Origin of the sequence: Streptomyces humidus (assembly GCF_014649655.1) — a bacterium.
Taxonomy (GTDB): Bacteria; Actinomycetota; Actinomycetes; order Streptomycetales; family Streptomycetaceae; genus Streptomyces; species Streptomyces humidus.
On record NZ_BMTL01000007.1, the window covers coordinates 57,517 to 112,639 of the forward strand.

Sequence of the window (55,123 nt, forward strand, 5' to 3'; positions counted from 1 at the left end):
GGGGATGCGGCCGGAGCAGCTCATCGCCCGCATCAACCAGCGGCGGGCCCGCCGCGGCTGTTCCCCTCTCAGCCCGAAGGCGGCCTACCCCTGGCTGCGCGAGATCCCCTCTCTCCCGCAGCCCGATAACCAGGCGGACGCCCTGGCCGTCCTCACCGCCAGGGCTGGACGGTGCATCACCGCGGCCGACGTCGGATGGGACCTGCCTCGTCCCAGGACCCGTCACCGTCACCTCGACGCGCCCGGCGACGCCCCCCTGGAGGCCCTGCTCCAGGAGATCAGCCAAGGAGACCTGATGGACCGCCGCAACCTGCTCATGCTCACCGGAGCCGCAGCCACCGCCCCCGCCCTCGCGCTGCTGCTCGGCCCGATAGCGGAGGCTGCCGCCGCGCCGTCCGCCACGCGCCTGAGCGAGAAGCTCGTCGGCTCGATCGAGAGCGCGGTCCGGGACCTCCGGGAGATGGACGACTCCACCGGGAGTGCCAGCGGCGACCTCACCTGGGGCCTCGGCATCTGGCAGAGCACTTCCCGGGTCGTCGCACAGGCCCGGGGCCACGGGCCACTCGTCGACCGGCTCCAGACCGCTTACATCGAGCTGAGCGAGCAGGTCGGCTGGATGCTCTTCGACGCCCGCCAACAACCCCAGGCCCAGCGTGTCTACCACACGGGGATGCGGCTGGCGCGCGAGGCCGGAACGTCGTTGACTGCCCGTCACTCGACGGCCAATCTTGTTTCCTCCGCCGCGTACCAGGCCGCATGGCTGGGCCACCACAACGACGCCGCCGCGCTCCTCGACATCGCCGCACGGACGCCAGAGCTTCCGTCCGCAGTGGCGGCGGTGATCGCCGACCGGCGTGTCTACGCCGCAGGACGGCGGCACGACCCTGACGCGGTCCTCCGATTCCGCGACGAAGCGCTGCTCCACCTCAGCTCTCCAGACGAGCGCACACCGTGGTGGGCGACTTGGCTCACGAAGGACTCCGTGGACGCCGCCACCGGCCGGGCCTGGCTCGCCTGCGACCAGCCGTCACGGGCCGTCCCCTTCCTGCGCAGCCGCGTCGAGGCGAGTGCACCCGACTACCCGCGCGACCACCTCTACGCAGTGCTCGACCTGGCCGACACTGTTCACCAGTGCGGCGACGACGACCAGGCACGGGAACTCCTCGATCAGGCCGAAGGGCTCATCGGCACCGTCAGCTCCCAGCGCATGGTCCATCGGTTCGAAGCCCTGTCGTCGGCCGTCGCCGGCGTGTGAAAAGGGGCCAAGGGATGCTCTTGAAGCGTTGAGGTTCTGCTGAGCCATGGAACATGACTGAAGGGAACGGCCCGTGACGATCGCCCCCGAAGCTCCGACGACAACTCCCCATATCCCCGGCTTCCTTGAGCTGGAGATCACCCGCCGCTGCCAGCTCACGTGCCCGACGCTCTGCTTCGTAAAAGCGGGCCCGACCCAGGGGCACGGCACCATGACCGGCGAGGACTGGAAGCGGGTCATCAGCGAGGCCGCCGCCCTCGGCGTCAAGAAGATCCAGCTGATCGGCGGCGAACCCACGCTCCACCCCGACTTCGCCGCGCTCGTGGAACACGCCCTCGCCCGGGGACTCGAGGTTCGCGTCTACACCAACCTCTACCGCGTCCGCCGTGAGCACTGGACGCTTTTCAGCCGTCCCGGCGTCACCCTGGCGACGTCGTACTACGCCGACACTGACGAGGGACACGACGAGGTGACGGGGCGCACCGGCTCCCACGCCGCGACCCGCGCGAACATCATCGAGGCGCACCGCCGCGGCATCCGTGTCCGGGTCGGCATCGTCGACGTGCGGGACGGACAGCGCGTCGAGCAGGCCCGCGCGGAACTGGAAGTGCTCGGCATCACGGACGTGCACATCGACCGAGTCCGCGCCGTCGGCAACGCGGCCAAGGACACCGGTCTGCCGTCCACGTCCGAGCTGTGCGGCCGGTGCGCCAGGGGCACCGCCGCGATCCTGTCGGACGGCACCGTGACTCCCTGCGTGATCGGCCGCTTCCTCCCGGCCGGGCAGATCAGGAACGCCCCGCTGGCCGGGGTGTTCGCCTCGCCGCAGTGGCAGCAGGTCGCCGCGAGTATCCCGGCCGGCCGCCTCGACCCGTGCGGCCCGGACTGCGGCCCCAACGACGACAGCCAGGGCGGAGGCGGAACCTGCGGCCCCGCCGACGACAGCGCCATCCCGAACTCTGCGGGCTGAAAGGCAAGGACCCCCTTGAAGGACTGGGAAGCAGCAGCACAGCGGCTGGCCGCCGGCACCGTGATCCGGCCCGAGTCACGCTGGTATCAGCCGGTGGCCACCACCCCACGGCACCTCTTCGTGCCGCGGTGGTGGACCAGGGCCACGAACGGCGACGGCGAGGAGGTGTGGCAGCTGCGCGACGGCGCGAGCGACACCGAGGCGTGGATGCGAGACACCTACGCCGACACCACGCTCGTCACCCGCGTCGGGACCCTCCACGCCGACCACGCCGAGGCGGGCCAGACACCTGCCCGGGGGCGGACGGGCCGCTCCACCTCGTCCTCCACGCTGCCCGCGCTGATCCTGACGATGTACCGAGCCGCATGGATCACGGACACCTCCAGGCTGCTGCTGACCTGCGGCAGCGGCTACGGCACCGCCCTGGCCTGCGCCCGCCTCGACGAGAAGCAGGTCACGAGCGTGGACGTTGATCCGTATCTGGTGCACGCGGCACGGAAGCGGCTGGCCGAGGCCGGCCACCATCCGCGCCTCGAAGTCTGCGATCTGACCGGTGACCTGCCCGAGGGCACCTACGACCGGATCATCTCCACCGTCGCCGTGCCCGCCGTACCCGCCTCGTGGCTCAAGGCGCTCGCCCCCGGCGGACGGCTGGTGACCACCATCGCCGACACCGGGCTGGTCATCGTCGCGGACAAGACCTCAGACGGTGGCGCCCTCGGGCACGTCGCGCCGGAAGCGGCGGGATTCATGGCCGCGCGGCACGGCGACGACTACGACGACACCTTCCCGGAGAACCCGCCGCTGTGGCAGACCGCTCAGCACGCCGAGGGCGAGAGCATCACCACCAGCCGCTACCCGCTGATGTACGTGCCGGACACCTGGGACGTGCGCTCCACCCTCGAACTCATCGTGCCTGGCATCGACCACCGCCAGCACACGGCGGACGACGGCACCCGCACCGTCTACATGCTTCGCGCGGACGGCTCGTGGGCACGCGCCACGGCCGCCGGGCGCAGGGACTCCCCGACCGTGCACCAGGGCGGGCCCCGGCGGCTGTGGGACGAACTGGACCGCATCCGCACCTGGCTCGTGGTGGACGGCGACCTTCCCATCCGCGGGGCCAAGGTGACCATCGCCCCCGACGGAACGGCCACGTTCTCCCGAAAGGGCTGGTCGTCCACCCTCACCTGAGCATTCAGCGCAAGGTCATGTCATCGTGTGCGGCGAGTCCTGACGATCATGGAAGCGATGGCACACTGATCTGCCCAACTTGCCCATCACACCTGGGAGATCACCTGATGAACGCCGCCCAAACCGCCGGCGCCCAGCGAACCGAACCAGCTGAGGATCGCACCGGCGGCTGCCTCTGCGGTCGCATCCGCTTCACCGCCCAGGGCCCCGCAGTCTTCCCCCACACCTGTGAATGTGGACATTGCCAAAAACTCGGCGGCACCCCCGTGATGTGGTGGGTGGGCTTCAAGACGGTCACCTGGATCGGCGAGGGTGGCGAGCCGACCTGGTACGAGACCTTCCCAGGTGAGGCGAAGCGCGGCTTCTGCCCGACCTGCGGCAGCCGCGTCGCGGCGATCGACAGCGACATCCCGGAGATCGGCATTAACGTCACCGCCCTCGACGACACCAGCGGCGAAGACCTCGTGCCGATCCACGCCTCCTTCCACGACAACGCTGTGCGCTGGCTGCCCTCGGTAGCGAAGACAGAGCCCACCACGGCCAGCTGACCGAGAGCCGACGGAAGTCCAAAGCAGTCCAGGGACGCTCAGGGCACTTCAGAAATGCGCGGAGCTACTTCCTGGATGAATTCGGGCTGCCGCCCCACCGAGACGAAATCGGAAGCGAGAGCCAGAACTTTGGGTTTTCGGGCGGTGTCGGTTTCGACGAGTCTGGGTGCGCGGAGCATCGGGACATCGGCGATGAATTGTGAGCCGCCCGCGAACGGGTCCGTCGAATTCATCGAAGAGACCACAACGCGCCTGTAAACACGGCAGAGTTGGTCTTACAGGAACTACTCAACCCGTTCGTTGGATGGCCGTCCCGCACCTTCGACGGCCGCCACCGCGCGCCGCCACCTAGAGGAGGCACAAGACGTGAACACAAGGACTTGACAGGGAAACATGCAGTTGTCCGCACTGCCAGAAGCTCGGCGGCGGCCCGATGATGTGGTGGGCCGGCTTCGCCCCCGAGGACGTCAGCTGGACCAACGGGATCGAGCCGACCTGGTTCGAGACGTTCGAGGGCGAGGCCCAGCGCGGCTTCTGCCCCAACTGCGGAAGCCGTCTCGCGGCGATCGACAGCGACATCCCGGAGATTGGCATCGTCGTTCCGGCCCTGGACGACACCACCGGTGACGATCTCGTCCCCGTCAACCAGTCCTTCCGCGACAGCTCCGTGCGCTGGCTGCCCCAGGTGCCGGACATCCAGAGCAGCTCCGTCAGCTGAAGCGCAGGAGATCCTGGGGCGCGGGGAAGCGGGCAGTTCTTTGCCCTGACTCGCAGAGCCGGAGCGGAACAAGCCGCATCGGCTAGTGGCCGCCGATAGACTCACAGTGACCCTTGCCGCTATGTGACGGCGGCCAGCTACTTCAACCGGGGCGCCTTCGGCGGCCCTTAGATTGAGGCGTTCATGCAGGACGACCGACCCGTGGTCGGCGTGATCGACTACCGCACCGGAAACAGCCAGAGCGTGGTCCACGCGCTGAACTTCCTCGGTGTGCCGAACCGTCTGCTCACCTCGCCCACGCAACTCGACGGCATCGACCGGATCATCCTTCCTGGCGTCGGATCAGCCGGGACCACGATGACCTACCTGTCCGAAGCCGGATGGCCCGAGGCGCTTCACGCCCGGGTTATCGAAGGCCGCACCCCGTTCCTGGGCATCTGCGTGGGCCTGCAGGTCCTCTTCGAGACAAGCGAGGAACAGGACGCGACATGCCTGGGCTGGCTGCCCGGGACCGTACGGGCCTTCAACGGCGCCGACGTGCGGGTGCCGCAGATGGGCTGGAACCAGGTACACCGCACCTCGACCCATCCCTTCCTGGCCGGCCTGCCGGAAGCGGGTCACTTCTACTTCGTGAACAGCTACTACGCCGACCCCTCAGACACAGGGGACATCGCGGCCACTACGGAGTACGGCCTGCCGTTCACCTCTGCCGTCGCACGCGGCAACATCATGGCCACGCAGTTCCACACCGAGAAGTCCGGCCCGCTGGGGCTGGACCTCCTCGAGCGGTTCGCCAAGACCCCGCAGGAGGAGCTGTGCCCGGCCTGAACGTCGCGACCGGGCTGACCACCCGGCTCATCGCCTGCTTCGACATCATCGACGGCCGGGTCACCAAGGCCCGCCGCTTCGAGGACAACATCGACGTCGGCGACGCCGCCGAGGTCGCCGCGTCGGTGTACGCGGACGGCATCGACGAGATCATCTTCTACGACATCCTCGCCAGCGCGCAGCGCCGCCAGGCGGACCTGGCCACGATCCGCAAGGTCGCCGAGACGGTGTTCGTGCCGCTGACGGTGGGCGGCGGGATCCGGTCGCTGGAGGACATGCACGCGGTGCTGGCCGCCGGCGCGGAGAAGATCAGCCTGGACTCGATGGCGGTGCGCAATCCCACGATCATCACCGAGGGGTCGGCCGAGTTCGGCCGCCAGTGCATCGTGCAGTCCATGCAGGTCAAGCGCGTCCCGGTCACGGCCGAGATCCCCAGCGGGTACGAGGTGTTCATCGACGGGGCCCGGCAGGCCACCGGCATGGACGCCATCGTGTGGGCGCGCCGTGGCGAGGAGCTGGGGGCCGGGGAGATCTGCGTCAACTCCATCGACCAGGACGGCACACACGAGGGCTACGACCTGGAGATCACCCGCCAGATCGCCGAGGCGGTCAACCTGCCGGTGATCGCCTCCGGCGGCGCCGGTTCAGCCGAGCACGCGGCGGCGGCGTTCACCGAAGCGGGCGCGTCAGCGGCGATCGTCAGCTCGCTGCTGTACTCGCCGCGCATGGAGCGCACCGTCCCGGTCGCGGAGATCAAGGCCGAGCTCGCCAAGCGGTACGGGCTCCCGGTCCGCCTGGACTGAGCACGCTCCCTCCCGGAAACGACGCCGGGCCCGGCCGCTGAACGCGGTCGGGCCCGGCTTTGTTTTCCGGCGCCGCACGGCCGACCCGGGCGTACGGCGGGTCAGGGCCGGTGCGCGGTCACCAGGTGGCGGCTGCTGTCGGCGGTGAGGGGGCGGGCGTCGTAGCCGCCGAACTGCTCGTCGACGACAAAGCCGGCCGCGTGCAGCAGCTCGGTCAGCTCCGCAGGGGTGTAGAGGCGGACCGAGCTGTGGCTGGTGTCCGTGGTGCCGTCGTCGTAGGCGGTGGTGGTGTGCCGATTGAGTCTGCGCGTGGCGGGGTCCCAGGTGACCTGCTGGGTGGTTTCGGCGTGATCGCCGCGGACGGTGCGGGTTCCCATGCCGGTGGTGTCGGGGTGCGGGGTGAAGTGGTCCATGGCCATGCGGCCGCCGGGGCGCAGGACACGGAAGGCTTCGCGCAGGACCCCGAGGTCCTCGTCGGTGGTGTCGAGGAAGCCAAAGGAGTTGAACAGGAGCAGGACGGCGTCGGCGCAGCCGTCGTCCAGGGGAAGGCCGCGGACGTCCGCGTGCAACAGGTTGATCCGCTCGCCGTCCGCCGCGGCGGTGGCGGCGGCGTGGTCGAGGAGGTCCTGGGACAGGTCGACGCCGGTGGTGTGGGTGTAGCCGCGGCGGGTCAGCTCGGCCGTGTGCCGGGCGAAAGCGCAGCACAGGTCGAGGATCGTGTGATCGGTCTGCAGGGCGAGGCGGGCGGCGAGGAAGGCGACGTCACGTCGGGTGGTGGCGCCGTCGTGGCTGCCGTAGCGCTCCAGGTAGCCGGTGCCGCGGTAGTTGCTGATCCACCACGGATCACCGTCGGGCGTCGGGGCGGGCGCGGGGGCGGGCTGGGTCATGTCCGTTTCTCCGTAGGCGGGGTGCGGTGAAGGCGGCCTTCGGCGTCGGGCAGACCGCGGGGAGCGGTGAGGTAGGCGCGGCCGACGACGGCGCCCCAGCCGGCATGCCACAGGCGCGTCAGGTCGGCCCACCCGGACAGGCCGCCGGCGTACCAGAGGAAGGCATGCGGGTGGCGGCCCGCGAGGCGGTCGAGAACCTGCCAGGGGGGCGGGGTGCGGTGGGTTGCCGCGCGGGCGTCGGTGATCAGGACGGGCTGGGTGCCGCCGGTGGCGTCGAGGAGGGCGTCCAGGGCGTCGGTGAGCGCCACGTTGGTGGTGCGGGTGAAGCCGTCGGTGACGATCCGCCCGTCCACGGCGTCGAGGGACAGCATCAGTTGTCCGGCGTCCGCGAGGGTGGTGAAGTCCGGCCAGGCGTGCGGGTCGAGGCGTCCGTCGGGGAGCAGGCCGGTGGAGCCGAGCAGGACACCGGCGGCGCCCGCGTCCAGGAGGCGGCGGACGGCCGGGTCGCGCGGGGCCAGTCGGCCGCCGGCCCACAGCCGGCCGGGGTGGTGGCGCACGGCCGTCTCCAGCAGCGCGGTGCTGGTGCTGGTGCCGGTGGAGCGGTCGAGGTCGATGACGGCGGTGGGCACGTCGTCGTCGAGGAGGTCGGCGAGCAGCCGTCCCGGCGGCAGGCCGGGGAGGGAGGTGACCGTGCCGTGGCGGACGTCGACGTTCACCCGCCACGGGCCGGGCGGCCCGGCGTGAAGGGCAGTGGGCAGGGTGGCCGCAGCGGTCCCCGGGGTGGGGGTGGTGGGCATGTGGGCGCCTCCGGGTTCAGGCGGCGGCGAGCGCGGCCGGGCGGGGGGCGGGCGGTTCGTTCCAGGAGGCCGCGTGGGCGAGTTCGGCCCGCATGGCGGCCAGTTGGGCGGTGGTCCAGGTGCCGGTGCTCACCGCGAGGTCGAAGCTGGCGGCCATCTGCCGGTGCAGCGTGCCCGCCGTACGGTGGGCTCCGTCGCTCAGGTAGGCGCCGGTGTCGCCGCGCAGCAGGTGTCCGGTCAGGCGGGTCTGGATGCTGTGGTGCAGGTTGGGGCGCAGGCTCGGCAGGTCGGCGGCGTCGGCGATGTCGTGCCGGCCGGAGCGGTGGTAGAGGGTCCACGCGGATTCGACGCTGCGGGTGACGGCCCGACCGCCGAGCTGCTCGACCAGCTGGCGGCTGGCGCGCAGCGTGTCGCCGTAGCCCACGTTGTCGTCGATGACCAGCAGGGTCGTGTCGCGGGCCGCGGCGGTCAGGCGGTCGCGGTAGGCGCGGGGGGCTGTGGCGCGGTGGCGGACGGTGCCGCTGGCGCCGAGGTATGCGACGTTGCCCTGGTCGTGGAACCCAAGGCGGACCAGGTGCACGTCGACCGGCCGGCCGAGCAGAGCGGGAAGGACGGTCCGGGCGGCCAGCGCGAGGGACAGCGACCCGTACAGCGGGGCGAGGACAGCGGTGATGTCGGGCCGGGGTGCCAGTACGTGCTCGGCGAGGAAGCGCAGCTCGTTGCCGATCTTGACCGGGTTGTCGAGCTCCCGGAAGGCCCGCCAGCCCGCCTCGTGGGCCTGCAGCAGTGCGAGGTCGCCGGGGTGCGGGGCGAACGGGCCGGCGGCGCGGTGGCCGTGAAGCGCGGCAGCGGTGGAGGTGGCGGTCTCCAGCAGGCGTTCCAGCGCGGCCGGGCGCGGATCGTCGGTGAGGCTGGGGCGGTCGGTGAGGCCGTGCCACAGGGTGTAGGCGCCGGCGGCGGCGAGGTTGTGGAGGTTGTCGAGCAGCGCGTGCCGCAGTGCCGGGGCCTGCCCCGGCGCCCGGTGGTCCAGGCGGCCGAGGGCTTCGCCCAGCGCCGCCCAGGACGGCAGCGCCGTACGGGGCTGGTAGTAGGCCGGGCCCCGGCTGAGCCGGATGTTGCGGGCGCCCGCCGCGGGCCGGGGGCCGCCGGCGGCCGGGAGGAAGGTGTCCAGCAGGGCGGGGTCCAGGCCGGCGTTGGCCGCGAGGTGCAGCTCGGCGGCGGGAATGCGGACCAGGCCCAGCAGGTCGCAGGCGACGGCGCTCCCGGAGACGGGCGGGGCGGGGTAGGCAGGGTGGGCCGTGTTCGCCCGGGGCGGGGGCGGGAGGGTGGTAGTCGTGGTGGTCACGTGGGCTCCGTTTCGCGGATGGGCCGGCGCGCGGCGTGGTCGCACAGCGCGGCCAGGCAGGAGGCGAGGCTGGTGAAGCGGGTGGTCGGTGCCGATCCGGGCGGGGGTTGCCCGGTGGGGGTGATCCAGACCGGGTGCAGTCCGGCGGCGCGGGCGCCGACGATGTCGGCGGTCCACTCGTCGCCGACGTATAGGCACTCCTCGGGCCGGACGGCCAGGTCCTCGCAGGCCCGGTGGAACGGTGCGGGATGCGGCTTGCGGTGGCCGTTGCCCAGCGCGCACACCACGGTCTCGAAGTACCGCTCTAGGCCGGCCTGTTCGAGCTTGGCGTGCTGCTGGTCGGCGTCGCCGTTGGTGACGACGCCGAGCTGGTAGACCGCCGCGAGACGCCGGAAGGCGTCGACGATGGCGGGAACGGTGCGGATCGCGCGCATCTGCCGGTGGGCGAAGTCGTCGACGTGGGCGGCCAGTTGCCGCTCGTCCAGTACGATCCCCGCTTCGCGCAGGGCGGATTCCCAGACGTGGCGGCGGGCGGCGGTGTGCGAGCCGAGCGGGGCCAGGGCGCGGTCGTAGTCGCCCCACAGCCGGTCGGAGGTGCTCACGTAGGTGGAGGCGATGACGGCCGCGCTCACGCCGGGGTGGGCGCCGGCGAGTCGGGTGGCGACGGCGTCCAGGGCGTGCTGCCAGATCGCGCGGGTGGGGATCAGGGTGTTGTCGATGTCGAACAGGACGGTGGTGACCGCGGGCATCGGCGGCACGAGCGGCTGGTGGGGGGTGGGGGTCACTGGGCTGCTCCGTGGCCGGTCATCCGAGCGGCCAGCGCGAGGGCAGCCAGGCCCTCGGCGGCGGCGGGGGCGTTCTCGTCGCGGGTGAGGCGGAAGTACAAGTCCGGCATGAGCAGGCCGAGGATCCGGGCCCGGTCCAGGGGCAGGCCGTCGAACCGGTCCAGCAGCCAGGTCGTTTCGAGGAGCTGTCCCCCCAACGGTTCGGCCAGTGGGCAGGTGACCTGAAGGACGCCGCGGTGTTCGCGGACCGCGGCGTCGGCGAGCAGGCCGGTGTGCTTCAGGCAGGAGCCGGCCAGCTTGGCCAGTGTCTGGTCGAGGTCGTGCATGCCGGCGAACTCAGCGTCGATCACCCACCAGCGCCGCTCGGTCGGGTGGACGAGGACGTTGCCCAGGTGGAGGTCGCCGGTGGCGTGGACGAGCCAGCCGCCCGGGGCGGCCGGGGTGAGGGAGCGGCGCGCGAGGTGGATGAGGGAGCGGCAACTGAGGTGGGTCGGTGCGCCGTTGAGGTGAAGGGTGTGGTCGGCCCAGGGCCGCAGCCGGTGGGCGAGGTCCTCCACCCAGCCGGACAGCACCGCGGGGGTCTGGAGCGAGTGGTCGACGTCGTCCTCCCGGCGGGGGGTCAGCGTCGCGGTGGCGCCGTGGACCAGCCGGGCGGCCACCTCGCCCAGGACCGTCAGGAATCGCCCCGGGTCGGTGGCGGCCAGGTCCCGCAAGGGGACGCCGTCCACGGCCTGGGAGACCAGCGTCGCGTCCTCGCCGCGGTAGTGCAGCGCGGTGACAGGCACGGGCAGATGCCGGGCGAGGGCCTGCAGACCGGTGTGCTCCCGTTCGGCGAAGGCACGTCCGCGACCGGGCTTGACCACGACCGTGCCCGCGGTCGTGCGGGCGGCGAACACCGGCGTGCTGCTCGGCCGCAGCTGGGCCAGCGCGCCGTCGGGGGAGGCGTAGGCGGGCGCGGGGGCGTGGCAGTCCTCCGGGATCTCCCAGTACGGGGCGGGGACCTCGTCGCGGACGCGGTCGACGGCGGCTGCGATCTCGTCGGTCAGCGGCAGTGGAGCGGGGCGCTCGGCCAGCAGCTTGTCGTCCAGCAGCCCGGCGTCCAGCACCGTCCAGCGGGCCTGGTCGTCCTCGCCCGCGTACAGCAGCCGGATCCGGCCGCCTCCCTCGGGCAGCAGCGCGGGGTAGAAGGCGTAGCGGGAGTCCGGGCTGCCGGGGCCGCCGCGGTGCAGGACGGCGCCCAGCGGCCGCCAGGTCAGGCCGTCGCGGGAGTGCGCGGCCGCCAACGAGCGGGAGGTGCCGGCGCCGTAGACCATCAGCAGGCCGCCGTCGGAACTCGCGGCGACGGCGGGGCAGTCGGCGGCGTACGCGTCCGGGGCGCCGGCCGGGCCGGTGGTGACGACGACGCCGTTGCGCTGCCAGACGATGCCGTCGGTGGAGGTGGCCAGGTGGATGCGCCGGTGGTGGCCGTCGCGTCCGGCGTACCACATCCACCAGGCGCCGCCGCGGTGTAGCACGGCCGGCAGCAGCACGTGCTCGCCGTCGCTCGCCCCTTCCTCGGCGGCGGGGGCGAGGGCGAGGTGGGGGGCGGCCCAGGTGGTTCCGCCGTCGCGGCTGACGGTGCGGTAGATCGACCAGGCCCCGCCGTCGGGCCGGGCGCTGAAGTAGGCGTGCAGCGCCTCCTGGTGGACGACCAGGCTCACGCCGGTGACGTCGTCGCAGCCGTCCGGGACCGGCAGCGGCCGAGCACCGTCCAGGGACACCGGCCCGCCGGGCTCGGGCAGGGCAGTGAGGACGATGCGGTTGCGGCCGCCGGTGTACCACGGCTCGGGGGCGCGGCCGGGCAACTGCCGAGGGATGTAGGTACGGGCGTCGGCCGGGCCGGTGGTCACGGCCAGCAGGCGGCGGCCGCCGTGGCGGATGAGGGCCGGGGCGAAGGTGATCCGGCCGTCGGCGCCGGCCAGCACGCCGCGGTGGCGCCCGACGAGGTCCGCCCGTCCCGCCCCGGTGCGGGTCCGGGGGCGCGGGCGCGGCAGTCCGGCCGGTGCGGCGGACAGCAGGAAGTGATCACCCGCCTCGAGGAGTTCGCCCGCCTGGGTGGTCTCCCGCACCGCGCGGCTCAGCGCGGTGAACGCCTCCTGGTCGGCGGCCGCCTGGTCGACGTACGGGCGCATCCACGCCGCGACGCCCTCCAGCGAGTACCGGTCGGTGACCTCCAGTCCGGCCGCGGCCAGCAGGTCCTCGGCCTCGGTGAGGCGGTGGGTGCGGGTGGGCGGCATGTAGTCGTCGGCCGACACCGCAGGCAGCGGCTCGTAGCGGCCGTGGTCGAGATATCCGCCGCCGGTCAGGGCGGTCATCTCCGTGAACCGGCCGCGCTTGAGCAGGTCCCGCAGGACCGAGGTGCGGGTCAGGAAGATCGCGTGGAACCGGCCGCCCGGCGCCAGCGCGGTCGCGGCCCGGCGCACCGCCTCGACGGCGTCCGCGTCGTCGAGCAGGTGGTAGAGCGGGCCGAACATCAGCACCGCGTCGAACTGGCCCGACGGCGGAACCAGGTGCTGCGCCGGGCCGTGCTGCGTGCCCAGCAGGTGCCCTTCCAGACCGGCCTGGCGGAAGCGGGCGCGGGCGCTGTCCAGGCTGTTCGCGGACAGGTCGGACAGGGCGACCATGTGCCCGCGGCGGGCCAGTTCCAGGGCGTGGACGCCGGGGCCCGAGCCGATGTCGAGGATGCGGCTTCCCGGGCGCAGCCCGGCCAGGACCTGCTGGTGGATGACCTCCGTCTCCAGCCGGTGGTAGGGGCCGGAGCGGGTGCGCTGCCACTCCCGCTCGGGGTCCGCGTCGTAGAACGCGGCCACCCGCTCGATGCCGCTGACGGTCGCGGGATCAGGGAGCGTCCGGCCCGCCGGCAAGGCGCCAGAGGGTCCCGTCGCGGTGGAGCCGGTCACGAGCGGCGAGATGGTCGAGGTGGGACTCAAGGAGGTCGGGGTCGATGTCATGGCCGAGGTCACGCAGCCTCTCGTCGAGCTGGGCGGTGGTCAGGGGGCCGGCGGCCAGCAGGCACCCTGCGGTCTGGTCGGCGTCGCGCAGGACCCGCCAGGGCAGGACCAGCGAGGGCAGGTCGGACATGGACCAGGCAGTGAAGTGCGGCGCTGGGTCCGCGGTGTCCGAGGCCGCCAGGCACGCCAACTGCGGTTCGTACGGGGCGAGGTGGTCGAGGAAGAATCGGGCGGTTCGGCCGGAGTCGACGACCTCGTCCACCACGATCAGCGGCTGCCCCGGCGGGGGAGTACCGGGGGCAAGGAGCCCGTCGGCCGCGGCGAGCAGCTCCAGGCCGTCGGTGCGCTCGCTGCGGCGGCGGGCGGCGGCGGCCAGCACCGTCGAGGCGGGCAGGAGGTCGGCCAGGGACTGGGCGGTGATCCACCCGCCCTGCAAGATGCCCACCAGCGTCACCGCACCGGGGTGGGCGCGGCGGATCTGCCCGGCCACGTCGGCGGCCATCTGCTGGTAGGCCAGCCAGGACACCATGCGGGCCCGGCGGCCGGCCCCGGCGGTGAACACCAGGTCCTCTATCGGCACTTCGGCCGAGGTGCGCGGGTTCGGGCGGTCAGGCATTGCGGACCTCCGGGGCGTAGCGGTCCCACAGCAGTGCCATCAGCCGGTCCGAGCCGCCCGCCACCCGCTCGAACGCCTCCTCCCACGAGCCTTCCTCCGGACCGTCGTCGGCGCCGAGGGGCGGCCCCGGCGCCTTGCGGCGCGCCCACAGGCTTGGCGCGGGCGGCAGCGCCCCGCCCACGGCGCGCACGGCGGTCTCGAGGTCGGCCAGGTGCTCGCCGACCCCGCGGCCGAGCGCGGTGATCTCCTCGGGGTGGTTGAAGGGCGTGCCGACGTCCAGCGTCAGCGGTACCAGGTACACCGCGGCGGGGACGCCGGTCAGGGCCCGACGCAGTCCGGCGTGGGTGCGGCCGGTGAACACGCTGTCGTCCAGGTGCACCACCACCTGCCCGTCCGCCTCCAGGCGCCCGGTGCGCCACGCGGTGCCCGAGACCCGGGCCATCTCCTCCTCGTGGACCGAACCCCGGGTGAGCGCGAGGCGGACCCGGTCGCGCTGACCGGCCGGCAGCATCCCGGCGAGCACCGGGCCCGCGGCCATCGCGCCGAAGGCCTCGCTGACCAGCAGCACCGGCGCGCCCGGATGTGCTGCGGCCAGCGCCGGCCAGCGGGTCTGGGCGACTGCGGCGATCTGCCACAGCACGTCGCCCTCGCGCACGGCGCGCACCGCGTCCGCCGCGACCTGGGGCCCCTGAAGTGCCCGCGCCAGCTCGCGCAGGATCTCCGGGATCCGGGCATCGGAGGTCAGGGCGGTCGCCCGCTCCGCCCAGGTGGCCCGATCGCACGGACCGGCCGGGCAACCCTGCGGCTGCCACCGGTTCCAGGCAGCCTCGGCCAGCAGCACGCCGAGCCCCTGAAGGACCTCGTCCAGCACCCCGGCCGCCCTGTCGTCGGCGAGGACTGCGGCGCTCCACCGCGCGGTGCACACGTCCTGCACCGCCGATTCCAGGAACGCCAGCCACGCCAACCACGCGTACCACCCGGCCGGTTCCCGCGCCGCGGTCTCCGCCAGCGGGCGGGCGAACTCCGCGTACCGGGGCCACCGCTGCTGGACGGTGGCGAACCTCCGGCCCGGCGCCGGAGCGCGGCCGGGCAGGTACATCTGCGCGTCGGCCGTGTAGTAGCCGAAGCCCCGCAGATACACCCAACCCCCGCGCACCACCCGGTCGTCGAAGAACGCCCTCGCCGCTGCCGGAAGTTGGTTCTCCAGTGCGGCCGGAAGGCGGAACCCGCCGCCGTCCGCCAGATGCTGCGCCGCCGCGACACCCGGCGGCGGGCTGATTGCGCCGCCGGCCTGGAGCGCCGCCGTCCAGCCGCGCTCCAGCTCTCCGCGCTGCGCGGCCATCTCCCTCGACCAGCCGAACAGCCGCCGTCGCGCCGGCAGTAAGAGGCCCGCCCGGCCGGGCTCGGCGGGGACGGTGGGGACGGCTGCCCGGGCGGTCATGTCGCCACCGGCCGGGCCAGGGCCTGCGACGCCTCGGCGAAGGCGGCGGCGTAGGTGCCGATCGTCTCCTCGGTGTCCTGGTCGGTGACGCTCACGCTGATCCGGCCCGCGTTGTAGGCGCTCTCGCCGTGGAAGGGACCGCACCGCCGCGGCCGCCAGGTGCCGGATGCCGCGTGCAGCGGGACCGGATGCGTGAACAGCGGCATGCCGGCCAGCGAGCCGACCGAGGGGTAGTGCGCCGGAACCCCGGCGTCCTGCAGCCGCCGCAGGTAGGCGTTGACGTCCACCCCCGGCTTCAGCTCGCCGGGCTGGATCTGCGGCCGGTAGGAGAACCAGCCCCCCATACCGGCGCCGGGCCGCACCACAGGCGGCCGCACCCCCGACAGGCCCTGAAGGCCCCGGGTCAGCCGCTCCAGCAGCGCGCGGCGGGCCGCCAGACGTTCCACCAGGTCCTCGGCGTTGGCCAGGCCCACCACCGCGGCCAGCGGGTGCATCCGCATCTTCAGCCCGAGCCCGGTCTCCCCGAACGCCGCCAGCTCCGGGTCCTTCAGCAGCAGGGCGCGGCCGCGGTAGTGGCCGGCCAGCAGCGCCCGCTCGCGCCACTGCGGGCGCGCGGCGCTGAACAGGCCGCCCTCACCGGCGGGCCAGGACTTCCTGTCCTGCATGCTGCCGACGCAGATGTCGCCGAACGTCCCCACCCGCTGCCCGTGCAGCATCGAAAGGTAGGCGTGGCTGATGTCCTCGATCAGGTGCAGATCCCGTTCGCGGCAGATCCGGGTGATCTCCTCCATCGCGGCGGGATGCCCCAGGTAGTGCGTCACCGTCACGCACCGGGTCAGCGGGGTGATCGCCGCCTCCAGCGCCGCCGGGCACAGGTTCCCGGTGTCCGGCTCCACGTCGACGAGCACCGCGTTGAGCCCGGCGTGCAGCGCAGGACTCAACGAGGCGTGGAACGTGGTGACCGGCCCGATCACCTCCGAGCCGGGCGGCATGTCCAGCGCGAGGTAGGCCGCGTGCAGCCCGGCGGTGCCCGAGGAGAACGACAGCGGATCCGGCAGGCCCAGGACCTTCTCGATCTGCTGCTCCAGTTCCCCGATCACGCCGGAGCCGTCCGCCACCGACAGCGCCCCTCCCGCGCGAACGTAGTCCGCGAGCGCCACCGCGATTCGCTCGCGCTGCGGAGCCGGCTCGAAACGGTGCGGCATGGCGTCCTCCAACTCCCGCGCACCGGCCGTCGGTAGGCGGCCGTACGCGTCGTGACAGGTGGCGGCAACGGCCCAGATGTTGGCCGGCCAAGCCGTCGGCGCGGTCGGCCGGCGGCGGGCTCACCAGCACACAGCGCCCGAAGAGGCTGCGGCAGAGGGGACCGGAGAGAACGTTGAGAATTTCGCGGCGAGAGCGAGAAAAGCCGAGAATTCGCGCCCCACACAGGAGATCTGACGTAGCGTCCGGGCGTGATGACCCTCCGCGACGCGACGTCGGCGGACGCCGGGTCGGCGTCCGCGCCCCCCTCGAACCAGGCCCTGGCCGCCGCCCTCCGGGCAGCCCGGTGGACACCCCGTGATCTCGTCCGGGCCCTCAACCCCCGCTTGGAAGCCGCCGGCCAGCCCACCTTGCACCTGACTGCCGGCCGGGCCTGGCTCAACGGCACCAGGCCCCGCTCCGCGACCGTGCGCCGGCTCGCGGCCACCGTCCTCACCGAGGCCACCGGCGAACCTTTCAACGCCGCGGACCTCTGGGGAGAGCCCGCTGCGGGCGGCGCGACGGCCGAGAAGACCGCCACCGACGACCTCGTCGGCCGCCGCTCGGTCGCCGACGTCCTGGCCACCGCCACCGCATGGACCGCTACCGACCCGCAAGAGCAGGCCATCCTCCACCCGGCAGGCGACAGCCAGCTCCTGAGCGCCGTCTGGGACGCTACCCGACAGAGCCCGCTGCGCACCGCTGCACCGGGCACCCAGGAGCAGGTCCTGCCCGCGTTCGTCGACGTCCTCGAAGGCCACCTCGGCCGCCTGCGGCGCCTGGACGACACCGCCGGAGGCGGAGCCTTGTCCCAGCGGTACGTGCGCATCGAACTCGCCGGCGTCCTCGACCTGGTCCGCAGCAGCAGCTACACCACCGACGTCGGCACCCGCCTCCTCGCCACCGCCAGCGGCATGGCCCAGCTCAGCGGGTGGATGGCCTTCGACGCCGACCTCAACGCGGCCGCTCAGCGCTACCAGCTCCTCGCGATCCGCCTCGCCAGAGCCGCCGGCGACACCACCACGGTCGCCAACGTCTTAGGCATGCTGGCCTACCAGCACGCCGCGACCGGCAAGCCCGCCGCTGCCCTGCGCTACGCCGAAGCCGCCGTCGACCACACCGCCCGCAGCAGCCCCGTCGTCCGCGCCCGCGCCTGGGGCCGCATGGCCACCGCCCACGCCGCGGCCGGCGACATCAGCGCCTTCCGGGACGCCACGGACCGCTGCCGAACCCTCCTGGAACACCGCCGCGACGACGACCCGCCCTCCTTGTACTACTTCACCCCCGAACAGGTCTCCGCCGAGGCCGGCCACGCCCTCGTCGAACTCGCCGCCACCAACCCCGCCCACACCAGGCGCCTGCTCGCCGAGGCGACCACGCTCCTGTCCCCCCTCACCGACCACGGCCCCACCAGCGGATTCCCCCGCTCCGCCCTCCTGCACGGCATCCACCTCGCGCACGCCCACCTCCTCGCCCGCGACCCCGGCGCCACCGCAGCCACCCTCCTGCAACTCGCCGACCGGGTACCCGACGTGCAGTCCATCCGCTGCCGCAACCTCCTGCGCCGGATCCGCCGTTCAGCAGGCGCCCGCATGCGCGCACCGGACGGCGCCCGTGCGCTCACCGCCGTCGACAGGGCACTATCGGCTTCATGACCTTCGTGCCCACCGCCTCCGACGCCCCGGCCGCGATACGCCTGACGCCCTCCGTGACCGCCGCGCACTACGACCACCCGGACGCCCGGCGCCTGACCCAGGCCCTCCGCGCCGAACAGCACACGTTGTACGGCTTCGCCGACGACCCGGACGCCACCCCCGAGGCGGACTTCGACCCGCCCGCCGGCCTGTTCCTCATCGCCCACGTCGGCGACGAGGCGGTCGGGTGCGGAGGCGTACGCCTCCTCGATGAGCACACTGCAGAGATCAAACGCATGTACGTCTCCGGTGAAGCTCGCGGCCACGGAATCGGCCGGTACCTCCTCCAACGTCTCGAAGGGCATGCTTCCAGCCGCGGCGCGACGCGGATCATGCTGGAGACCGGACGGCGCAACACCGCCGCCCTCGCTCTCTACCATCGGGCCGGTTACCTGCCCTGCCCCTCCTACGTCGCCGGACGCGACGCCCGAGTCAACCGGGCCATGACCAAGCTCCTCGGCAGCAGCTCACGGTGACTGCTGGAGGACCGCCCCGCCCGGCGCCGGCTTCCTGCCGAGGAGGGTGAAGTACTCCGTCGCGATGATCGACTCCCGCTCCGCTGCGGGAAGCCGGGAGAGGATTCCGGGAAGGGGCCGCTCCCGCGCGGCTTCGCTGCGGTGTGCCAAGATCGCGGCCAGTTTCCGGTCCGTGCAGTCGCTCACGTCGACCGTCTCGGTGACGTGTCCGTCCGGCACGCTGAGCACCTTCTTGCCAACCCGCGTCAACAGCGCACCCAGTTCGCCCACCCCCGAATGTGGATGCGTCGCGGCGTACAGCGAGTCGGGCTGCCACGGAGCCCCGGCCTGCGGGTAGAGGTGTTCCAGGCCCGCGGCGTGGAACGCCAGCAGCGCCGCCTGGTGGGTGCGGAGGTGGTCCGGGTGGCCGGTCAGCTGGCCGTAGGCGTCGTGGGTGACGACGACCTGTGGCCGTACGGCGCGGATGTGTTCGACGATCAGCCCCGCTACCTCCTCCAGCGGGGCGTCGCAGAGCCGGGGCCGGCCGGGCGCGGAGTCGGGGATGCGAGCGTCGGCGAATCCCAGCATGCGCGGCCTGCCCGCCCCCAGGATGTCCAGGGCTTCTGCGAGTTCGCCGGCCCGGTGGCTGTCGGGCGCCCAGGTGGCGGTGACCACGGCGGTCGTGGCGCCCGCGGCGGCGTGCTGCGCGAAGACGCCGCCGGCCAGGAGGGACTCGTCGTCCGGATGGCCGAAGATGCCCAGCAGGGACGGCATGGACGCAGAAGAGGACGGAGGCACGGTAAGACCTTTTCTGTCGAACGTGGTCGCGGGAGGTGGTCGGTGCCGGGCTAGCGGCCTGGGGAGGCGTACGGCTGGAAGTGGGCGGCCGGGTGGTCGAGCGGGAGGGCGGGGTTCCAGGCGGTCAGGCACTGGGCGCTGGGCACGAACAACGGCTGGGGCAGCGCGGTCAGAGGCCAGAACCGCCAGGAGCCGATGGTCTCTTCGCGTTGACGGGGGGTGCCGGAGCAGCGGGTGATCAGGACGGGCACCGTCAGCCGTACGACGTCGCCCACCCGGTCCAGGAGCGTGCCCAGCACCTGTACGTCGTCGGGCTCGGCTACGAGGCCGGCTTCCTCGTGGAGCTCGCGGACGGCTGCCTCGGCGAACGTCTCGCCCGGTTCGACGGTCCCGCCGGCGAGCTCCCAGGTACGGCGCCGGTGTCGGCCGAGCAGGATGCCGTCCGGGCCGTGCACGATCACACCGACGCCGAGCGCGGTGTTCGGCGGGGGAGGTGCGTTGGTGCGGGGACGGCTCGGCACGCGTTCCGGACGGCGGGCCGTGTACAGCCGGTAGGAGACCGCGTTGTCCGTCGTCGGAGAGTCGATCGCTGTGACCGAGTCCAGGGTGAGGCCGTGCTGGACCAGGAGGTCTTCCCAGAGCTGCACGCTGAGGACCCACATGTTCACGGGGTGGTCCTGGGTCGTGCCGGGCAGCCGCAGGATCTCGGGGCGCGGGGTCACCTCGTTCGAGGGCCCGGCGCCGTCCGAGTTGGTGTGCAGCGCGGAGAAGACCAGGCGTCCGCCCGGTTTGAGGCCGTTGGCCAGGGCGGGCAGCAGCCGGTTGGGGTCCAGATACGGCAGGGAGCCGACGGAGTAGATCAGGTCGTACGGGTCGGCAGCGCGCAGGTGGTCCACTGCGTCGGCGCACACCAGGTGCAGACCGGGGTGGTCCGGGTAGCGGGTGAGGGCGCGCTGGTGCTGGGCGGGTGAGGCGTCGACGGCGGTGACCTTGGCGCCCAGGGCGGCCAGGTTCGCGGCGTGCCGGCCGAGGCCGCTGCCGAGGTCGAGGACGCGTAGTCCCGCCACCTCACCGAGGGCGTTGATGCCGGGGCCGGTCTCCGGGATTCCCCAGTCCCACCGGTCCAGTTCGGGCAGCTGAAGTCCTCTGGTGATCTGGTGGGTGCCGTAGGTGTTCCAGATTTCGAGGGTGTCCTTCTCGGTGGTCACCGAGTCCTCCATCGGCAAGGGGTGAGTGGGGGTCAGGGGTGCAGGGCGTAGCAGCGGAGCACGTCAAGGTCGGCGGCCTGGACGGCGGACCAGCCGGAGGTGAGGGTTTCGACCTCGGCCGGTCTGATCCCGAGACCTCGGAGAGGGTCGGTGTCCTCGCGGCGTCCGGCGATCTCGGTGACCACCCAGAACGTCCCGCCGGGGACAAGGAGATGGCGGACGCGGTTGAGGAAGGCTGTCTTGTCCTCCATCCACCGGTAGACGAGGCGGCAGGTGATGACCGCGTATGCGGGCTCCGGCAGGTCCGTGAGGTCGCTGGTGGTGATGTCGACGCACCGCCACGCCGGACCGGGGGTGGGACCTTCGTCGTGGGCGGCGGCGAGTGCGACGGCGCTGGGGGAGATGTCGATGCCAGTGGTGCGGTATCCGAGCTCGTGGTGAAGGTGGCGGGCCAGGGCGCCGTCGCCGCAGCCGATGTCGAGGGCCGGCCGTCCGCGGCCGGGGCCGAGGTGTTCATCCATCAGCCGGTTCTCGGGGCGGTCGAGTTGCCGGTAGCGACGACCGCCTGCCCAGAGCGGTTCCCAGTAGGCGGCGGTCGCGGTCGTCGTCATGAGGCTCCTTCACGGGCGGGCGGCACGGCGGTACGCCCGGGCGGGACGGGCATGTCCCGCAGGGCGCGGACAGGGGAGACGAGCAGGAGGATCACGGGGACGATCTCGAGGACCGCCCCGACGGTGAGGGTTCCCCGGACGCCGAGGAAGAGGACCAGGGCGCCGGCGGCCGCGGAGGCCAGGGGCCGGGCTCCCGCGGTCACCGTGGTGCTCGCGGCCTGCATGCGGCCCTGGAAGCGGGGCTCGCACAGGATCTGCCTCAGGGACCTCTGGCTCGTCCCGGAGGCTGTGGCCCAGAACAGCTGAACGGCCAGCGTCCCGGCGAGCGCGATCTGCCAACGGAGTCCTGGTCCGGCGAGCAGGAGGGGGATCTGGGCCAGCGGGCTGACCGCGAACCCGATGATGATCGTCGGTCCGATGCCGAAGCGGGACGCGATGCGCGGGGCGAGGAGCGCCCCGGCCAGGCTGCCCGCCCCGCCGACGCCCATGATCACGCCGAACTCCGTCGGGGATACATGCAGGTCGACGAGTAGGTAGTACGCCCAGTACGTGTTCATGACCGCCAGGCCGAAGCTGAGCGTGGACAGGGCCGCGATCACTGTGCGGATCGTGGGCTGCCCAGCCACGTAGCGCAGGCCCTCACCGATGTCCCGCGAGAGGGTCCGGCGGCCTTCGGGCGGAGCGGCGACCAGCTCGGGGGTGCGGATGCGCCACACGAGAAGGGCGGAGACGAGGTAGGAGAGGACGTCGGCGAGGACGGAGCGGGCGGCGCCGATGGCGCCGACCAGCGCGGCGCCCGCGTTGCTGCCCGCGCTGTCGGCCACCGACGAGGCCGCGCCGAGCCGGGAGTTCGCGCGCTGCAGCAGGTGAGGTTCGACGAGGACGGGCAGGTAGCTGATGGCGGCCGCGTCGTGCACGATCTTGGTGATGCCCAGGATGACGGCGACCGCGTACAGCTGGCCGATGCCGAGCACTCCGGCGAAGGCGGCGGCCGGGATGGTCGCGAGGCCCGCGGCGGCGGTGAGGTCCGCGGCGATCATCTGGGGGCGCTTGGCGTAGCGGTCCGAGAGCGCGCCGGCCGGGAGCGCCACGACGGCATTCGGGAGTTGGCCGAGGAAGGCGAGCGCGGCGATCTGGGTGGTGGAGGCGTGGAGTTCCAGCACGGCCAGGGTGGGGAGGGCGACGGTGCTAACCGCGGATCCGGAGAGGCTCGCGCACTCGCTGGCGACCAAGCGGCGCAGATCCGGGGAGGTGACCGTCGAGGCCTTGGCCGTCTGGGTGGAGGTCGTCACCCGGCCTCACCGCCCAGCAGTTCTGGGGCGATCACGTTGGCGTAGAGCCGGCCGGTGGAGAAGTGGGTGAGGACCGCGTGGGTGAAGGGGTGGCAGTCGGGGGGCGGGGCGGTCGGGTCGACCCACACCAGCTCGGTGTGCGTGCCCGGCTCGCGGTTGTACGGGGTGCCCTCCCACTCCCGCACCGTGAAGGCGGCGCCGATCACCCGCTCACCGTCCGCCGCGTGGAAGTGGAGCAGCTGGCAGAACCGCAGGCGGTCCGGGCTGATGTGGATGCCGACTTCCTCGGCGAGCTCGCGCACCGCTCCCTCGTCGAGGAACTCGCCGTCCTCAAGGCGTCCTCCGACGACCGTGAGCATCCCGGGGGAGTGCCACGACGTCGCCTGGTGCCGGACGGTCAGGATCCGGCCGTCGCCAGGACGCTGGAGCAGGACCATGACGTTCCCGATGCTCCGGTGTACGGCGCTCACGACCGGTCCTCCTTCATGAGCCTGTCCAGGGTCCGCCGACCGCGGGCGGTGACCTCGGCGTCGCCGTTGTCCGGGCCCCAGGCAAGGCAGTTGACCGCGTCCAGCGCGGTCAGGCAGCGGAGCGCGTGCCGCTCGGCGTCGGACAGCTCCCGCCCGTAGGACAGGAGGAACGCCTTCTCGCGGTCCGGATGGTCGGCCCACTGGGTGGTGGCGAGGATGACGAGGTCCTGGACGCGCGCGGCCGGCCGGGACCGTTCGAAGTCGATGAGGGCGAGCCCGCTCGTGGACCACAGCCAGTTCCTCGGCTGGTTGTCGCCGTGGATGTAGCCGACGGGTACCGGGCCGACGCGGCGAAGGCGTGCGGCGTGGTCCCGGATCAGCTGCTGCTCGTCCTGGTTGAGCCGGTCCCCGGCGCGAGCCAGGTACTTCTCCGCTCCGTCAGCGGCGGCGGACAAAGAGGCTTCGGCCTCCACCTGGTCGCCGCGGTCGAGTGGCCCGGCCTCGTGGAGCCGGGCGCAGAGCGCCCCGGCCTGTTGGTGCACGGTCCGCCACCCGGCGGCGCCCAATCCGAGTTCCTTCGCCGGGGCGCCGGGAACCGCGGTGAGCAGCAGGGCCAGGTCCTGGGCGCGGCTGTCGACGAGGTGGGGCGCCCGGGTGTGTCCGAGTGCGGGGACGATGTGACGGTAGGCCCGGCTCTCCCGGGTGAAGAACTTCACCGAGGGCGAGACCTTCAGGTAGTGGTGCACCCCGCGTTCGCCCTCCAGATCCCACACCCGGGAGCGGTCCCAGCTGTGCGAGGCGTCGCGGACGGACACGACGGGGCCGATCCGCTGTTCCGCCCAACGCTTCAGGGCCGCGGGCAGCGGCTTCGTCGAGCTCATCCGGCACACCTCGCGACCGGGCGCGGGACGGCGGAGCGGCAGAACGCACCGCCATCAGATTCGGTGAGATCGGGGAACACGGTTCCTCCCGGGGTGTCGGTCGCGTTGATCGTCGGAGTGCCGGATGGGCAGACCAGGCCGGCGGCGGCCGACCCTGGCCGTTGCCGGCCGGAGTCGGCTCAGTACTGCGGGCAGGGGATCAGGTCGGATCGGGCGCGCCGCCGGTGCGCTGCTCCAGTTCCCACAGGGTCCGAAAGAGCCCGGGCTCGCGGGTGAGCTGCGCGTACGTGCCTTCCTGGACGAGGCGGCCCTGGTCGAGGACGACGATCCGGTCGGCCACGGCGACGTTGGCGAGCCGGTGCGTGATCAGAAGGATGGCGCGGTCCTTGGCCAGGTCCCGCAGGCCGGTGAAGACGTGGTGCTCCGCCCGGGCGTCGAGCGCGGCCGTGGGCTCATCCATCACCAGTAGCTCGGCCTTCCGGTGAAAGGCCCTGGTCAGGATGACGCGTTGCCACTGCCCGCCGGACAGCTGGTGGCCGCCAAACCACTCGCTGGTCAGGAGGGTGTCGAGGCCGGAACGGAGGGCGGGCAGCATGTCCGCGGCTCCGGACGCCTCGCAGGCCGCCATGAGCGCGGCGTCGCTGGGGTCGCCCTGCCCCAGGGTGACGTTGTCGCGCAGCGTCAGCGGCAGATAGGTGAACCGCTGCGGCGCGACCGCCACGTGCTTCCACGCCTCCCACGGCTCCAGCCGCGCGGTGGTCGTGTGATCCCAGGCCACTTCCCCGGAGGTCGGCAGCAGCAGTCCGCAGATCAGCCGGGACAGAGTCGTCTTCCCTGACCCGTTCTCCCCGACCAGCGCCACGATCTCCCCGCGCCGTACCTTCAGCGATACCCCGGCCAGGCTGTCCTTCTCCGCACAGTCGTACCGGTAGGTGACGTCGCGGACCTCGAACCGTTCCGGCGGCGCCGACAGCATCTCGGAGCCACGCGAGGCCACCATCGCCTGCCCGTGCGCGTTGTCGATGAAGTTCTGCCAGTCCTGCACGTACCAGCCGGTGCGCACCAGCCGGGCCCCGCCGTTGATGATGCCGCGTACGGAGCCGGTCGCCGTCTGCAGGGCGAAGACCGCGCCGCCGCCCGCCGCCAGGTCCATCCGGCCGGAGACCAGGAGCCACAGCAGGGTCGCCCAGACCGCCGCCGAGGCGACTCCGCCGGCCGCCGCGCCGGCCAGGCCCATCCAGGCCCCGGTGTTCGCGGCCTCGCGCTCGGAGACGTTGACGGAGGCGGCCAGGCGCCGGTAGCGGCCGAGGAGGAACGGGCCGGCCAGGCAGGCTCGCATCTCCTCGCTGGACTCCATGTAGGACATGTGCCAGCGCAGCTTGTGCAGCATCCGTCGGCGCCCCGACGTCTCCAGGCTCGCGAGGTACACCACGCGGGCCGCGCGCACGTACGCGGCGGCCTGCGGCAGGCACGCCAGGAGCAGCAGAGGCAGGAGAATCGGGTGGATCACGGTGAGGACGGTCGCGCCGGCGGCGAGGGTCGCCGTGGCGGCCAGCACGTCCTGGGCTTCCTCCACGAGGTCGGGAGTGACCTGGGCGCCGCGGTCGGCGATGTCGTACTGGTCGTTGTACCCCGGCTTGTTGTTCGCCGCGGCCTCGGCGCCGAGAGCCGCCTCGACCATGCTGACTTCCGCGGCCCGGGCGAGCACCGGCCGCAGCCGCCCGGTCAGCCAGGTCACCGTGACTCCCAGCAGGGCGCGCAGCCCGGCAGCCACCGCGATGACGGCCAGCTGCGGAGCCGCCTCCCGCAGCCGCTCGGTGATGTCGCCGGAGGCGATCAGCGCGGTGAGGGTCCCGGTCACGGCGAACAGGCCCAGTGCGGCCAGCACGCCGGTGCCGATCTGGCACGCGAGCAGTCCGGCCGTCGCGCCCCGGTCAACCTGCCACGCCATCCGCAGCGACCGGCGCACCAGCACGGGCAGGCGCCGCGCCATCGTGGTCGTCGTCATCTGCGCGCCGGCCTGGATCCGGGACTCGTCCCGGTACTGGAACTCCTCCTCCTGCGCCGCGCCCCCGCTGTCGGGTGGGGTCCCCTCCGCTTCGTCCGTGCTCGGCTGTGCGGCTGTGCTGCCCGAGGTCAAGTCGATCCCCCTGTCGGTCGTCACGGCTGGTTCGCGAGGCTCAACGACACAGCCCGGATATCGAACACACGTTTTTCGGTCGGTCCTGAAGTCCCGGGATAGAGCGTTCGAGGAACCGTGGGAACAGCACCGACCCAGCTCTCGCAACGGCACTGCCACAAAGGGCGTTTGGCCGAATCGCCGAGGTTCCCAAGCGCCGTACGCCAGCGGGCGCGTTGGTGCGTATGGGGCCCGTCGGACTTGTAGAGTGCGGGGCTTCCGGTACGCCACGACTCTTGTGGAGCTGACTGTGCACGTGCTTGGTGGCCGCCCTCGAGCGGCCCATCCCGGCGGAACCCTCCTCGGGCCGAGCGGAGGGCGATGACCTGTGGCGATCACTGATTCCGACATCGCGGGAGTGCTCACCGCCTACCTTGAGCGCTACCCGCAAGAGGCCGGACAACTGGCCGAGCCTCTGCGGCTCCTGGCCGAAGGCCGGGGGGTCGCCTCGCGGCGGACCTTCCCGATGCACGTCACCGCCGGCGCGCTGCTGGTCCGGGACCACGCCGAGGTCCTTCTGATCGAACACCTCGCGTACGGGATCACTTTGCAGCCAGGCGGTCATCTGGAGCCGACCGATACGACGCTGGTCGGCGCGGCGCTGCGGGAGCTGTCCGAGGAGACCGGCATCGACCCTGGACAGGTCGCCCTCGTCTCTGCGCACCCTGCCTATGTCGAGTTCGGCCGGGTGCCGGCCAGGCCCGCAAAGGGCGAGCCGGACCACTACCACCTGGATTTCGGCTATGTCTTCACGACGGCAGACGCCGAGGTCGGGCGTATCCAGGAGTCCGAGGTGACCGGCGCCGCCTGGTACCCGCTGGATCTCGCGGAGCGCCTCGTCGGGCCCCGGATCGCGCGGGCGGTCACCACATCGACCGGAATCAGGTAACCCCTGCGCCACCGGAAGCTCTCGTGGCGGCCGGCTGACGGGCAGGGAACATGCCGTCATAGAAGACGCCGGGGCAAGCGCGTTCGGCGTCATGCCTCTGCCGGAAGCTCGGCGACGATCACGAGCCAGCTCGTCACCGTGACGTCGTCTGGCTTGGACTGGGCGGTGGCCTCGGCGAGGATCGCCATCTTCTGCTCGTAGGAGAGGGCGCCCTCGGGGTGGGCGAAGACGGGAATGGACAGCCAGGCCGCCCTCTCAGCGGTCGTGGTGTGCTGGCCGGTGACCTCCGCGGCGACAACGTGCAACCCGGCATCGGCCAGCAGCCCGGTGATCATGGGGAGCGGGAGCTTCGGAGGGACGGCGGCCGTCGGCGGGACGATGCCGTAGTCCCGGTTAGCGATCTGCTCGATCAGGGCGCTGAGAGAAGGCCCGGTCGGCGGGGACAGCGCGTCGGGGTGGGTGACCCCGGCGAAGGCGCCGCCGATGTTGAAGACGAACCGGCCTCCGGGCCGCAGTACACGGCGCACCGCAGTGACCACAGCGGCGACGTCCGTCTTCCACACCGCCGAGTTGCACACGACGGCATCCACGCTGCGTGCCGGGACATGGTCGGCCAAACCTTCGGCAGGGGCGTTGACCCAAGTCAGCCGGGGGTCGCTCAGGAGTCGGCGGCCGATGCTCTGCATGGCGGCGGAGCTGTCGAGGGAGAAGACGGTGGAGTCGGGCGGCGCCAGGGCGAGGATCGCCTCGGCCGTCGTACCGGTGCCGCCGCACAGGTCGACGATCACACGACTGCGGGTGAGGTCGGCACGCGCGGCCAGATCGCGGCTGGAGGCGCTGTACATGGGGTAGGCCCGGGTGAAGGCGGCGTAGGTCTCGGCGGTGATGTCGTCGTCCCAGCCGGTGAGGGCGTCGTACTCCAACGGGTTCCTCGCTCTCGTGGTCGGGTGCCGCACGTGGCGGGCGTGGAGGTGATCTGGATCCGCTCGAACCGAACCGAACCGAACCGGCGGTGCGGGGCCGGGTGTTCTGCGTGTCCTTGGAGCCGGTCGGGTCGCGGTGGGCTCAGTCGAAGGACGGCTTGACGTTGCGGCTCCGCTTGAGCTCGAAGAAGCCGTCCGTCGCCGCGACCAACGCCAGGCCGTCCCAGAGCTGTCCGGCGGCTTCGCCGCGGGGGGCCGGAGTGATGACGGGACCGAACAGGGTCGTGCCGGCGATCCGCAGGACGGGGGTCCCGACGTCGAGGCCGACCTCGTCGAACGCCTCGTGGTGCGAGTCCTTGATGCGCTGGTCGAACTCCGTGCTGGAGGCCGCCGCGGCCAGCGAGGCCGGCAGCCCGGCCTCCGCCAGGGCTTCGGTAATGACGGTGGGGTCCTCGCGGCGCCGCTGGTTGTGCAGCCGGGTGCCGATGGCCGTGTACAGCGGCCCCAGCACGGGGCGGCCGGCGTGTTCGGCGGCGGCGGCGCAGACCCGCACCGACCCCCAGGCCGTGTTCATCAGCTCCCGGTAGTCCTCGCTGATGCCCTTGCCGCCCCGCTGGTCGAGGTTGAGGTAGGCGAGCGACATGATCCGCCAGTCGGCGCGCACCGGCCGAACCTGCTCGACTTCCAGGAGCCAGCGGGAGGTGATCCAGGCCCAGGGGCACAGCGGATCGAACCAGAACGGGACCTGGACCTCGTCGCCGCGGGTCTCTTCGGTGATCGTCATGATGCGTACCGTCCAATCTGCGAGTGGCACTGCATGGCTCGTTGTCGGGCGGATGGGCTAGATGTTGAAGAGCCCGCCCTGGACTGGGATGTTGCTCTTGGCGGTGCGCCCCGCCACCTTCACCAGGGCGGCGAGGTCGGCGAGCTGCGCGGCGTCGTCTGCAGCACCAAGGAGGCGGAGGAACACCTGCGCGGTGACGTCGACGTCGGCGTAGGCCCGGTGGCGGGCGGCCGGCTGCGCGATGGCGAAGTGCGCCAGCAGGGTGTCGAGCTTGTAGTTCGCCAGGCCCGGGACCAGGTACTTGGCGAGGGGGATGGTGTCGAGGAAGTCGACACGGGACAGGGCCGGGCAGTGCTCTCGGGCGTTGTGGATGACGTTCGCCTCGGTCGCGGCGTGCTGCGCCACCAGCAGGTACCGGCCGCCAGGGGTGAAGCGCCGGTCCAGGGCGCCCATGACGTGCGCCACGTCCGGGGCGCCTGCCAGTTCGGCCGCTGTCAGGCCGGTCTGGGCCGTGTCGGCCGGTGTCACCGGGGCGAACGCGGGCGGCCGGATGAGGGAGGTACTCCGGCCCGCCTCCGTCCACGCACCATCTGGGCAGCGCAGGGCGAGAGCCGCGACTTCGATGGGCTGCGCCGGGTAGCCCGTCGGCGTCGTCGTCTCGAAGTCGATGACCACGAACGTCGTTGCCCGGAAGTCGGGGTCGTCGGTCAAACTGCCCATAGGTTCGCCGTTCATCTCGGTTGGGTGGCAGCGCTGGCGCGCGCCCTGCTCATCGAGGAGAGCACGTGCCAGCGCCTGCCCGGGTGGGTTCTCGTCAGTGCCCGATGAGCCGGACCACGGCCGCCGTGGCCGCGGGCAGATCCGGCGCGTTCCAGAGGCGCTCGCCGGTCCAGGTCTCGCTCAGGGACCGGTAGAGGTCGGACATCACCGGCAGGAACTCGCCCGGCAATGGGGTAGGAGTGGGCCACCGGTGCCGGGGCACGCCTTCAGCGATCAGCTGGTTGACGGGGACTTCGAGCCCGTTGTCGACGTACCAGTTCCGCAGGACCTGCTTGCCGCAGTGCACGCCGTCGAAGAGCAGGCGGCTCTCGTCGGGCGTGCCGGGGCTGTCGGCGAGCACGAGGCCGCCGTCGGCCGCCACCACGAATTCGAGTTTCCCGTCGCAGTGCCGCAGGCCCACCGTGCGCGCGTGTTCGGTCAGTACGCGGTTGACTGTGACGGTGGTGTCGAGCAAGGCTTGGAACCGGTCGTCGTCCAGGCCCGTGAGGCGTTGGGCTTGTGCCGCGTCGATGTACTGGTTGACGTCGTCCAGCATGGTCGCGAACTCGACGAGCGGGTCCTTCAGTTCCTCCCCGATCGCGGGGAGGGAGCTGAGTCCGGCCTGGGCCGGGGTGAGGGTACCGGCTGCGAGACGGCGGTGGACGGAGCTGCCCTGCGGGAGTTCGGTGCGGACAAGGACCTGCACGGGGAGCAGGGTGTTGCGGACGTCGGGGGCCAGGGGCACGGCGTCCGGGGCGGGTAGGCGGGCGAGATCGAACTCGATGTGGCGGGGGGCGGTGAACCGGCGGAAGTGGGTTCGCACGCCGGCCGCCTCCAGCAGGGCGAAGTTGAAGGCGGCCATGCGGGCGATGGCCTCGCCCTTGCCGGGGATCAGGTCCGGCATCCGGCCGTAGTGGAACACCGTGTAGGCGTCGGTGTACTCGAAGATCCCGACGCCCGCACTGGATTGCGTGACAGGGGTGGCGACCTTCAGGTTCTTGGTCGAGTGGAGGACGGGCATCATGCTCCTCTGCTGCGACGGCCGGGAGCCGTCACCGGTCGGAATCGGCGGTGGACGGCGCGGGGACCGATGCGGGGCCGCTTTGGGTGGCCGCCCGGCGGGCAGCGGCCAGCCCGAGCGCGCAGCCGGGCGGCATCGGAACTCCGGCTCGTGACGGCAGGCCCGTGGTGTCTTCGCCGCTATCGCCGGTGGGGGCCAGGTGGCCGTCGACCACCCTGAGCACGTGCATGCCGGCGGCGAGCGCGGAGGCGATGCCGTCCGGGGCGTCTTCCACGGCGAGGCAGCGCTCCGGCGGGACGCCGATGCGGCGGGCGGCCTCCAGGAACAGGTCGGGGGCGGGCTTGCCGCGTGCGGCGTCCTCCCGGGTGACGACAGCTTCGAACTGGGGGGCCAAGCCCAGGGCCTCGATCCCGGGATGGACGAGGATGCGGCTGGCCGCCGACGCTACGGCGCAGGGCAGCCCGGCTTCGCGCGCCGCGTGCAGGAGCGCGACGCTGCACGCGATGGGGGCGATGGTGTTCATGTGGGCCAGGAGGTGGGCGCGGCTACGGCCGATGATCTCGTCGTGGGGCAGCTGCCGTGCGCCCGGCAACGCGGCGAGCAGGTCGTGGATGGACAGGCCGAAGCGTCGGCGGTACCAGTCCGTGTCCAGGTCGAGCCCGTACGGCTGGAGTGCCGCCCGCAGCGACTGCTCCTGGTTGGCCGTCGTGTCGGCGAGGGTTCCGTCGAAGTCGAAGATCACGGCCAGGATGCCGTCGGGGATGGCCGGCGAGCAGCTCGCGCCGCGGGCAGGGTTCGGGCTGCTCGATGCAAGGGTCCTCTTGTTCATGTCGGCACCACTTCCGCGCGCTGTCCGCAGCACATGCACGGCGCCCCCTCGCCCGCCCACGGCTCACGCAGGCAGTCCAGGCCGGGCCCGGCGCCGCCGATCCAGTCACGGATCTGCGCGGCGGCCTCGTACTCGTCGATGACGCGCCGGTCGATGACGCGGTAGCGGGCCGGATCGGTGGCGGCGACCCGTTCGAACAGCGCGCACGCCCGGCGCATGAATGTGGCCTGCTCGGGGGTGAAGACCCGCCGGTCGCGACGCTGCGCGCGCACCAGCGCCTGGTCGGCGTCGTCGGTGACCAGGATCGTGAGATCGGGCAGCGGCCGGTAGAAGGAGGCGAGGTCGAGCAGGGCCAGGGCCGTCTCCAGGGCTTGGTCCGGGTGATCGGGGTGCAGCAGCAGTGCCTGGCACACCGCCGTGGTGTCGACGCTGCGGCCTTCGACGACCGTGCGCCCACCGGCCAGGTCGGGGAGCAGGGTGTCGAGGTCATGGCGCTTGATGGCCATCAGGAGGAGAGCCTCGGCCATGGGTGTGCCCCCGCGCAGGAACGGGTCGCCGGCGCTGGCCGCGCGCAGCGCCTGGAGCAGGGCTTCGCCCAGTCCGGGGCGTCCGTTCGCCCGCTGGGAGAACTCGTCCAGCATCAACGGCTTCTCGTCGAGGGCTTCGACGGCGCGGTTGGTCAGGTAGGTCTTGCCGACGCCGTTGAGTCCTTCGGCGGAGATCAGCGGGCCGCGCGTGCACGCGTGGCGTACCGGGGTGATCGTCACGGGCGGGAATCCTTTCGGAGACGAGGACAGGGCGCCGGAGCGGCATGCGCGGACGGGTCCGGCGGTACCGGCTTCCCGGTCGGCGGTCACGGTGCCCACGCGGCGGCCGCCTGGGCGATGACATCGGCGTAGTGGTCGAGGGTGGCCTGGGTGTCGCCCTCGGCCAGGACGACGGCGAGCGTGTGGTCGAGGATCTCGGCCGTGCCGCGGCAGGGCTGCTCCGGCCGGGGGAAAGGGGGCCGGGTGTCGCAGGGCACGAGGCGGAAACTGCCGGTGGAGTTCGGCACGCCCTGCTGCGCGAGATGTTCGGCGAATGCCCGGGGGCTGGGAAGGCCGATGTGCAGCAGCGGGGAGAAGCCGTTCCACTCCTCACCTGCGGCAGGGGCGAGGGCGGTCAGCCCGGGGACCCGCTCCAGGGCGTTCAGGAGGTATCGGGTCTGGGCGCGGCGCCGTTCGATCAGATCAGGCAGGCGGCGGAGGTTGGCCAGGGCGAGGGCGGCCAGGGGCGCGGCGAGGCGGGAGTTGGTTGCCAAGCGGCTGAGCGGGGCCTCTCCCGGTGGGGCGGGCTGCCAGTGGCTGCGGAAGGCGCGCGCGTGCTCAGCGACCCGGCCGCTGGCCGTGGTGAGGAACCCACCTTCGCCGCTCCACAGGATCTTGCCGTCCTTCATGCTGAAGCAGCCGACCGTGCCGACTGTGCCGGCCAGCCGTTTGTTACGGACGGTGCCGACGGCCTGGGCCGCGTCCTCGACGACCGCGAGTCCGTGCTCGGACGCGAACGCTGCCAGCGCGCCGGGGTCTCCCATGCGGCCCCACAGGTGGACCGGGATGATCGCCCGGGCCCGCGTGGTGACCTTCCGGGCCGCGTCCTCGTAGTCCAGGTCCAGGGTGGCCGGGTCGCTGTCGACGAACACCGGCGTGGCCCCGAGAGCACGAAGAGGTGCCACAGTCATGATCACGGTGAGCGCTGGTACGAGGACGTCGTCTCCCGGTCCGATCCCGCACGCGGACAGCGCGGCGTGCAGAGCAGCGGTGCCCGAGGACACGGCGACCGCGTGCGCGGTGCCGAGAGCGTGCGCGGCTTCGTCCTCGAACCGTCGCAAATGGCCCGAGGCTGCCGGGTCGGGCATGGCCGACAGGCTGGCGGTCACCTCTTGCAGGAGCGGCGCCTTGTCAGGGGGCGGGGGAAGGTTCACCGGCTGGACTCCTTGTTGAGCAGGCGCGGCATGTCCAGGACCAGGGGCCACATGTTCACGCAGTCCCGGCTGAAGTGAGAGCAGTCCGTGCACGGGGGCCGCCCGTCGAAAAGCGTCCGGGCGTCCGCCCCGGCGATCGTGCGCCGCCGCTCGGCGGGGGTCGCGGCGATCCGGCGATCGGACGGGCAGTCCCACAGCGAGCCGTCCGGCTGGACGAAGAACAGCTGCGCACCGCCGAAGCACTCCTGCACGCGCCCGCCAGCCTGGGTGGAGATCGCGGAGACGAAGCGCAGCATCGAGCCGGGCGAGGGAACCTCCAGGCCCGCCGGGTCGGCCTGCAGCTGGGCCAGTTCCTGGGCCACAGTCACCGTGTCCTCGGGGGTGTGCGCGAGCTCGGCGAACAGCTTGTGATCGGGTGCCAGGGAGATCGGCTGCGGCACAAAATAGTCCACGCCGAGCTCGGCGCCCAGCCGCGCCACCTGGGTGATCTCCTGCGGCGCCGGCCGCATCACCACGCTGTAAATCCCGACCCGCGGCGCCGGGCCGGTGCCGCGGGCCCGCAGCAGTGCCTGAATGCCGGCCACCACGTCGGCGTGGCCGAACTTCCCGGAGCGGGAGGGCCGCAGACGATCGTTGGAAGCCGGGTCCACGCTGTCCAGGGACACCGACACCCCGTCCACTCGAAGCTCGACGAGACGTTCGGCGATCCCCGGTCGGGTGAGAGGGATGCCGTTCGTGGCGATGACCACCTCGCATCCCGCGTTCTTGATGATCTCGATCAGGTCCAGGGCCGCGGGCCAGTCCAGCGGCTCGCCGCCGGCAATGACGACCCGCTCGACCGGGGAGCCCTCCAGGGTCCGCGCGAACGCGGTGATCTCCTCCCGGCTCAGGTCGTTGCGGGAGATGTGCGACAGGATGCCGAGCTGGTCCGGCGGGCTGACCTTGTGCTCCTCCACGGTGCCGAAGTAGCAGTACAGACAAGCCACGGCGCAGCGGGACCGCAGTCCCCACAGGAGCGTGATGTCACGACGCATGGACGGCCTCCCGCCGCTGGATCAGGTCCTCCACGGCCACCCGGAGTGCCTTCGCGCTCTCGTCCCGGCTGCATCCGTTCACATCCAGCACGGTGAACCGGTCGGGGTGGGCGCGGGCGAACTCGCGGTAGAGGACGTCGGCCTGTTCGATCACCTCGAGGTCCCGGCCGTCGAGCACCCGGCCGGTCCGGGCGGCGAACCGGCTGGTGGCGACCTCCCGGTCGCACGTCAGCAGGACCGTCGCGTCGGGGGCAGGGCGCCATGGCGCCATGGTCGCCAGGATGCGCTCCGCCAGTGCCTGAGGCTGTACGCCCGGGTGCTGGGCGGCCAGGATCAACGCCTGGTAGATGGCCGTGCTGTCGACCCCACGGTCTTCGAGGATCACCTCGACGCCGGTCAAGTCGCCCTCGCTCAGGCGCTCGTACTCGCGGACCTTCAGAGCGAGGAAGGCCAGGGTCTCGACGACGGGATACCCCGTCCGGAGAAAGACGTCCTCCGTCGAGCGGAGAGCGGTGATCACCTGGCCCGGCAGCGTGTCGCCGTCCTGGTCCGTCAGCTCGCTCAGCCGCACGCACCGCGGGCCCAGCTCGGCCGCGACCGCACGGATCGCCTCGCTCTTGCCCACCCCGTTGAGACCCTCGACGCTCACCCACAACGGCCGGACACGGCCAGCAGCGGCACGAGGCACGGGAAGGACGGGGGCCGTCGTGCCCGTCGCCCTCCGACCCGCGGCGCGCCCGGCCGGGGAACCCAGTTCAGCGCTCATGCTGCTCCTCCCAGGGGAAGACGACCCAGGTGTCCGTCAACGAGGCGATGTAGTCGATGTCGCGGTGGGGGTCTGAGCTCTGCGTCCAGTTGGCCCGGTTCACGGCGAGGACCGCAGTGCGCACCCGGGCGGGGCCGAGGTCATGGATCATCCGGGCCGTGTGGGCGAGGGTCACGCCACTGCCGGCGATGTCGTCAACGAGCAGCACGTCCAGGCCCGTGAGGTCGCCGAGCGACGCGGGGTTGCGGACGATGGGGACCGTGCTCTTGGCGGCGTTGATGCCGTCGCTGGTCGTGCGGGTGACCTCGACGGTCCGCACGTCGCGGATCGCGAGCCGGTGGGCGAGCCACGCGGCCGGGATCATGCCGCCGCGGACGATACCCACCACCACCTGCGGCACCTCTGCGGCCACCACCTGATGCGCGAGGGTTGCCGTCGCGGTGGTGAGGTCGTCCCACGTCAGGAACAGCGGGCCGGGCCGGTCAGCACGTAACGGTGAAGTCGACGATGGTTCCATCTGCTCTACCTCCTTCTCGGTCGACTCGCCTGCCGGTACCTGGGAGCGCGTCACGGGGCGGCGGCGAGGGTGAGGAACTGCTGGGAGAGCACCGGGTCGCTTTTGAACCGGCCGCCCACCTGCAACGTGGTGGTGCGGGCGGCATCCATCCGCACGCCCCGCATGCTCATGCACAGGTGCGTACCGCGTACGCGGACGGCGACGTCCTCGCGCCCGATCACGTCGGTGAGGTATCCGAAGAGTTGGCGGGTGAAGCGTTCCTGGACCTGGAGCCGACCAGCGAAGCGCTGTGCGATCCGCCCGAATTTGGACAGGCCCAGCACCTCACCGTCCGGTACATATCCGGCGGTGACCTCCAGGCTCATGGGCAGCATGTGGTGCTCACACAGCGACCAGACGTTCATGCCGCCCACGATGACCAGCTGGCCGCTCAGCTGGGATTCGGTGAAGCAGGTGTCCACTGCGGCGCCGTCGGGGGACAGGAACGCCTTCCACCAGGCCGCGACGCGGCCCGGGGTGCCGGTCAGCCCGTCCCGGGTGGGATCCTCGCCCAGCTCGACCAGGAGCTGGGCGATCAGGCCGGCGACGCGGTTGGTGTCGATGCCCGGCGCGGACCGGGCGGGTGCGGGTACGGCGGCACTCAGGGCCGCCTCAGGGCCGGTGACTGACGTCGTCATGGGCTTCTCTCGCTTCCGGGGGCAGGGGAACGAAGTGGCAGGGGCGGGAGATCAGCGGCCTCGCGCGTCCGTGAAGGCCAACACGTGCAGCCGGGTGGTGAAGTACCAGTGCCGGGCCGCGACCGCGTCAGCGAGGACCCGGGTCGTGGCGGTGATCTCGTCTGCGGTGGTGCCCTCGGGCATCACCCACACCGGCGTCAGCCGGTGCGAATCGGCGAGCTCGGCGATGCGGTCGAGGTCGGCCACCGAGGAGGCGACGAACTTGAACGTCGCTCGCCCGGACACTGCGAACGCCTCGAGCACGGTGGGCACCACGCTCTTGGCTTCGTCCATGCCGAAACTGGCGATCTTGGGCGACACGTTGAAGCGGACCCCGTCGACCACCAGCTCCGGGACGGGCGCGATGGTGCCGTTCGTCTCGAACTCCACCCGCTTCCCGGCGGCCAGCAGTCCCTGGACGAGCGGCACCAGGCGGGCCTGCTGGAGCAGCGGCTCCCCACCGGTGATCACGATCAGCTCCACCGGTGAGGACGTGACCCAGGCCACGAGGTCCGCCGCCGTCTGCTTCGTCGACTCCTTGCGGGGGTCGAAGTGGTCCCAGTCCCACGTGTACTTCGTGTCGCACTTGGTGCAGCTGAGGTTGCATCGGGACAGGCGGATGAACAGGGCGGGGTGCCCGCAGCTCGGGCCCTCTCCCTGGAAGGTCGGCACCTTGACGCCGAAGCACTCCGCGACGATCAGCCGGAGTGCGGCGTCGCTTGCCGCCGGGTCGATGTCGATCGGCTCGAAGGTGGTCACCGCTCCTCCACGTCGAAGCGAGCCCAGCTGCTCGCCGTCTCGCGTACCAGGACGGCGACCAGGCGGCCGGGGATCTTGGGCTGGAGGTTCTGGATGGCCCAGCCGGCCAGGAACTGAGCCAGGCGCTCCGAGGTCGGCTCGAAGGGGAGGATCTCGTGCAGGTTGCGGTGGTCCAGCTCGGCGGCCAGGAACTCCTTGAACGGGGCGAGCGCGCCGAAGTCCGTCACGAAGCCGGGCCCCTCCAGGGTGGGGGCGGTCAGGAGGACCTCGACCTCGTAGCTGTGGCCGTGCTGGCGGGCGCACTTGTGCTCGGGCGCCAGCCCGAGAAGGCGGTGGCCGGCCTCGAATCCGAACTTCTTGCCGATGGTGAAGGCCCCGGGCGGCAGCTGAACGGAACTCAAATCCATGATCTTCCTTCGAGAGTCGATGACGAGGCGGCCATGGCCGCCACAGGGATGCGCATCGGGTCGGCCGCTGGCGGCGATCCCTGGCGGCTTGGACGCTCGCACCTCGTTCCAAGACCAGAGCAGACGGGCGGACCAAGGTGCGGTTCAGAGCGCGGTAGACGCTGCTCATCACGATGCATTCGCGACTGACTAGCCGTCATTGCCGGTGTTCTGTAGGAACATTGACGGGTCTGCGCAATGTGCGTCCGGGGGCCTCGTCGGCCTGGACGGCTCAGGGATTTGGCCGAGCGGCGGAGGGCCGGGCAGTGGGCGGAGTTACCCGAGGTCGGCGTGCGGAGATCCAGCGGGAGGCATCCCGGATTCGTGCTCAATGTCAACGGGACGGGCACACCCAGGAACGGATCGTGACCATCCTCCGGACGGCGTTGCCAGAGCTGACAGCCCTGGAGGCGTGGCGCCTCGCTCTGGGATGGTCGCGGCCCCAGGCGATCCGCGAGGTCGCCGCCGTCTACCGGTCCGATGGGCTGCTGCCGCCAGGGCTGACGCCGGCCACGCTGTGCCGGTACGAGCACGGGCAGGAGGAGCCCGGAGACGAGTACCGGCTGATGATCTCGCGAGCGTATGGGGCACGTCCCGACCAGCTCGCCCTGGAGACACGCTGCCTGTGGTGCAGCACGTGCGCGTCCCCGCCCCCGCTCCACTACGGTCAGTTCCAGCGCGAGGAGACGAACACCAGTCGAAGGGGATCCATGACGACCGCCAGTGGGCTGCCTGCTATCCGCGAATCCGTGCAGTGGGCCGTCTTGGAGGCGCCGGACGGCTCCCTCGCCCTCGTTGCCCTGGCCGAGGCGGCCGTGGAGCACTACGCCCTCAACTACAGCAAGCATCCGCCGGCCGTCCTGCTGGAAGAGGTCCGCGAGACGCGCAACTTGCTCTCCACCGCGGTGGCGGGAGCGGACCGCGAGATCGCGGAGGGCCTTCGTAGGCAGGTCGGTTGGCTGTCGGCGCTTCTCGGCAACCTGGCCTATCACCTGGGCGACCGCGCCGGATCCCGCACCCATCTCACTCTGGCCGGCGCGCTCGGCGAGTCCACCCACGAGCCGGCGCTCACCGCCTGGGCCAGCGGGGCGCTGGCCATGGTCGCTACCGCACGTGAGGACTGGGAGCACGCTCGAGGACACGCCGAGTACGGACTCCAGCATGCGCCCGAAGGCCTGCGGCGCGCCCAGCTCCTGGGGTGGGCTCTGCTGCCTGCGCTTGCTGCCACAGGCCGGACCGCGGAGGCAGACGACGTCGTCTACGAGAGCGACGAGATCATGCGCACGGGCGTTGAACTGCCCGGGCGTTTCGGATACGACCGCGCCGAGCACCGCCTTCACGTCGCCGAGGCTCACCTCACCCTCGAACGCTTCGACCGGGCCGCCGCCGTCGCTCTTGAATCCATCGACGCCGCGCCTGCCGAGACACCAGGGTGGGTGGCCGCCACCCTCGTCCTTGCGCTTGCGGAGGCCCGCGACGCTCCGGACCAGGCAGCCACCCGCGCTCTGGGCGTACTCGATCTGATCCCGCCGCCACGGCTCCGGGCGACCGCCCGCGACCGCCTGACGCGACTGGGACGACTGCTCGATGCCTCGGCGGTCAGCTCGGCTACCGAGCTGACCGAACGCCTGCGCACCCTCCCGGCCCCGATCCGAGCCGACGGAACAGCGGCCTAGCCCTCCAACACGCCAGATGGGGCGCATCGGTGAGTGCGGGGCTCGGGTTGTGGACATCGGTCACGCCGCCCGGGTGAGCGGGTTGTTGAGGATGTCGGTGAGCGTGTCCCGGTCCAGGCGCACCACGACCGTGTGGTGGTCGGACAGGCCCTTCATGTCGATGACCTCGACCTCGCACACGGCGGGCAGGAGCTCCTTGCTGGCGTAGATCCTGTCGATGCGCGAGTCCGGCCCGTGTGTGTCGTAGGCGTCGACCGTCGGCGCGACCGCGGTGGTGTTGCCCGCGGTGGTGGCGAGGTGGCGGGCGACGTCCTGGAGGCCGGCGGTGCGCAGGGTGTCGTCCGGTCGGTCGTCCATCCGGCGCACGCCGTCCAGCCCGACGTAGGAGCGGTGCGCCCTGTGGGGCTCGTCGGGGATCTCTCCCAGGACGGGCAGGGCCGGATCCCCCGGGGTGCCGGGCACGGGGTAGCTGTTGTTGTCGCCGCCGAGCAGCGCCGGGTAGTGGACGCGCCGACCGTCGACCTTGACCCATCTGTCGTTCCACTGGGTCAGCCGCTCGGCCTCCGACAGGCGCGTGGTGGTGGAACCGTAGTTGAGGTGGTATGAGCCAACGATCAACGGGACCGCGCCAGGGGCTGTGCCAGCGAGCTGCAGGCTGCGCACGGTCGGCGGGAGCACCCACATCGGGCCGGTCTTCGGGAACTCGCCGGCGGGGGTGAAGAGGTTGGTGTCGTGGTAGAGGGCGGTGCAGCACTCGGGGCCGATCAGTCCGGCCATGCCGAGCACGGCTTCGGCCGCGTCTGCGAGCGCGTTGCCGTCGTCCTGCGCGTTCCACACCTCCTGCCGCAGGAGCAGATGCAGGTCGAGCGACGCCAACTTGTCGTGCATCCGCTGCCACAGTGCGCGGTCGCCGCCGCCGTTGTTCTCGAAGTTGCAGATCGCCGCGTTGATGAGCATGGAGATTTCCCCCAGAGATAGAAGTGTCAGCGGGCAGGCGTGAGGACCTGGCGGAGGACGTTGAGGTCGAACCGCGCGACGAGCAGGGCGTGGTCGGACACCTCCCGCACCTCGTCGGTCGCCAGGACATCGAAGGCGAGGAGGGCCGGGGCGAGATCGGGGGTGCAGTACATGCGGTCGATGCGCTGAGCCGCCCCCTGGTCGGTGCGCTTCAGACTCGCCGTCGCCGCGAGCGCGCCGGGCCGGCCGAGGGTGGTGGCGGCGTGCAGGCCGAGATCGGTGAAGACCGGATCGCCGCCGGAGAGGATCTCATCCGGCCGGGTGTCCGAGACGCGGCGGCCGTCACGCTCGATGGTGCGGTGCTGGTAGTGGACGCGGTCCGCGACTTTGTCCCAGTCCGGGAGCGCCACGGACTCCAGTGCCGTCTGGTGCGGGTAGCTGTTGGCGTCCATCCCGACGAGGGCGCTCCGGCCGTGGTCGGCGAGCGTGGTGAGCCTCCTCGCCTCGGTCGCGCGCATGTCCGGGTCGAAGTGGCACAGGTGGGCCGACGCCAGATCCAGTGACTTCGGACACCCCTTGAGGCGGACACGGGGATTGCAGATCGGCTTCCACGCCAGGTCGTGCTCGAACTCGCCGTCGACGAGGAACAGGGCGGGATCGACCATCACGCCGACGGGGTTGCGGCTGCGCCCCTCGCGTGGCGCGGCCATAAACGGCGTGAGGCCGCCGAGCCGGTTGGCCTCGGCGTACAGGTCGGCCTTCCCCCGGTCCCACGCGCCGGTCAGCTCCTGGCGCAGCACGATGTGCGGTTCGATGTCGGCGAGGATGTCGCGGGCCAGGTCGCGGTGGTCGTCGCCTCCGCTCGGGCCGCGGCCGTTGTGCTCGATGTTCCAACAGACGACGCGCAGTTCATCGGTCACGTGTGGGTTCTCCTTGCTGACGGTCTCGACGGTGGACGGGCGCGGCGGCGCGGTTCACCGGTCGGGGGTGAGAGCTGCATCCGCCTGGGGCAGTTCGAGCGTGACGATGAACGGCAGGTGGTCGCTCAGGCCCCGGGCTTCCTCGGTATCGGGGACCTCGCACCCGGTGAGGGCGGGAGCGAGGTCCGGCGCGAGGAGGATGTGATCCGAGCGGTGGTCCCACCGCTCGGCGTCGCTCCAGTAGCCGGCCGTGCGTGGCACCGGGATGCCGAGCGCCGCGACAGGATCGATGAAGCCTGCGTGCACGAGCTTGGCCATCGCCAGGCGGTCACTGCCGCCGTAGCTGCCGTCGGCCAGTTGCGACCGGTGGCGGGAGTGCAGTTCGGCCGGAATGACTCCCCAGTCCTCCAGCTCCTCGTCGACGACACCTTGGACGTTCAGGTCTCCGGCCAGGACGACGCGCCGGCCGGCGGCGCCGTACTCGGTCAGCCAGTCGGCTTCGCGGGAGCGGCTGCTGCCGCTGAAGGGCGCCAGGTGAGTGTTGAGTACGGTGAGTTCGCGGCCATCCACGGTGAGGTGGGCCCGCGAGACGACGTGGTGGAAGGTGCCTTCTGCGACATCCGGGTGGAACGCCGTACACCGCACGCGTGGCCATCGGTAGAGGGTGACCAGGTGACAGCTGTGACTGTTGGAGGGGGCGAACTGGGCCTGCATTCCGAGAAGGTCGGCGAAGCCGAGCATGCGGGCGTAGCCGCCCTCGTCCCACCTCTTCGCCTCCTGCAGGCACAGGACGTCCAGGTTCTGCGCCCGCAGGAACTCCGCCTGGGCGCGCCAGCGTTCACCGCCGCCGTTGAGCAGGTTGTACGTACCCAGCCGCACGGTGATGGTCATGCCGCACCGCCGGCAGCCGCCGGCTGGTGGCCGCGGACCGACGCGGCGTGCCGGTTGTCGTGCGGCTGATACATCGCTGCAGACCGGTGCAGGATGGTGCGCATCTGCGCGAAGTCGAACTCGGCACGCAGAGGCACATGGTCGGACAGCCGGCGCAATTCAGGGCTGTCGCAGACGGTGAAGCTGGTCAGGGCTGGGCCGAGTTCCGCGCTGAGGTATCCGCGGTCGATGCAGTACCTGGGGCCTTTCGGCCGGCCGGGGTGGTCGCGGTAGCCGGAGCTGGGGGCCAGGGCCTCGGGCTGATCGAGGTGCTCGGCGGCGTGGCGTGCCATCTCGACGTAGCCGGCCGCCAGCAGTTCACGGTCGGGGCGCACGTCTGTGTGCCGCCGGCCGTCGTACTCGTGGGTGCGGTTGGCGACGAAGGCGTGGTCGGTGTAGTCGTCCCAGCGGATGTCCGTGCCGACGCGGTAGCTGTTCCAGTCGCCGAAGATCATGGCCAGCCAGCCGGGTTTGGCGAGAGTGGTGCACCAGCGGGACTCGGTCAGGCGGTGCTCGGGCGACCAGTAGCAGGTGTGCATGCTGACGGCGCTAATCTGCCGGGGGCTGAGGGTGCCGTCAGCGTCGCGGAGGCGGACGGCGATGTTCGCGGGAGCGTGCCAGGGTGCCCATGCCTGCGGGTATTCCTCCGTGCACACCAGCGGTCCATCGCGGCGGACGAAGATCGCGTTGTCGTTGGAGCTGCCGGGTCGCGGGACAGCGATATGGCCGTCCATGTCCAGGAGTTCTGACACCCGGGCGAGCTGGTCCGGTTGGACTTCCTGTTGGAAGAAGATGTCAGGGCGCTGCTCCTGGACCCAGCGGGCGCCCGCCTCGAGGTTGATGCCCTTCTCCAGGTTCCAGTTCAGGACGGTGATCGATTCGTTCATGCCGCGCACCTCTCGGGCAAGGAGAAGGGGATGGGGTCCGCTGTAGCGGTGGTCGATAAGGAGCCGAGCGGCCCGTGGCGCTCGCGGAGGTGCCGGGCCTGCTCGGCGTAGGGGGGCAGGTCAGCGCCGGCCCTTCGGGTGTCGAGCTGCGCGAGGTCGGCGATCGGGTGCGGCTGGAGTTGTCCATCAGTGCGGTACCAGTGCTGGGTGCCGTACAGCTGGGGCTGCCTGGCGTTGACGAGGCAGCGGTCGTGCAGGTGAGCCAGCTGGGCACGAGTGGCTTCACCCGCTGTTACGGCCACTTGGAGCAGTCGCAGAAGCCTCTGTTGAAAAGCCGGATCGTGGTCGCAGTGGACCGCGATACTCACGGCCGCCTGGCACGCGTTCTGGCCCACCGTCCGGCGCCCCGGCCACTGCCTGAGACTCTCCACGATGCGGTGCAGCGCCACGGCGTTGTCCTGCTGCGCCTTCTGGGTGGCCGCGAGGGCATCTGCTGCCATGCGGACTCGTTCCGGCCCGGGCGTGCGCCACTGCTCTCTGGTGATTTCCACGCGGCTCAGCAGTTCGGCAGCGAACGCGGCGTGACTCGGGCTCGACTCGTACGGCTCGCTCACGGTGTCACCGGCCTGGAGGGTCCTGCCGACCAACGACCGCGCTTTGTGGAGCCAGTCTGCCCGTGGCGGCACTGAGCCCGCGCAAGCGGAGCCATGGTGGGGGATGAGGGGGTGTTGAAGCTGGCGAAGGGCCCTATGTCGCGGAAGCCCGGGGGCGGCACGCGGACCGTGAGCAGAAGACGTGTCAGCTGCAGCGACACCCGTAGCCAGAGGTCACCGCTCAGGAAGAACCGGGTCTTCACGGCACCGCCCCCTCTGGAGTGGACGGCCCCGCCGTGCCGCCGCAGTGCCCGACCCTCTTTCGGCCTGTCCGGCAGGGTCACCTTGCTCATGAAGCGGGCTCCTTCTCCGCGGACACTGCGGGAAGTACGGGGATCTCCGTGGTGATGAAGGCGTCGAGACTGTCCGCGCGGCACGCATCTGCGGTCAGCAGGACGACCAGTCCGTCGGGCGGGCCCGCCGACCGGTGACGGTTCCACCCGCACTCGTCCACCAGATGACCGATGAGGCGCTCGCCGGCGGAATCGCGGTGGTGGCGAAGAGGGACCGTGCACGCCACCCGGGTGTAGTCACACAGGGCGGCGTAATGGCGGGCCCAGATCGTCAGGAGCCAGCCGATCCTGTAGCCGACGCCTGGGGCGGCAGCGGCGCAGGACAACGCCAGTGTCGGCTGAGCGGTGTCGGAGTCCGTCCACGGCGGCGCGGCCAGAGCGGTCCGATCGAGTTGGAGGCAGGCGACGAAGGCGTTGTCGTCGGTGTCTACAAGGACGGCCATCTCGCGCTCGTCGCGCAAGGAATCGAGTATCGGCCGGGCGCTCTCCGCGGGCAGCTCGCGCTCTCGGCGCCAAGTCATGACCTGGGCGCTGAGCACTTCGTATTCGGTACGTCCGTCCAGGTGACGGATCAGGTACGGAGGTGTGGTGGGGTGCACGGAGCTTCCGGCGGAATGAGGGCTTGGCGCAGGCCCGAGGAGGGTGCCGGGTGCGCCTATGGAGGCGTTGTTGGTCACCGGCTGGCCCTGGGGCGCGGGGCGGCGCGGCGCGGGGTGCTGGTGAGGCCGGACGGAGCGGTGAGCGCGCCGTTGAGCAGCTCGGCGTGGGTGTAGCCGGCGCCGGGCGGGGTGTGCCAGTGCAGGTCGGTGCCGGCGGTGACTTGTGCGGCGGGGATCGTGAGGCGGGTGCCGGGCCGCAGAAGGCGTATCCCGTGACGGGCCCACGGCCCGGGGCGGACGGTGTCGGGGTCGAGGAGGATGTGCCAGCTGCCGCTGTAGGGGTCGGCGAGCACCGGCCCGTGCCCACCGGCGGCCTGTAGTAAGGCGATCAGCGGAGGTGCGAGGGTTGCCGGGAGCCGTACGGCGTCGAAGTGCTCGCCGCACCCCCAGGTACGTAGGCCGCCAGGCGGCGGTACCCACGGCGGCAAGGTGAGGGACGGGGATTCGTACGGGGAGGACGTCAAGCGCATCAATGTGTCCTTGTGGGATCGGGGCTGCAGGAGCGCAGCAGCGACAGCGCGTGGAGGTTCTCGGAGCGGGTTTGGGCGGACGAGGTGAAGCGCCGTCATAGCGCCTTCACCGCCGGGGGCCCGACTGCGTGCGGATCGGAGATCGCCTCTGTCAGCGCGGGTCTGGCGTGGGCGCGCAGCCGCAGACGGACGACGCGTTCACCGGTCGGACTCCGACTGGTCGGCGATCGGGTCTCCCACCCGAGGTCGCACAGGTACTTCAGTAACCACTGGGCTGCCTCATCGGCGGCTCCGGGCTGGCACGGAACATCGCACCAGATCCACATCAGCTGGCTGTTGGCCGCGTAATCGGCAAGCCACAGGGTCATCATCCGTCCGACCTGGCTCGACCCGGCCGTCACCGGGTCAAGGGAGACCAGAAGTCCCGGATCGCGGCCGTCGGCGCCCCAGTGCCGCATATCCGGATCTCTGTGCAGGACAAGAGCGCCGACGAGGATGCCGCCCTCGTAGAACCCAAGGGCGCCGGCTTCCCGGAGAAGGGCATTGGCGCGATCGGCGGAGACGGTTATGCCCTGTCCAGCGAGCAGGTGGGCGCGGTCTGTGGCCAGGGCCGCGGCTTCAGCGCGAGCGGCGTCGGTGTTGATCGGCAGCACCTCGTATACGGGCGCCGTGGGCCTACGGCCCGTCGGAGATTGTCGCCGGTCGCCGTCATGGAAGCTGCCCTGGGCGCTCATCGGGCGGGCTCCGCCGTAGCCGTTGCTTCGGTCTCGGGCTGAGTGTCCGAGGTGCCGAGAATGCCCCACGTGTGTGCCAGCCCGACCAGGTGGGTTGCGTTGCGGGCGTTCCCTTTGTCCACGGTGGCGTCGATTTCGGCGCGCACGTCGTCGGCCGGCACACCGATGGCATTCCCGATGTCGGCGTTGAGGGTGTGCTTGGCGATGGCCCGTATGACCGTCACTTCGTGCTTGGTGAACGCCGGAACCGTCCCGCTGCCGGCCGGTGGGGGAACCTCCCGGGCGGCGAGAAGGGTGTGGACGAGGACGGCGCGCGAAGATCCCGGGCAGCCCATCTTCTTGCGGGCCGCACCGAGGTGGCTGGCCACGCCATCCACGGACAGGCAGACCTGGCTGGCGATCGCCTTGTTGGACACGCCGTAGACGAGTCGCGCGGCGACGCGCCGCTGGTCAGCAGTGAGGGTCGTGGCGGGCAGGGCGGTGGTCATGTGGAGTCCTGGGTCGGCGATGTTGTGTGACGAACGCGGGGTGGTGGAGGTGCGCCGGCGGGGACGGCAAGCACTGTCTCCGCCGAAGCGGTAGCGGCGCCGCTTCTACGCCGAGGCGTGCAGCACGACGGGCAGCGCGGTGACGTCGGTGCCGATGAAGGAGCGCTGCGGCTCGAGGTCCTCGACCTTGCAGGCCAGGGCGATCTGGGGGAACCGCTCGAACAGGGCCGGGAGCGCTACTTCGGCTTCGAGCTTGGCCAGCGGGGCACCCAGGCAGTAGTGGATGCCGTGGCCGAAGGCCATGTGGTCCTTGTCGTCCCGGTCGATGCGGAAGGCCTCGGGATCGTCGTGGACGCCCGGGTCGCGGCCGTGGGCGCCGAAGCCGATCAGGATGGCGTCGCCTTCCTTGATGATGACGCCCTCGCCGAGGTCGATGTCCTTGGTGGCGTAGCGCAGGGGCAGGTGCATGATCGGCGGGTGGAGGCGGAGGGCTTCCTCGATGACGTCGCGCCAGCGCCGGGGGTCGGCCAGAACGGTCGCCAGCTGGTCCGGGTGGTTGAGGAGCTCGCGTACGGCGGCGTTGATGAGGGCGACGGCGGTCTCGCTGCCCGCCCCGATCATCAGGATCAGGGTCGAGATCAGCTCGATGTGGCTGAGCCGGTCACCGTCTTCCTCATGGGCGGCCAGCAGCAGGCTGGTCATGTCCTCGCCGGGGGTGGCCCGTTTGACGTCGATGAGTGTCTGCATGGCCTGGTAGAGGTCGTGCTTGGTCGCTTCGGCCTGCTCCGCGGTGACGTCGGTGGCGAGGACGGAGTCGATGACGCGGAGCATCTCGGGGCGCTGATCGGCGGGAACTCCGAAGAGGTCGCAGATCAGGCGCGTGGGCACCCGGTAGGAGAAGTGGGTGCGCAGATCGACGGGCGCGGTCTGGTCCTGGTGGGCCAGGGTGTCGAGGAGGTCGGTGACGATGGCCTGGAGGACCGGGCGCATCGCTTCGACCCGCCCGGGGGTGAAGGCGCGGCTGACCAGTTGGCGCAGGCGTTTGTGGTCGTCGCCGTCGGAGGTGAACATGCTGACCACGTCGACCCAGGCGTAGAGCCACGGTATGGAACCCGGGGTGTGGGAGGGCCAGGACTTGCGGGCGTCCTTGGAGACATCGGGATGGGTCAGGAGCCGCTTGGCGACGTCTCCGCGGGTGACCGACCAGGCGGGGACATCTTCCGGCATACGGACCCGGACGGCCGGGCCGGCCGCCCGGAGCTCGTCGGCCTGGGCGAACAGGCGGCGGCCGCCACTGCTGTCGAGTGTCACGGTCGCGGTCCGGGCGGGGGTGCTGGTCACGAGGAACCTCCTGCGAGAGCGGCGGTGGGAAGACGGTCTTGCGACTTGGGCCGGAACCTGACGGGCATCGTCTGCGGGCACTGGTGGAAAGGGCCGTGCCGCAGGAGGGGTTCCGGGTCGGTGGAGATCAGCTCCATGTCCCAGAGCTGGTCCAAAACGGTCTCGACACCGGTCTGGACGATCGTGGTCGCCTGGGAGATCGCGGGGCAGCGGTGCGGGCCCGCCGACCAGGCGAGGTGGCTGCGGTTGTCGTACCCGAGGTCGTCGGGGAGCGCCGGGTCGGTGTTCGCTGCCGCGTGGGAGATGAGAACAGGGGTCCCTGCCTGCACGTACGCCCCGTGGAGGTAGGTGTCGTGGCGGGCGAAGTGGACGGAGAAGTTCGCCATCGGCGGGCGTTGCCACAGTGCCTTCTCCAGGGCGCGGCGCACGGTGAGAGTTCCGGCGGCGAGGTTGCCGGCGTAGTCGTCGTCGCGCAGGAGCAGGTGAAGGGTCCAGGCGGTGCACGCGGCGGCGGGGATGATGCCGGCGCCGACGGCACAGAACAGCTGGTTGAGTGCTTCCTCGTCCGTCAGGGCGGCGGCATGGTTGATCATCCAGGAGGTGAGGTCCTGGCCGGGCTGGGCGCGGCGAATCTGGATGAGCTCGTACAGGAGTCCTGCGAAGTCGGCTGCGCCCTGGGCCGCTTCGGGGCCGGCGCTGATGAGGTCCTGGCACGCGCGCACCATGCGGGTGGACTTCTCGGGCGGGCATCCGAGGAGTTCAGCGAACACCAGCATGGGGAGGATGTCGGCGAAGTCGCTCATGATGTCGGCCTGGCCGTCCCCGATGATCCGGGCGATCAGAGTCAGGGCGCTGCGTTGGGTGATCTCCCTGAGCCAGTGGGGGCTGATGCGGGCGATGCAGTCGTCCATCGCCCAGCGCAGGCGGGCGTGCTCCTGGTCGTCGGTGTAGAGGACCGAGGGACGCCAGGCCATCATGCCCAGGACGGGGCTGTCGCCCGGAACTTCGCCGTTGGCCAGGGCTGCCCAGCGGCGGGAGTCCTTGGAGTACGTGCGCGTGTCGTTCAGGAGGGTGACGGCGGCGCGGTGCTGTGTGACGACCAGGGCGTGGACGGTGGGGGCGATCTCGGCCCAGCCGACGGGTCCCTGGCTGCGCAGTTGGTCGTAGGTGGCTTGGGGCTGGGCGGCGAAGGCGGCCCCGTGCAGCATGGGGCAGCCGCTCGCGGAGAGCGGGGGCGGCGTGGTCATGAGGCGGGCTCCAGGCTGGGACGGGACAGCAGGTGGGAGACGAGTGCTATCAGCGGAGACTTCGCCGAGCTCTTTTCCCGTACGTCGCACTCGACGAGGGGCGTGGACGGGTGGAGGTCCAGGGCCTTGCGCAGTTCGGCTTCGCTGTAGTGGGGGGAGGCCGCGAAGGTGTTGACCGCGACGACGTAGGGCAGATCGGCTTCTTCCATGCGCCCCATGGCGTCCCAGGACTCGGTGATGCGCGCCGTGTCGACCAGGACGACGCCGCCGAGGGCGCCCTGCATCAGCTCGTCGATCATGTAGTCGAACCGCGGCTGACCGGGGCCGCCGAACATGTAGAGCACGATGTCGTCGGTCAGAGTCAGGCGGCCGAAGTCGAGCGCGACCGTGGTGGTGTTCTTGTCCGACAACCCCCGCAGTGTGTCGACGATCTCGCCGGCCTTCGTCATCCGTTCTTCGGTTGACGTGGGCCTGATCTCGGAGACCGCACCGACGAACGTGGTCTTGCCGACGGCGAAGGGGCCGAGCACGACGATCTTCACCGAGTGGCTGACACCGGGCGCCAGGTAGTTGCCCTCAGAGGTTGATGAGCGCATCGCGGATCCTCTCCAGCAGCTGTCTGTCGTGCTGCTGAGCGGCGGGTACGGGGTCACGGCTGACGAGGTGGCTGCTGTCGACGAGGGAGGAGACCAGCACCTTCGTCACAGCGGCCGGGAGTTGCAGGTCGGCGCTGACCTCGGCCAGCGACAGCACTCCGGGCAGGCAGTGCTGCATCAGCCGGCGGGAGTGGGCGTCCAGGCCGTGCAGCGGCTTGTCCGGGTCGGCGATCAGGAGAGTGGCCAGGTCCAGCGTGCGGCGGGTGGGCGCGGCCCTTCCCCCGGTCGGGGTGTAGGGCCGCACCATCCCGGCGCGCCGCCGGCCGCGGGGGGTCACGACGTTCCGTACGCTGTCCGCTCCCGGGCGGACAGCGCGGGAGCCAGGCCCTTGATGGCCTTGATCGTCGCCCCGGAGGCGACGGCCACTTCGGGCGCGGTCATCTCCGCGGCGACGGATACGGCCAGCGCGGTGTTGTGCCCGGCACCGAAGACGAGGATGCAGCGGTTCGGCAGGTCGATGATGACCTTGCGGGGGGTGTCCTCGTCCTCGTTCGCTTCGGCGAGTTCGGCGATGGAGCGGCCGAGGGAGAAGATGCTCGAGGAGCTGGCCCCGGCGCGGTCGGCCACATCGCGGTGGACGCCGTCCGAGTGGGCCAGGACCATGCCGTCGGAGCTGAAGAGGACGGCGTGCAGAACGCCCTTCTCCTCCGCGAGACGGTTGAGGACCCAGGACATGTCGTGGGTGTCGGCGGTGGGCTGCTGGTCAGGCACGGAACTGCTCTCCTTCGGTGGGGCTGGACTCGTGGTCGCGGATGGTCTCCGCCAGGTGGGCAAAGCCCTGCGTGAACGCCTCGGGGTCCTCCGCAGGCGCTGGCGCACCGGTGACTACGGGGGCCGTGGGTCGGGGGGAGCGCCTGCGCCGCTGCGGCAAGACACTGCCGTCCGACGGCTCACCCCGTCGGTCGGCCTGGTCACCTTCCGCGGGAGCCTCGGTCGGTGGGGCCGAGGCGTGCCCTGGGGTCCGAGAGGCCGCTGCTCGGCGCTCCGCCTGGGTTTCCTCTGCGGTCGGACCGTGTCCGAAGAGTTCCCGCGGGATGCGAAGGACGGCCCGCACGCCGCCGTACGGAGACGTACTGGTGACATCGGCGGCGAAGCCGTACTCGCCGGCGAGGCGGCCGATGACGGCGAATCCGAGCTGGCGCGTGTCCTGCAGAGCCGTCACATCCAGCACGGTGTGCCGCGACAACTGCCGGGCGGCCTCCTCACGCTGATAGGCGTTCATGTTCAGGCCGCCGTCGTCGACGACGATGCAGAAGCCCGTCTGGAACGCCTGCACCTCGACGAAGACCTTGCCGTCGGAGTACGCGGTGGCGTTGGACAGCAGCTCCGTGAGCGCCACCGTGACCGGCTCGACGACACGGCCTTCGAGCCACGTCTCGCCGCTGCCGGGCTCGTAGGTGTAGCTCACCCGCAGATAGGCGTTGATCCGGCCCCGCGCGGATTCGACGACTTCGCCGAAGGTGCAGTCCGCCCGCTGCAGACCGGGCCACGAACCGGCCAGGATGCGCGTGCGTTGGAGCGTGTGGAGGGCCTGGGTGACCAGGTGGTCGAAGCCCATCAGGCTCTGGTGGTACGTCGTGCCCTGGGGGTAGCGGTCCATCTCCTCGACGACGTTCAGCTGGCAGCGGTGCAGATGCGTCTGCGCCTCGTCGATGATGTCCCGCACTGAGGACCGCGCGGAGAGCCCGATCTGATCGCGCGTGACAGTGAGGGCCTCCTGGAGCAGCCCCATCACGGTCTGATGCCCGTGGTCGATGGGACTGCCGGCGAGACGCTCCTGGCTGAGTCCGGGCACCGGCACGCCACGGTGTCCGCGGGCGAGGGCGTCCACCAACGCGGGCATCCGCACCTCAGCGAAATACTTCGATTCCGCCTCCACCGCGCCGGCGTAGGCGAGCGCGGAATCCCGCTGCGCTTCCAGGGGTTTGACCCTGGCGGCCAGGGCCCGCTTTCTCCGAGCCTGCACTATGAGCCCCACCGACGTGGTGGCGAATCCGCCACCGAGCAGTGCGGTCGCGGTCACCAGCGAATCGAGCATGAGAGGTCCTCGCGCGAAGTGGGGGTCGACAGTGAATGGTCGGGAGCAAGGCCGAAGCGGCGCGCTTCGGGCTGCGGCCGAAGTGCTGTGAGCAGCGGGAGGACCGCATACAGCGGCAGGGGCGCGGAGTAGACGCGGCCCTCGTTGTTGCCGAGGCGGGCCCAGTGGAGATCCTCGGTCGGGCCGGAGCTCAGCGGCGGCACGGCAAGAACTCCGCTGTCGCGGTGGTCCACCGGCCACGGCCAGCACATACCGCGGCCGGACTGGGGCGGCAGGATCAGCACCCACTCGTTCCCGCGGGCCACCGCGGCGCCCACCGGGTGCGGGTTGATGTGACCCAGCAGGGAGAGAATCCGGCGTGCCGCCAGCTCGGGCATCGCCGCTGTGTCACAGTCACGGCCGATCTCGACAGCGACCGGGGCGCCGGCGGTGATCGTGGCCGGGAAGAGGTCCGCGATCGCGGGCACCGTGCTCACGCGGCGATCATCGGCATCGCCGCCCGCTCCAGCTCGCTCATCAGGACGGCACTCTCGATCAGGCCGATCATCGAGAACGCCTGGGGGAAATTCCCCAGCTGCCGGCCGGACGCCACGTCGTACTCCTCGGCGAGCAGGCCGACGTCATTGCACAGTGCGAGCAGCCGCTCGAACAGGGCCCGGGCCTCCTCCGGCTGGCCGGTGAGCGCGAGGGCGTCGACCATCCAGAAGGAGCAGAGCAGGAAGCTCCCCTCGTCACCGGCAAGGCCGTCGAACCCCACCTGGTTGCCGTCGGTCGGATAGCGGTGGACCAGGCCGTCGTCCGTCGAGAGCTCGCGGCGCACCGCGGCGACCGTGCCGATAACCCGCGGGTCGTCCGGCGGGAGGAACCCGGTGCGCGGGAGCAGCAGCAGGGCCGCGTCCAATTCGGTGGACCCATAGGACTGGGTGAACGTGTTCCGCTCGGAGTCGTAGCCCCGTTGGCACACCTCGGCGTGGATGGTGTCGCGGAGCTCGGCCAGCTCGGCCAGGTCGGCATCGAGGACGCCGGCCTCCACCAGGCGAACCGTGCGGTCGACCGCGACCCAGGCCATGATCTTGGAGTGCACGAAGTGGCGTCGTCCGCCGCGCACTTCCCAGATGCCGTCGTCCGGCTCCTGCCAGCGCCGCTTGAGGTAGTCGACGAGCCCGAGGTGCAGGGTCGCGGTGCGCTCGCACCGGGCGATGCCGTGCACATGGGCCAGATACAGCGTGTCGATGACCTCGCCGGGAACATCGAGCTGGAGTTGGTCGGCAGCGTCGTTGCCTACTCGAACCGGCGTGGAGCCCTCGTACCCGGGCAGCCAAGGCAATTCCCGCTCGGGCAGATTCCGCTCGCCCAGGATCGAGTACATGATCTGAATGTCGTCAGGGTTGCCGGCCACGGCCCGCTGGAGCCACTGCCGCCATGCTTCGGCCTCCTGGCGGTAGCCGGTGCGCAGCAGGGCGGACAGGGTGATCGAGGCGTCGCGGAGCCAGGTGTAGCGGTAGTCCCAGTTGCGTACGCCGCCGATCGTCTCGGGAAGAGAGGTGGTCACGGCGGCGACGATCGCGCCGGTCGGCGCGTACGTCATGGCCTTAAGCGCGACCAAGGAGCGGACGACCGCATCACGGTACGGGCCGTCGTAGGTGCACCGCGCCACCCACTCCAGCCAGAACTCTTCGGTGGCCTCCAACGCAGCCCAGGTGTCTGGGATTTCCGGTGTCGCGTGGTGGTGGGAGGAGTGCCAGCTGAGGGCAAACGTCGCCGTGTCGCCCGCGGTGACGGTGAACCGGCTGACCAGGGCGTCTTCCTTTTGGACAGTGTCCACCGTGGCGTCCAGCCAGAGGGCGTCCGGCCCGTCGACGGCAACGGTGCGGCCCTGATGTTCGTAGATCCAGGGCCGGTGCTTTCCGTATCCGAAGCGCGGGCACCAGGCGGATTCGACCTCAACCGTGCCGCTGATCCCTTCGACGATCCGGATGAGCTGCGGGCTGTGGCCGTCACGGGGAGGCATGAGGTCAATGACGCGGATGCTGCCGGTCGGGGTGTCCCACTCGGATTCGAGGATGAGTGAGTCGCCGCGGTAGCCGCGTCGGTCCGCATGCGGGGCCTGGGCGCCGTCGGGGCGGGCGGGGCCGATCTGCCAGTAGCCGTGATCCCCGGTTCCCAGGAGGCGGGTGAAAACAGAGGAGGAGTCGAAGCGCGGCAAGCAGAGCCAGTCGATGCTGCCGTCCCGGCAGATCAGGGCGGCCGTCTGCATGTCTCCGATGAGTGCGTAGTCCTCGATACGCCCAGCCATGGAATATCCGTCTCGATAGGTGCGGGTGCTCCCGAGGTCTTGCGAGGCAAGGTGGGGAACAGGGGCGGGTACGGGAGGGGCTCGCTCAGCGCCACGACCCGCGCGAACGACAAACCTGAAGGCACGGAGGGCGGGGCCGGCTTCGAGCGGCCGCGGCCGGCAGCGCTGAGTTCATCGAGCCACAGCCTTCACTCGAAGGCCTTTCAGATCGACGGCGGTGCAGCCCTGGAGCGACAGCACTTGACGGCTCGCCAGCAGCCAGGGGAGTGCGGGGTCTTCGTAGGAGACCTTGACGACGTCCTTCCCAGGGACCATGAGCAATGTCCGCGGGTCGTAGAGGATGCCGGCGACACCCCAGGCCAGCGGCCGTTCGACCCAGGCGGCCACGTGTTCGCGCAGGTGCGGGCAGTGCTTGACCGCGATGAGCGCACACGGTGGGCAGACTGGGGCAGCGGTGGTCAGCTCCCCCTCAGCCACCGGCTGACCGACTTGCTTGAGAACGAAGAGTTGCCGCTCCGGATCCTGCTCCAGGGTGTCGGCGCCGCAGACTTGGCACAGCATCCGGCTCACCGCACGCCGTAGGCGAAGCACGTGGACCTTCGGGAACAGCGCTCGGCCCGATCCGGGGGCGATGGACTGCCTGACCCACAGCACCCCGTCCGCGTCGCGGTCGTAAGGCATCTCGCCCGCGAAGCCGATACCTCGCCCGCTCGGGTGACGTACCACGGCGGGAGTCCGGTGATTTTCCCCGCTCCACGCGGCGATGTACGGCACCGGAAGACCCCCTTGTTCGTGCTGGGTCCTGTTCATGCTGCGGCGCTCGTCAACCGGTGCGGAGCGACGATCTTGCCGTTGGGAAGGATCTCGCCGGTGTCTTCGAAGAGGAGGACACCGTTGCACAACCAGCCCTGTTCCGGGTGGGCCGCGACCACGACGGCGGCCTCGCGGTCCGCGGCCTCGGCGGAGGGACAGGTGGGCTTGTGCTGGCACATGGTGAGTCCTCGGAAGAATCGGCATTGGGGGAGGAGCGATTGGCTATCCGGCAGAGGGACCGGCTGCCGTGGGGGAGCACTCACCACGGCAGCCGGGAGGCAGCAGCACTACGGCCCTGCGCCTCGCTCCGGTCTTCCGGAGGCTGCGGTGACGGGGTGGCACCGGGTGCCTTCGGGATAGGACTCGGAGCCCGAGGGCGGGCGCTGGCGTACGGCGTTCACGGGGGTGTACTGCCGTGCGGCGGCGCGCGCCCCGCTCGTGGGGTGGTCGACTGCGCACTGCGCTATGAGGTGTTGTGCGGTTTCGGCCAGCAGGATCAGGTGCACCCGCGAGCCCATGTAGTCGGTCGGGGCGGCGCTGGCGAGGAGCGCGAGCCGACGCGGCCCGCCCGCTGCCAGCGCCAGCGCCGGCAGATGCTCACGGAATACGGCCACTATCTGGTCGACCTCGCCCTGGCAACGGGGAAGAGGTTGGG

General features: G+C 71.4%; 59 protein-coding genes and 1 pseudogene (1 of these 60 cut by a window edge). 11 read left to right on the plus strand and 49 right to left on the minus strand.

Annotated features, from left to right (window positions below; all coding sequences use genetic code 11):
* The 4 genes from IE239_RS09860 to IE239_RS09875 form a co-directional block, all read left to right on the plus strand.
* Positions 1–1,255, plus strand: partial view of an NsdA family TPR-like regulatory protein gene (locus IE239_RS09860; protein ID WP_190148913.1) — the 3' portion only. Its footprint begins 62 nt before the window's first position; the window shows 1,255 of its 1,317 coding nt (coding positions 63–1,317); the start codon falls outside the window, past its left edge; it ends in the stop codon at positions 1,253–1,255.
* A gap of 73 nt (positions 1,256–1,328) precedes the next feature.
* A complete protein-coding gene (locus IE239_RS09865) occupies positions 1,329–2,225 on the plus strand; it encodes a radical SAM/SPASM domain-containing protein (RefSeq protein ID WP_190148914.1) in 897 nt (298 codons plus the stop codon).
* A gap of 15 nt (positions 2,226–2,240) precedes the next feature.
* Positions 2,241–3,419, plus strand: a complete 1,179-nt coding sequence (locus IE239_RS09870; RefSeq protein ID WP_229877984.1) for a methyltransferase domain-containing protein — start codon at positions 2,241–2,243, stop codon at positions 3,417–3,419.
* Between the two features lie 107 nt (positions 3,420–3,526).
* Entirely contained in the window at positions 3,527–3,967 is a 441-nt protein-coding gene (locus IE239_RS09875; RefSeq protein WP_190148915.1) for a GFA family protein, read from the plus strand.
* A gap of 38 nt (positions 3,968–4,005) precedes the next feature.
* Here the strand turns inward: IE239_RS09875 and IE239_RS09880 are convergent, their stop codons facing one another.
* On the minus strand, positions 4,006–4,200 hold the full coding sequence (locus tag IE239_RS09880; protein ID WP_190148916.1) for a hypothetical protein: 195 nt from the start codon (positions 4,198–4,200) through the stop codon (positions 4,006–4,008).
* 164 nt (positions 4,201–4,364) lie between these two features.
* Between IE239_RS09880 and IE239_RS09885 the strand changes: the two are divergent.
* The 3 genes and pseudogenes from IE239_RS09885 to hisF all read left to right on the plus strand — a co-directional run.
* Positions 4,365–4,685: pseudogene (locus IE239_RS09885) on the plus strand (GFA family protein); the annotation flags it as partial.
* Between the two features lie 183 nt (positions 4,686–4,868).
* The gene (gene hisH, locus IE239_RS09890; protein WP_229877985.1) at positions 4,869–5,513 is read left to right on the plus strand and encodes an imidazole glycerol phosphate synthase subunit HisH; all 645 of its coding nucleotides are present in this window, start codon (positions 4,869–4,871) and stop codon (positions 5,511–5,513) included.
* Positions 5,501–6,316: an imidazole glycerol phosphate synthase subunit HisF gene (hisF, locus tag IE239_RS09895; RefSeq protein WP_190148918.1), complete on the plus strand. Its 816-nt coding sequence runs from the start codon at positions 5,501–5,503 to the stop codon at positions 6,314–6,316. The genes hisH and hisF overlap by 13 nt, the downstream gene beginning before the upstream one ends.
* Positions 6,317–6,417: 101 nt before the next feature.
* Here the strand turns inward: hisF and IE239_RS09900 are convergent, their stop codons facing one another.
* From IE239_RS09900 to IE239_RS09935, 8 genes are read right to left on the minus strand one after another with little or no spacing between them, the layout of a single operon-like run.
* Positions 6,418–7,203: a class I SAM-dependent methyltransferase gene (locus tag IE239_RS09900; protein WP_190148919.1), complete on the minus strand. Its 786-nt coding sequence runs from the start codon at positions 7,201–7,203 to the stop codon at positions 6,418–6,420.
* The gene (locus IE239_RS09905; protein WP_190148920.1) at positions 7,200–8,000 is read right to left on the minus strand and encodes a HisA/HisF-related TIM barrel protein; all 801 of its coding nucleotides are present in this window, start codon (positions 7,998–8,000) and stop codon (positions 7,200–7,202) included. The genes IE239_RS09900 and IE239_RS09905 overlap by 4 nt, the downstream gene beginning before the upstream one ends.
* Before the next feature lie 16 nt (positions 8,001–8,016).
* Positions 8,017–9,345, minus strand: a complete 1,329-nt coding sequence (locus tag IE239_RS09910; RefSeq protein ID WP_190148921.1) for a phosphoribosyltransferase — start codon at positions 9,343–9,345, stop codon at positions 8,017–8,019.
* On the minus strand, positions 9,342–10,130 hold the full coding sequence (locus tag IE239_RS09915; protein ID WP_190148922.1) for an HAD family hydrolase: 789 nt from the start codon (positions 10,128–10,130) through the stop codon (positions 9,342–9,344). Before IE239_RS09915 ends, IE239_RS09910 begins: the two co-directional genes overlap by 4 nt.
* Positions 10,127–13,099, minus strand: coding sequence for a methyltransferase domain-containing protein (locus IE239_RS09920; protein WP_190148923.1), 2,973 nt, complete (start codon positions 13,097–13,099; stop codon positions 10,127–10,129). Before IE239_RS09920 ends, IE239_RS09915 begins: the two co-directional genes overlap by 4 nt.
* Positions 13,008–13,736 carry a phosphoribosyltransferase family protein gene (locus IE239_RS09925; protein WP_190148924.1) on the minus strand — a complete coding sequence of 243 codons (729 nt, stop codon included), beginning with the start codon at positions 13,734–13,736 and terminating at the stop codon, positions 13,008–13,010. Before IE239_RS09925 ends, IE239_RS09920 begins: the two co-directional genes overlap by 92 nt.
* Positions 13,729–15,177, minus strand: coding sequence for a hypothetical protein (locus tag IE239_RS09930; RefSeq protein WP_190148925.1), 1,449 nt, complete (start codon positions 15,175–15,177; stop codon positions 13,729–13,731). Before IE239_RS09930 ends, IE239_RS09925 begins: the two co-directional genes overlap by 8 nt.
* Entirely contained in the window at positions 15,174–16,382 is a 1,209-nt protein-coding gene (locus IE239_RS09935) for a DegT/DnrJ/EryC1/StrS family aminotransferase (protein ID WP_190148926.1), read from the minus strand. The genes IE239_RS09930 and IE239_RS09935 overlap by 4 nt, the downstream gene beginning before the upstream one ends.
* 252 nt (positions 16,383–16,634) lie before the next feature.
* Here IE239_RS09935 and IE239_RS09940 point away from each other — a divergent pair, with 252 nt between their 5' ends.
* The gene (locus tag IE239_RS09940; RefSeq protein ID WP_190149044.1) at positions 16,635–18,074 is read left to right on the plus strand and encodes an NsdA family TPR-like regulatory protein; all 1,440 of its coding nucleotides are present in this window, start codon (positions 16,635–16,637) and stop codon (positions 18,072–18,074) included.
* Positions 18,071–18,589, plus strand: a complete 519-nt coding sequence (locus tag IE239_RS09945) for a GNAT family N-acetyltransferase (protein ID WP_190148927.1) — start codon at positions 18,071–18,073, stop codon at positions 18,587–18,589. The genes IE239_RS09940 and IE239_RS09945 overlap by 4 nt, the downstream gene beginning before the upstream one ends.
* Here IE239_RS09945 and IE239_RS09950 read toward each other — a convergent pair.
* The 7 genes from IE239_RS09950 to IE239_RS09980 form a co-directional block, all read right to left on the minus strand.
* Positions 18,581–19,342 carry a PIG-L deacetylase family protein gene (locus IE239_RS09950; RefSeq protein ID WP_190148928.1) on the minus strand — a complete coding sequence of 254 codons (762 nt, stop codon included), beginning with the start codon at positions 19,340–19,342 and terminating at the stop codon, positions 18,581–18,583. The genes IE239_RS09945 and IE239_RS09950 overlap by 9 nt on opposite strands.
* Positions 19,343–19,416: 74 nt before the next feature.
* Complete coding sequence (locus IE239_RS09955) at positions 19,417–20,574, minus strand: bifunctional class I SAM-dependent methyltransferase/NUDIX hydrolase (RefSeq protein WP_229877989.1); 1,158 nt, start codon at positions 20,572–20,574, stop codon at positions 19,417–19,419.
* 32 nt (positions 20,575–20,606) lie between these two features.
* Entirely contained in the window at positions 20,607–21,185 is a 579-nt protein-coding gene (locus tag IE239_RS09960; protein ID WP_190148930.1) for a class I SAM-dependent methyltransferase, read from the minus strand.
* On the minus strand, positions 21,182–22,477 hold the full coding sequence (locus IE239_RS09965; protein WP_190148931.1) for an MFS transporter: 1,296 nt from the start codon (positions 22,475–22,477) through the stop codon (positions 21,182–21,184). The genes IE239_RS09960 and IE239_RS09965 overlap by 4 nt, the downstream gene beginning before the upstream one ends.
* Positions 22,474–22,947 (minus strand): NUDIX domain-containing protein, encoded by a 474-nt coding sequence (locus IE239_RS09970; RefSeq protein WP_229877991.1) that lies wholly within the window; start codon positions 22,945–22,947, stop codon positions 22,474–22,476. Before IE239_RS09970 ends, IE239_RS09965 begins: the two co-directional genes overlap by 4 nt.
* A complete protein-coding gene (locus IE239_RS09975) occupies positions 22,944–23,828 on the minus strand; it encodes a phosphotransferase (protein WP_190148932.1) in 885 nt (294 codons plus the stop codon). Before IE239_RS09975 ends, IE239_RS09970 begins: the two co-directional genes overlap by 4 nt.
* 199 nt (positions 23,829–24,027) lie before the next feature.
* Complete coding sequence (locus IE239_RS09980; RefSeq protein WP_373308078.1) at positions 24,028–25,968, minus strand: ATP-binding cassette domain-containing protein; 1,941 nt, start codon at positions 25,966–25,968, stop codon at positions 24,028–24,030.
* Positions 25,969–26,335: 367 nt separating this feature from the next.
* On the opposite strand from IE239_RS09980, the gene IE239_RS09985 reads away from it, so the two are divergent.
* Positions 26,336–26,896, plus strand: coding sequence for an NUDIX hydrolase (locus IE239_RS09985; RefSeq protein WP_190148933.1), 561 nt, complete (start codon positions 26,336–26,338; stop codon positions 26,894–26,896).
* Positions 26,897–26,985: 89 nt separating this feature from the next.
* Here the strand turns inward: IE239_RS09985 and IE239_RS09990 are convergent, their stop codons facing one another.
* From IE239_RS09990 to IE239_RS10050, 13 genes are all read right to left on the minus strand, one after another.
* Complete coding sequence (locus IE239_RS09990) at positions 26,986–27,819, minus strand: class I SAM-dependent methyltransferase (protein WP_190148934.1); 834 nt, start codon at positions 27,817–27,819, stop codon at positions 26,986–26,988.
* A gap of 142 nt (positions 27,820–27,961) precedes the next feature.
* Complete coding sequence (locus IE239_RS09995) at positions 27,962–28,603, minus strand: mycothiol-dependent nitroreductase Rv2466c family protein (RefSeq protein WP_037905392.1); 642 nt, start codon at positions 28,601–28,603, stop codon at positions 27,962–27,964.
* A 57-nt stretch (positions 28,604–28,660) separates the two neighbouring features.
* Positions 28,661–29,338: a 3'-5' exonuclease gene (locus IE239_RS10000; RefSeq protein ID WP_229877993.1), complete on the minus strand. Its 678-nt coding sequence runs from the start codon at positions 29,336–29,338 to the stop codon at positions 28,661–28,663.
* A gap of 79 nt (positions 29,339–29,417) precedes the next feature.
* Positions 29,418–30,386 (minus strand): phosphoribosylaminoimidazolesuccinocarboxamide synthase, encoded by a 969-nt coding sequence (locus tag IE239_RS10005; protein WP_229877995.1) that lies wholly within the window; start codon positions 30,384–30,386, stop codon positions 29,418–29,420.
* A 28-nt stretch (positions 30,387–30,414) separates the two neighbouring features.
* Positions 30,415–31,212, minus strand: coding sequence for an HAD family hydrolase (locus IE239_RS10010; RefSeq protein ID WP_190148936.1), 798 nt, complete (start codon positions 31,210–31,212; stop codon positions 30,415–30,417).
* Positions 31,209–31,979: a nucleoside/nucleotide kinase family protein gene (locus IE239_RS10015; protein ID WP_190148937.1), complete on the minus strand. Its 771-nt coding sequence runs from the start codon at positions 31,977–31,979 to the stop codon at positions 31,209–31,211. The genes IE239_RS10010 and IE239_RS10015 overlap by 4 nt, the downstream gene beginning before the upstream one ends.
* Positions 31,980–32,065: 86 nt before the next feature.
* Positions 32,066–33,172, minus strand: coding sequence for a DegT/DnrJ/EryC1/StrS family aminotransferase (locus IE239_RS10020; RefSeq protein WP_229877997.1), 1,107 nt, complete (start codon positions 33,170–33,172; stop codon positions 32,066–32,068).
* Positions 33,169–34,206: a radical SAM protein gene (locus IE239_RS10025; RefSeq protein ID WP_190148938.1), complete on the minus strand. Its 1,038-nt coding sequence runs from the start codon at positions 34,204–34,206 to the stop codon at positions 33,169–33,171. Before IE239_RS10025 ends, IE239_RS10020 begins: the two co-directional genes overlap by 4 nt.
* Positions 34,196–34,972, minus strand: a complete 777-nt coding sequence (locus tag IE239_RS10030) for a dTMP kinase (RefSeq protein WP_190148939.1) — start codon at positions 34,970–34,972, stop codon at positions 34,196–34,198. Before IE239_RS10030 ends, IE239_RS10025 begins: the two co-directional genes overlap by 11 nt.
* Positions 34,962–35,489, minus strand: a complete 528-nt coding sequence (locus IE239_RS10035) for a phosphoribosyltransferase (protein ID WP_190148940.1) — start codon at positions 35,487–35,489, stop codon at positions 34,962–34,964. Before IE239_RS10035 ends, IE239_RS10030 begins: the two co-directional genes overlap by 11 nt.
* A gap of 50 nt (positions 35,490–35,539) precedes the next feature.
* Entirely contained in the window at positions 35,540–36,166 is a 627-nt protein-coding gene (folE, locus tag IE239_RS10040) for a GTP cyclohydrolase I (RefSeq protein WP_190148941.1), read from the minus strand.
* A gap of 51 nt (positions 36,167–36,217) precedes the next feature.
* Entirely contained in the window at positions 36,218–36,964 is a 747-nt protein-coding gene (locus IE239_RS10045; RefSeq protein ID WP_190148942.1) for a 7-carboxy-7-deazaguanine synthase QueE, read from the minus strand.
* Positions 36,961–37,371 (minus strand): 6-pyruvoyl trahydropterin synthase family protein, encoded by a 411-nt coding sequence (locus IE239_RS10050; RefSeq protein WP_190148943.1) that lies wholly within the window; start codon positions 37,369–37,371, stop codon positions 36,961–36,963. Before IE239_RS10050 ends, IE239_RS10045 begins: the two co-directional genes overlap by 4 nt.
* 404 nt (positions 37,372–37,775) lie before the next feature.
* Here IE239_RS10050 and IE239_RS10055 point away from each other — a divergent pair, with 404 nt between their 5' ends.
* The gene (locus tag IE239_RS10055) at positions 37,776–39,086 is read left to right on the plus strand and encodes an NsdA family TPR-like regulatory protein (RefSeq protein WP_229877999.1); all 1,311 of its coding nucleotides are present in this window, start codon (positions 37,776–37,778) and stop codon (positions 39,084–39,086) included.
* Positions 39,087–39,146: 60 nt separating this feature from the next.
* On the opposite strand, the gene IE239_RS10060 is transcribed toward IE239_RS10055, so the two are convergent.
* The 20 genes from IE239_RS10060 to IE239_RS10155 all read right to left on the minus strand — a co-directional run bounded on the left by IE239_RS10060 (position 39,147) and on the right by IE239_RS10155 (position 55,082).
* Positions 39,147–40,043: an exonuclease/endonuclease/phosphatase family protein gene (locus tag IE239_RS10060; RefSeq protein WP_190148944.1), complete on the minus strand. Its 897-nt coding sequence runs from the start codon at positions 40,041–40,043 to the stop codon at positions 39,147–39,149.
* A gap of 26 nt (positions 40,044–40,069) precedes the next feature.
* Positions 40,070–40,963 carry an endonuclease/exonuclease/phosphatase family protein gene (locus tag IE239_RS10065; RefSeq protein WP_190148945.1) on the minus strand — a complete coding sequence of 298 codons (894 nt, stop codon included), beginning with the start codon at positions 40,961–40,963 and terminating at the stop codon, positions 40,070–40,072.
* Positions 40,964–41,017: 54 nt separating this feature from the next.
* A complete protein-coding gene (locus IE239_RS10070; RefSeq protein ID WP_190148946.1) occupies positions 41,018–41,854 on the minus strand; it encodes an endonuclease/exonuclease/phosphatase family protein in 837 nt (278 codons plus the stop codon).
* The gene (locus IE239_RS10075) at positions 41,851–42,780 is read right to left on the minus strand and encodes an endonuclease/exonuclease/phosphatase family protein (RefSeq protein WP_190148947.1); all 930 of its coding nucleotides are present in this window, start codon (positions 42,778–42,780) and stop codon (positions 41,851–41,853) included. Before IE239_RS10075 ends, IE239_RS10070 begins: the two co-directional genes overlap by 4 nt.
* Positions 42,777–43,466, minus strand: coding sequence for a DUF6624 domain-containing protein (locus IE239_RS10080; RefSeq protein WP_308435386.1), 690 nt, complete (start codon positions 43,464–43,466; stop codon positions 42,777–42,779). Before IE239_RS10080 ends, IE239_RS10075 begins: the two co-directional genes overlap by 4 nt.
* 256 nt (positions 43,467–43,722) lie before the next feature.
* Positions 43,723–44,247: a hypothetical protein gene (locus IE239_RS10085; protein ID WP_229878000.1), complete on the minus strand. Its 525-nt coding sequence runs from the start codon at positions 44,245–44,247 to the stop codon at positions 43,723–43,725.
* A 152-nt stretch (positions 44,248–44,399) separates the two neighbouring features.
* Positions 44,400–44,855 (minus strand): hypothetical protein, encoded by a 456-nt coding sequence (locus tag IE239_RS10090; protein WP_024127140.1) that lies wholly within the window; start codon positions 44,853–44,855, stop codon positions 44,400–44,402.
* A gap of 95 nt (positions 44,856–44,950) precedes the next feature.
* Complete coding sequence (locus IE239_RS10095; RefSeq protein ID WP_024127139.1) at positions 44,951–45,589, minus strand: hypothetical protein; 639 nt, start codon at positions 45,587–45,589, stop codon at positions 44,951–44,953.
* Positions 45,586–46,077: a LuxR C-terminal-related transcriptional regulator gene (locus tag IE239_RS10100; protein WP_190148949.1), complete on the minus strand. Its 492-nt coding sequence runs from the start codon at positions 46,075–46,077 to the stop codon at positions 45,586–45,588. Before IE239_RS10100 ends, IE239_RS10095 begins: the two co-directional genes overlap by 4 nt.
* Positions 46,078–46,182: 105 nt before the next feature.
* Complete coding sequence (locus tag IE239_RS10105; protein ID WP_190148950.1) at positions 46,183–47,418, minus strand: cytochrome P450 family protein; 1,236 nt, start codon at positions 47,416–47,418, stop codon at positions 46,183–46,185.
* Positions 47,415–48,665 (minus strand): cytochrome P450 family protein, encoded by a 1,251-nt coding sequence (locus IE239_RS10110; protein WP_190148951.1) that lies wholly within the window; start codon positions 48,663–48,665, stop codon positions 47,415–47,417. The genes IE239_RS10105 and IE239_RS10110 overlap by 4 nt, the downstream gene beginning before the upstream one ends.
* Positions 48,662–49,261, minus strand: coding sequence for a GTP-binding protein (locus IE239_RS10115; RefSeq protein WP_060880087.1), 600 nt, complete (start codon positions 49,259–49,261; stop codon positions 48,662–48,664). Before IE239_RS10115 ends, IE239_RS10110 begins: the two co-directional genes overlap by 4 nt.
* Positions 49,242–49,568 (minus strand): DUF742 domain-containing protein, encoded by a 327-nt coding sequence (locus IE239_RS10120; protein ID WP_006378932.1) that lies wholly within the window; start codon positions 49,566–49,568, stop codon positions 49,242–49,244. The genes IE239_RS10115 and IE239_RS10120 overlap by 20 nt, the downstream gene beginning before the upstream one ends.
* A 26-nt stretch (positions 49,569–49,594) precedes the next feature.
* The gene (locus IE239_RS10125) at positions 49,595–50,032 is read right to left on the minus strand and encodes a roadblock/LC7 domain-containing protein (protein WP_006379036.1); all 438 of its coding nucleotides are present in this window, start codon (positions 50,030–50,032) and stop codon (positions 49,595–49,597) included.
* Complete coding sequence (locus tag IE239_RS10130; RefSeq protein ID WP_190148952.1) at positions 50,025–51,359, minus strand: histidine kinase; 1,335 nt, start codon at positions 51,357–51,359, stop codon at positions 50,025–50,027. Before IE239_RS10130 ends, IE239_RS10125 begins: the two co-directional genes overlap by 8 nt.
* Positions 51,341–51,835: a hypothetical protein gene (locus IE239_RS10135; RefSeq protein ID WP_190148953.1), complete on the minus strand. Its 495-nt coding sequence runs from the start codon at positions 51,833–51,835 to the stop codon at positions 51,341–51,343. Before IE239_RS10135 ends, IE239_RS10130 begins: the two co-directional genes overlap by 19 nt.
* The gene (locus IE239_RS10140) at positions 51,832–53,655 is read right to left on the minus strand and encodes a glycoside hydrolase family 15 protein (protein ID WP_190148954.1); all 1,824 of its coding nucleotides are present in this window, start codon (positions 53,653–53,655) and stop codon (positions 51,832–51,834) included. Before IE239_RS10140 ends, IE239_RS10135 begins: the two co-directional genes overlap by 4 nt.
* 171 nt (positions 53,656–53,826) lie before the next feature.
* A complete protein-coding gene (locus IE239_RS10145; RefSeq protein WP_190148955.1) occupies positions 53,827–54,429 on the minus strand; it encodes a hypothetical protein in 603 nt (200 codons plus the stop codon).
* Between the two features lie 32 nt (positions 54,430–54,461).
* Positions 54,462–54,647, minus strand: a complete 186-nt coding sequence (locus IE239_RS10150; protein WP_190148956.1) for a DUF5999 family protein — start codon at positions 54,645–54,647, stop codon at positions 54,462–54,464.
* Positions 54,648–54,755: 108 nt separating this feature from the next.
* The gene (locus IE239_RS10155; protein WP_190148957.1) at positions 54,756–55,082 is read right to left on the minus strand and encodes a hypothetical protein; all 327 of its coding nucleotides are present in this window, start codon (positions 55,080–55,082) and stop codon (positions 54,756–54,758) included.
* Positions 55,083–55,123: the final 41 nt, after the last annotated feature.

Excerpts from the sequence above, each read along its gene's own strand:
- IE239_RS10095 (WP_024127139.1), bottom strand. The coding sequence starts at position 45,589 with ATGAGCGCCCAGGGCAGCTTCCATGACGGCGACCGGCGACAATCTCCG.
- IE239_RS10030 (WP_190148939.1), bottom strand. The coding sequence starts at position 34,972 with ATGAGCGCTGAACTGGGTTCCCCGGCCGGGCGCGCCGCGGGTCGGAGG.
- IE239_RS09960 (WP_190148930.1), bottom strand. The coding sequence starts at position 21,185 with ATGACGACGACCGCGACCGCCGCCTACTGGGAACCGCTCTGGGCAGGC.
- hisH (WP_229877985.1), top strand. The coding sequence starts at position 4,869 with ATGCAGGACGACCGACCCGTGGTCGGCGTGATCGACTACCGCACCGGA.
- IE239_RS10070 (WP_190148946.1), bottom strand. The coding sequence starts at position 41,854 with ATGACCATCACCGTGCGGCTGGGTACGTACAACCTGCTCAACGGCGGC.
- IE239_RS09880 (WP_190148916.1), bottom strand. The coding sequence starts at position 4,200 with ATGAATTCGACGGACCCGTTCGCGGGCGGCTCACAATTCATCGCCGAT.
- IE239_RS10120 (WP_006378932.1), bottom strand. The coding sequence starts at position 49,568 with ATGGTGCGGCCCTACACCCCGACCGGGGGAAGGGCCGCGCCCACCCGC.
- IE239_RS09925 (WP_190148924.1), bottom strand. The coding sequence starts at position 13,736 with ATGCCTGACCGCCCGAACCCGCGCACCTCGGCCGAAGTGCCGATAGAG.
- IE239_RS10085 (WP_229878000.1), bottom strand. The coding sequence starts at position 44,247 with ATGACTTGGCGCCGAGAGCGCGAGCTGCCCGCGGAGAGCGCCCGGCCG.
- IE239_RS10060 (WP_190148944.1), bottom strand. The coding sequence starts at position 40,043 with ATGCTCATCAACGCGGCGATCTGCAACTTCGAGAACAACGGCGGCGGC.
- IE239_RS10075 (WP_190148947.1), bottom strand. The coding sequence starts at position 42,780 with ATGAACGAATCGATCACCGTCCTGAACTGGAACCTGGAGAAGGGCATC.
- IE239_RS09975 (WP_190148932.1), bottom strand. The coding sequence starts at position 23,828 with ATGAGCTCGACGAAGCCGCTGCCCGCGGCCCTGAAGCGTTGGGCGGAA.
- IE239_RS10100 (WP_190148949.1), bottom strand. The coding sequence starts at position 46,077 with ATGACCACCGCCCTGCCCGCCACGACCCTCACTGCTGACCAGCGGCGC.
- IE239_RS10050 (WP_190148943.1), bottom strand. The coding sequence starts at position 37,371 with ATGGATTTGAGTTCCGTTCAGCTGCCGCCCGGGGCCTTCACCATCGGC.
- IE239_RS09945 (WP_190148927.1), top strand. The coding sequence starts at position 18,071 with ATGACCTTCGTGCCCACCGCCTCCGACGCCCCGGCCGCGATACGCCTG.
- IE239_RS09950 (WP_190148928.1), bottom strand. The coding sequence starts at position 19,342 with ATGCCGTCCCTGCTGGGCATCTTCGGCCATCCGGACGACGAGTCCCTC.
- IE239_RS10140 (WP_190148954.1), bottom strand. The coding sequence starts at position 53,655 with ATGGCTGGGCGTATCGAGGACTACGCACTCATCGGAGACATGCAGACG.
- IE239_RS10000 (WP_229877993.1), bottom strand. The coding sequence starts at position 29,338 with ATGAACGGCGAACCTATGGGCAGTTTGACCGACGACCCCGACTTCCGG.
- IE239_RS09995 (WP_037905392.1), bottom strand. The coding sequence starts at position 28,603 with ATGACGATCACCGAAGAGACCCGCGGCGACGAGGTCCAGGTCCCGTTC.
- IE239_RS10110 (WP_190148951.1), bottom strand. The coding sequence starts at position 48,665 with ATGACCACGCCGCCCCCGCTCTCCGCGAGCGGCTGCCCCATGCTGCAC.
- IE239_RS10010 (WP_190148936.1), bottom strand. The coding sequence starts at position 31,212 with ATGAACAAGAGGACCCTTGCATCGAGCAGCCCGAACCCTGCCCGCGGC.
- IE239_RS09900 (WP_190148919.1), bottom strand. The coding sequence starts at position 7,203 with ATGACCCAGCCCGCCCCCGCGCCCGCCCCGACGCCCGACGGTGATCCG.
- IE239_RS09935 (WP_190148926.1), bottom strand. The coding sequence starts at position 16,382 with ATGCCGCACCGTTTCGAGCCGGCTCCGCAGCGCGAGCGAATCGCGGTG.
- IE239_RS10090 (WP_024127140.1), bottom strand. The coding sequence starts at position 44,855 with ATGCGCTTGACGTCCTCCCCGTACGAATCCCCGTCCCTCACCTTGCCG.
- IE239_RS10025 (WP_190148938.1), bottom strand. The coding sequence starts at position 34,206 with ATGCGTCGTGACATCACGCTCCTGTGGGGACTGCGGTCCCGCTGCGCC.
- IE239_RS09930 (WP_190148925.1), bottom strand. The coding sequence starts at position 15,177 with ATGACCGCCCGGGCAGCCGTCCCCACCGTCCCCGCCGAGCCCGGCCGG.
- IE239_RS10130 (WP_190148952.1), bottom strand. The coding sequence starts at position 51,359 with ATGCTCGATTCGCTGGTGACCGCGACCGCACTGCTCGGTGGCGGATTC.
- IE239_RS09875 (WP_190148915.1), top strand. The coding sequence starts at position 3,527 with ATGAACGCCGCCCAAACCGCCGGCGCCCAGCGAACCGAACCAGCTGAG.
- folE (WP_190148941.1), bottom strand. The coding sequence starts at position 36,166 with ATGACGACGTCAGTCACCGGCCCTGAGGCGGCCCTGAGTGCCGCCGTA.
- IE239_RS10115 (WP_060880087.1), bottom strand. The coding sequence starts at position 49,261 with ATGCGCTCATCAACCTCTGAGGGCAACTACCTGGCGCCCGGTGTCAGC.
- IE239_RS10005 (WP_229877995.1), bottom strand. The coding sequence starts at position 30,386 with ATGATGCCCGTCCTCCACTCGACCAAGAACCTGAAGGTCGCCACCCCT.
- IE239_RS10035 (WP_190148940.1), bottom strand. The coding sequence starts at position 35,489 with ATGGAACCATCGTCGACTTCACCGTTACGTGCTGACCGGCCCGGCCCG.
- IE239_RS09905 (WP_190148920.1), bottom strand. The coding sequence starts at position 8,000 with ATGCCCACCACCCCCACCCCGGGGACCGCTGCGGCCACCCTGCCCACT.
- IE239_RS09940 (WP_190149044.1), top strand. The coding sequence starts at position 16,635 with ATGACCCTCCGCGACGCGACGTCGGCGGACGCCGGGTCGGCGTCCGCG.
- IE239_RS10150 (WP_190148956.1), bottom strand. The coding sequence starts at position 54,647 with ATGTGCCAGCACAAGCCCACCTGTCCCTCCGCCGAGGCCGCGGACCGC.